51 protein-coding genes and 3 tRNA genes (2 of these 54 only partly in view) are annotated in these 57,671 nt (G+C 72.0%); 28 read left to right on the top strand and 26 right to left on the bottom strand.

The window, feature by feature from the left end; genetic code table 11:
- On the bottom strand, positions 1-53 hold the start of the coding sequence (locus O3438_RS16095; RefSeq protein WP_269680721.1) for a PH domain-containing protein. 340 nt of this gene lie to the left of the window's left edge; only the first 53 of its 393 coding nucleotides appear in the window; it begins with the start codon at positions 51-53; its stop codon lies beyond the left edge, outside the window.
- A 218-nt stretch (positions 54-271) separates the two neighbouring features.
- On the opposite strand from O3438_RS16095, the gene O3438_RS16090 reads away from it, so the two are divergent.
- A complete protein-coding gene (locus O3438_RS16090; RefSeq protein WP_269680720.1) occupies positions 272-2,641 on the top strand; it encodes a GGDEF domain-containing phosphodiesterase in 2,370 nt (789 codons plus the stop codon).
- A gap of 6 nt (positions 2,642-2,647) precedes the next feature.
- On the opposite strand, the gene O3438_RS16085 is transcribed toward O3438_RS16090, so the two are convergent.
- A complete protein-coding gene (locus O3438_RS16085; protein WP_269680719.1) occupies positions 2,648-3,667 on the bottom strand; it encodes a LacI family DNA-binding transcriptional regulator in 1,020 nt (339 codons plus the stop codon).
- A gap of 111 nt (positions 3,668-3,778) precedes the next feature.
- On the opposite strand from O3438_RS16085, the gene O3438_RS16080 reads away from it, so the two are divergent.
- A complete protein-coding gene (locus tag O3438_RS16080; RefSeq protein WP_269680718.1) occupies positions 3,779-6,229 on the top strand; it encodes a glycoside hydrolase family 2 protein in 2,451 nt (816 codons plus the stop codon).
- Between the two features lie 205 nt (positions 6,230-6,434).
- Here O3438_RS16080 and O3438_RS16075 read toward each other — a convergent pair whose 3' ends face one another.
- The 6 genes from O3438_RS16075 to O3438_RS16050 are packed head-to-tail and all read right to left on the bottom strand — an operon-like array spanning position 6,435 to position 11,455.
- Positions 6,435-7,178, bottom strand: a complete 744-nt coding sequence (locus tag O3438_RS16075; protein WP_145785155.1) for a copper homeostasis protein CutC — start codon at positions 7,176-7,178, stop codon at positions 6,435-6,437.
- On the bottom strand, positions 7,175-8,215 hold the full coding sequence (locus O3438_RS16070) for an asparaginase (RefSeq protein ID WP_269680717.1): 1,041 nt from the start codon (positions 8,213-8,215) through the stop codon (positions 7,175-7,177). The genes O3438_RS16075 and O3438_RS16070 overlap by 4 nt, the downstream gene beginning before the upstream one ends.
- Positions 8,212-9,081, bottom strand: a complete 870-nt coding sequence (locus tag O3438_RS16065; protein ID WP_269680716.1) for an amino acid ABC transporter permease — start codon at positions 9,079-9,081, stop codon at positions 8,212-8,214. Before O3438_RS16065 ends, O3438_RS16070 begins: the two co-directional genes overlap by 4 nt.
- A complete protein-coding gene (locus O3438_RS16060; RefSeq protein ID WP_110565377.1) occupies positions 9,078-9,722 on the bottom strand; it encodes an amino acid ABC transporter permease in 645 nt (214 codons plus the stop codon). Before O3438_RS16060 ends, O3438_RS16065 begins: the two co-directional genes overlap by 4 nt.
- Positions 9,723-9,738: 16 nt before the next feature.
- Positions 9,739-10,707: a glutamate ABC transporter substrate-binding protein gene (locus tag O3438_RS16055; RefSeq protein WP_269680715.1), complete on the bottom strand. Its 969-nt coding sequence runs from the start codon at positions 10,705-10,707 to the stop codon at positions 9,739-9,741.
- Between the two features lie 19 nt (positions 10,708-10,726).
- Positions 10,727-11,455 carry an amino acid ABC transporter ATP-binding protein gene (locus O3438_RS16050; protein WP_269683660.1) on the bottom strand — a complete coding sequence of 243 codons (729 nt, stop codon included), beginning with the start codon at positions 11,453-11,455 and terminating at the stop codon, positions 10,727-10,729.
- A gap of 163 nt (positions 11,456-11,618) precedes the next feature.
- On the opposite strand from O3438_RS16050, the gene O3438_RS16045 reads away from it, so the two are divergent.
- Positions 11,619-12,899, top strand: coding sequence for an ROK family transcriptional regulator (locus tag O3438_RS16045; protein ID WP_269680714.1), 1,281 nt, complete (start codon positions 11,619-11,621; stop codon positions 12,897-12,899).
- A 179-nt stretch (positions 12,900-13,078) separates the two neighbouring features.
- Here the strand turns inward: O3438_RS16045 and O3438_RS16040 are convergent, their stop codons facing one another.
- A complete protein-coding gene (locus tag O3438_RS16040) occupies positions 13,079-13,930 on the bottom strand; it encodes a hypothetical protein (protein ID WP_269680713.1) in 852 nt (283 codons plus the stop codon).
- A 138-nt stretch (positions 13,931-14,068) separates the two neighbouring features.
- Complete coding sequence (gene ilvD / locus O3438_RS16035) at positions 14,069-15,916, bottom strand: dihydroxy-acid dehydratase (protein ID WP_269680712.1); 1,848 nt, start codon at positions 15,914-15,916, stop codon at positions 14,069-14,071.
- 129 nt (positions 15,917-16,045) lie between these two features.
- Between ilvD and O3438_RS16030 the strand changes: the two genes are divergently transcribed.
- The 4 genes from O3438_RS16030 to ilvC all read left to right on the top strand — a co-directional run bounded on the left by O3438_RS16030 (position 16,046) and on the right by ilvC (position 22,089).
- A complete protein-coding gene (locus O3438_RS16030) occupies positions 16,046-18,400 on the top strand; it encodes a putative bifunctional diguanylate cyclase/phosphodiesterase (protein WP_442929726.1) in 2,355 nt (784 codons plus the stop codon).
- A gap of 186 nt (positions 18,401-18,586) precedes the next feature.
- Positions 18,587-20,470, top strand: coding sequence for an acetolactate synthase large subunit (locus tag O3438_RS16025; RefSeq protein ID WP_269680710.1), 1,884 nt, complete (start codon positions 18,587-18,589; stop codon positions 20,468-20,470).
- Entirely contained in the window at positions 20,470-20,985 is a 516-nt protein-coding gene (gene ilvN / locus O3438_RS16020; protein ID WP_088991111.1) for an acetolactate synthase small subunit, read from the top strand. Before O3438_RS16025 ends, ilvN begins: the two co-directional genes overlap by 1 nt.
- Before the next feature lie 90 nt (positions 20,986-21,075).
- Complete coding sequence (gene ilvC, locus O3438_RS16015; RefSeq protein ID WP_269680709.1) at positions 21,076-22,089, top strand: ketol-acid reductoisomerase; 1,014 nt, start codon at positions 21,076-21,078, stop codon at positions 22,087-22,089.
- 82 nt (positions 22,090-22,171) lie between these two features.
- Here ilvC and O3438_RS16010 read toward each other — a convergent pair whose 3' ends face one another.
- Complete coding sequence (locus O3438_RS16010) at positions 22,172-23,161, bottom strand: hypothetical protein (protein WP_269680708.1); 990 nt, start codon at positions 23,159-23,161, stop codon at positions 22,172-22,174.
- Between the two features lie 266 nt (positions 23,162-23,427).
- On the opposite strand from O3438_RS16010, the gene serA reads away from it, so the two are divergent.
- A complete protein-coding gene (gene serA / locus O3438_RS16005; RefSeq protein WP_269680707.1) occupies positions 23,428-25,026 on the top strand; it encodes a phosphoglycerate dehydrogenase in 1,599 nt (532 codons plus the stop codon).
- 73 nt (positions 25,027-25,099) lie between these two features.
- Here serA and O3438_RS16000 read toward each other — a convergent pair whose 3' ends face one another.
- Positions 25,100-25,456: a hypothetical protein gene (locus O3438_RS16000; protein WP_088991107.1), complete on the bottom strand. Its 357-nt coding sequence runs from the start codon at positions 25,454-25,456 to the stop codon at positions 25,100-25,102.
- Positions 25,457-25,885: 429 nt separating this feature from the next.
- Positions 25,886-26,728, bottom strand: a complete 843-nt coding sequence (locus O3438_RS15995) for an FAD:protein FMN transferase (protein WP_269680706.1) — start codon at positions 26,726-26,728, stop codon at positions 25,886-25,888.
- A gap of 229 nt (positions 26,729-26,957) precedes the next feature.
- On the opposite strand from O3438_RS15995, the gene O3438_RS15990 reads away from it, so the two are divergent.
- Entirely contained in the window at positions 26,958-27,989 is a 1,032-nt protein-coding gene (locus O3438_RS15990) for a 3-isopropylmalate dehydrogenase (protein ID WP_269680705.1), read from the top strand.
- Positions 27,990-28,130: 141 nt separating this feature from the next.
- Positions 28,131-29,228, top strand: a complete 1,098-nt coding sequence (locus O3438_RS15985) for a branched-chain amino acid aminotransferase (RefSeq protein ID WP_269680704.1) — start codon at positions 28,131-28,133, stop codon at positions 29,226-29,228.
- Between the two features lie 52 nt (positions 29,229-29,280).
- On the opposite strand, the gene O3438_RS15980 is transcribed toward O3438_RS15985, so the two are convergent.
- From O3438_RS15980 to O3438_RS15965, 4 genes are all read right to left on the bottom strand, one after another.
- Positions 29,281-30,027 (bottom strand): tyrosine-protein phosphatase, encoded by a 747-nt coding sequence (locus tag O3438_RS15980; RefSeq protein ID WP_269680703.1) that lies wholly within the window; start codon positions 30,025-30,027, stop codon positions 29,281-29,283.
- Between the two features lie 55 nt (positions 30,028-30,082).
- A complete protein-coding gene (locus O3438_RS15975) occupies positions 30,083-30,541 on the bottom strand; it encodes a PRC-barrel domain containing protein (RefSeq protein ID WP_145785144.1) in 459 nt (152 codons plus the stop codon).
- A 127-nt stretch (positions 30,542-30,668) separates the two neighbouring features.
- Positions 30,669-31,199 (bottom strand): carboxymuconolactone decarboxylase family protein, encoded by a 531-nt coding sequence (locus O3438_RS15970; protein ID WP_269680702.1) that lies wholly within the window; start codon positions 31,197-31,199, stop codon positions 30,669-30,671.
- Positions 31,200-31,201: 2 nt separating this feature from the next.
- Positions 31,202-31,378, bottom strand: a complete 177-nt coding sequence (locus tag O3438_RS15965; RefSeq protein ID WP_269680701.1) for a hypothetical protein — start codon at positions 31,376-31,378, stop codon at positions 31,202-31,204.
- Positions 31,379-31,691: 313 nt separating this feature from the next.
- Between O3438_RS15965 and cimA the strand changes: the two genes are divergently transcribed.
- Positions 31,692-33,275, top strand: coding sequence for a citramalate synthase (cimA, locus tag O3438_RS15960; RefSeq protein WP_269680700.1), 1,584 nt, complete (start codon positions 31,692-31,694; stop codon positions 33,273-33,275).
- 143 nt (positions 33,276-33,418) lie between these two features.
- Here the strand turns inward: cimA and O3438_RS15955 are convergent, their stop codons facing one another.
- Positions 33,419-34,393: an endonuclease/exonuclease/phosphatase family protein gene (locus O3438_RS15955; RefSeq protein WP_269683659.1), complete on the bottom strand. Its 975-nt coding sequence runs from the start codon at positions 34,391-34,393 to the stop codon at positions 33,419-33,421.
- Positions 34,394-34,766: 373 nt separating this feature from the next.
- Between O3438_RS15955 and O3438_RS15950 the strand changes: the two genes are divergently transcribed.
- From O3438_RS15950 to arfB, 7 genes are all read left to right on the top strand, one after another.
- Positions 34,767-35,276: a hypothetical protein gene (locus O3438_RS15950; RefSeq protein ID WP_269680699.1), complete on the top strand. Its 510-nt coding sequence runs from the start codon at positions 34,767-34,769 to the stop codon at positions 35,274-35,276.
- A 256-nt stretch (positions 35,277-35,532) separates the two neighbouring features.
- Positions 35,533-36,582 (top strand): AAA family ATPase, encoded by a 1,050-nt coding sequence (locus O3438_RS15945; RefSeq protein WP_269680698.1) that lies wholly within the window; start codon positions 35,533-35,535, stop codon positions 36,580-36,582.
- Positions 36,579-37,604, top strand: coding sequence for a DUF58 domain-containing protein (locus O3438_RS15940; RefSeq protein ID WP_269680697.1), 1,026 nt, complete (start codon positions 36,579-36,581; stop codon positions 37,602-37,604). Before O3438_RS15945 ends, O3438_RS15940 begins: the two co-directional genes overlap by 4 nt.
- Complete coding sequence (locus tag O3438_RS15935) at positions 37,601-38,560, top strand: VWA domain-containing protein (protein WP_088991097.1); 960 nt, start codon at positions 37,601-37,603, stop codon at positions 38,558-38,560. The genes O3438_RS15940 and O3438_RS15935 overlap by 4 nt, the downstream gene beginning before the upstream one ends.
- Before the next feature lie 36 nt (positions 38,561-38,596).
- Positions 38,597-39,481 (top strand): S1C family serine protease, encoded by an 885-nt coding sequence (locus tag O3438_RS15930; protein WP_269680696.1) that lies wholly within the window; start codon positions 38,597-38,599, stop codon positions 39,479-39,481.
- Between the two features lie 87 nt (positions 39,482-39,568).
- The gene (locus O3438_RS15925) at positions 39,569-39,865 is read left to right on the top strand and encodes a hypothetical protein (protein WP_269680695.1); all 297 of its coding nucleotides are present in this window, start codon (positions 39,569-39,571) and stop codon (positions 39,863-39,865) included.
- Between the two features lie 72 nt (positions 39,866-39,937).
- The gene (gene arfB / locus O3438_RS15920) at positions 39,938-40,363 is read left to right on the top strand and encodes an alternative ribosome rescue aminoacyl-tRNA hydrolase ArfB (protein WP_145785134.1); all 426 of its coding nucleotides are present in this window, start codon (positions 39,938-39,940) and stop codon (positions 40,361-40,363) included.
- A 96-nt stretch (positions 40,364-40,459) separates the two neighbouring features.
- Here the strand turns inward: arfB and O3438_RS15915 are convergent, their stop codons facing one another.
- Together O3438_RS15915 and O3438_RS15910 are read right to left on the bottom strand one after the other, a co-directional pair.
- A complete protein-coding gene (locus O3438_RS15915; RefSeq protein ID WP_269680694.1) occupies positions 40,460-41,329 on the bottom strand; it encodes a 3-methyladenine DNA glycosylase in 870 nt (289 codons plus the stop codon).
- 35 nt (positions 41,330-41,364) lie between these two features.
- Positions 41,365-42,852 (bottom strand): hypothetical protein, encoded by a 1,488-nt coding sequence (locus O3438_RS15910; protein ID WP_269680693.1) that lies wholly within the window; start codon positions 42,850-42,852, stop codon positions 41,365-41,367.
- Positions 42,853-43,026: 174 nt separating this feature from the next.
- Here O3438_RS15910 and O3438_RS15905 point away from each other — a divergent pair, with 174 nt between their 5' ends.
- From O3438_RS15905 to O3438_RS15890, 4 genes are all read left to right on the top strand, one after another.
- A complete protein-coding gene (locus O3438_RS15905) occupies positions 43,027-43,830 on the top strand; it encodes a fumarylacetoacetate hydrolase family protein (RefSeq protein WP_269680692.1) in 804 nt (267 codons plus the stop codon).
- A 108-nt stretch (positions 43,831-43,938) separates the two neighbouring features.
- Positions 43,939-44,010 (top strand) — tRNA-Gln (locus tag O3438_RS15900).
- Positions 44,011-44,145: 135 nt separating this feature from the next.
- Positions 44,146-44,218, top strand: a tRNA-Glu gene (locus O3438_RS15895).
- A 163-nt stretch (positions 44,219-44,381) separates the two neighbouring features.
- Positions 44,382-44,454, top strand: a tRNA-Glu gene (locus O3438_RS15890).
- Between the two features lie 203 nt (positions 44,455-44,657).
- Here O3438_RS15890 and O3438_RS15885 read toward each other — a convergent pair.
- Positions 44,658-45,344 (bottom strand): IclR family transcriptional regulator, encoded by a 687-nt coding sequence (locus O3438_RS15885; RefSeq protein WP_007456408.1) that lies wholly within the window; start codon positions 45,342-45,344, stop codon positions 44,658-44,660.
- A gap of 49 nt (positions 45,345-45,393) precedes the next feature.
- Here O3438_RS15885 and leuC point away from each other — a divergent pair, with 49 nt between their 5' ends.
- From leuC to O3438_RS15865, 4 genes are all read left to right on the top strand, one after another.
- Entirely contained in the window at positions 45,394-46,839 is a 1,446-nt protein-coding gene (gene leuC / locus O3438_RS15880) for a 3-isopropylmalate dehydratase large subunit (protein ID WP_269680691.1), read from the top strand.
- Positions 46,840-46,854: 15 nt separating this feature from the next.
- On the top strand, positions 46,855-47,442 hold the full coding sequence (gene leuD / locus O3438_RS15875; RefSeq protein WP_269680690.1) for a 3-isopropylmalate dehydratase small subunit: 588 nt from the start codon (positions 46,855-46,857) through the stop codon (positions 47,440-47,442).
- Positions 47,443-47,614: 172 nt separating this feature from the next.
- Entirely contained in the window at positions 47,615-48,301 is a 687-nt protein-coding gene (locus tag O3438_RS15870; RefSeq protein WP_332367460.1) for an HU family DNA-binding protein, read from the top strand.
- 140 nt (positions 48,302-48,441) lie between these two features.
- The gene (locus tag O3438_RS15865; RefSeq protein ID WP_269680688.1) at positions 48,442-50,397 is read left to right on the top strand and encodes an endonuclease/exonuclease/phosphatase family protein; all 1,956 of its coding nucleotides are present in this window, start codon (positions 48,442-48,444) and stop codon (positions 50,395-50,397) included.
- Between the two features lie 6 nt (positions 50,398-50,403).
- Here O3438_RS15865 and O3438_RS15860 read toward each other — a convergent pair whose 3' ends face one another.
- From O3438_RS15860 to cofC, 5 genes are all read right to left on the bottom strand, one after another.
- The gene (locus O3438_RS15860; RefSeq protein WP_269680687.1) at positions 50,404-51,282 is read right to left on the bottom strand and encodes an NUDIX hydrolase; all 879 of its coding nucleotides are present in this window, start codon (positions 51,280-51,282) and stop codon (positions 50,404-50,406) included.
- Complete coding sequence (locus O3438_RS15855) at positions 51,270-52,790, bottom strand: CYTH and CHAD domain-containing protein (protein WP_269680686.1); 1,521 nt, start codon at positions 52,788-52,790, stop codon at positions 51,270-51,272. The genes O3438_RS15860 and O3438_RS15855 overlap by 13 nt, the downstream gene beginning before the upstream one ends.
- A gap of 24 nt (positions 52,791-52,814) precedes the next feature.
- On the bottom strand, positions 52,815-55,172 hold the full coding sequence (locus O3438_RS15850; protein WP_269680685.1) for an RNA degradosome polyphosphate kinase: 2,358 nt from the start codon (positions 55,170-55,172) through the stop codon (positions 52,815-52,817).
- A 54-nt stretch (positions 55,173-55,226) separates the two neighbouring features.
- Entirely contained in the window at positions 55,227-55,424 is a 198-nt protein-coding gene (locus O3438_RS15845; protein WP_269680684.1) for a cold-shock protein, read from the bottom strand.
- A gap of 103 nt (positions 55,425-55,527) precedes the next feature.
- Positions 55,528-56,175, bottom strand: a complete 648-nt coding sequence (gene cofC / locus O3438_RS15840) for a 2-phospho-L-lactate guanylyltransferase (RefSeq protein ID WP_269680683.1) — start codon at positions 56,173-56,175, stop codon at positions 55,528-55,530.
- 128 nt (positions 56,176-56,303) lie between these two features.
- Between cofC and O3438_RS15835 the strand changes: the two genes are divergently transcribed.
- The gene (locus O3438_RS15835) at positions 56,304-57,041 is read left to right on the top strand and encodes a lysophospholipid acyltransferase family protein (RefSeq protein ID WP_269680682.1); all 738 of its coding nucleotides are present in this window, start codon (positions 56,304-56,306) and stop codon (positions 57,039-57,041) included.
- Positions 57,038-57,671 carry the 5' portion of an NAD(P)H-dependent glycerol-3-phosphate dehydrogenase gene (locus tag O3438_RS15830; RefSeq protein ID WP_269680681.1) on the top strand. Its footprint extends 386 nt past the window's final position, so 634 of the gene's 1,020 nt are visible here — the first part of the coding sequence; its start codon is at positions 57,038-57,040; its stop codon lies off the right edge, out of view. The genes O3438_RS15835 and O3438_RS15830 overlap by 4 nt, the downstream gene beginning before the upstream one ends.

Genomic DNA, 57,671 nt, shown 5'->3' with positions numbered 1-57,671 from the left:
GCGACCAGGATGGCTTGGTTGTGCCGGAAGCGGACCGTGTCGGGCTTACTCACCCTCCGATGATCCCACCCCCGGCCGGTCCGGCTCGCGCCGGGCGGTGCCAGCAGGGTGCGGTACGCCGTACAGTGACACAGGTCATTGTCTCGTCCAGGTGACCGGCACGTAACCGATCTGGCCGCCGATCGTTGCCACTTGTTGAGCAGCGGACCCGCACCGTCCGATGCCCCGCACCGTCGTACCGCCCCCGTGCCCCCTCACGAAGGCGACCGCTGTGCTCCTCGCGTACCCGTTCCGCGTTCTCGTCCCCCGTCGGGCGGCGCCGGAAGCCGCCACGTCCACGGCGGTGACGCTGCTCCTCCTCGTCGGTGCCTTCGGCCTGGTTCCGGGCCCGGTGGTGATCGCGCTGGCCGTCGGTGCCGGCGCCACGGTCGCCGGCGTACGACTCTCCCGGCTGGCCGGCCGGCACTCCGCCGGACCATCGCCGCGTGCGGCGAGCGTGCTGCTCGACGTGGCGGTGGTGACCGCCGGTCTCACCGCCGTCGTGCTGCCCCTGGCCGCCCTCGGGCTGAGCTTCGCCGTGCTGGTCGGGTCGCTGGTCGTGGCGGCCCTCTCGGTGTGCGGTCTCCGTCGCCTGCCCGGCCGGACGTGTCCGTCGCCCGGGGTCCGGCTGCGCCGGCTGGTCGAGTCGGGCGCCCCGGCAGTCGCCCTGGCCCTCACCGGATGGCTGCTGCTGCCGCGCGACGGCCTGTCCGATCCGGCTCGGCTGGTCACCGCGTTGGCGGTCGGCGGGCTGGGCATGGCCGCGCTGGACGCGTTCTCGGGGCCACGGCGACACTCGGGCGCGGCGGTCTGTCGGGGCGGTGTCCTGCTCACCCTGGGCGGGTTGGTGCTGCTGGCCGCGCTGCCGTCCGCGTCGGCGGGCCGGGCGGCCCTGCTGGCCGTACCCCCGTTGGTGTTCGGGATGCTGCTCGTCGCTGTCGGTGCGGAGGTCGCTGTGGACGCCGGTGCGGGGGAGCCGGCGCGGCCAGTCGCCGCGGCCTGGCCGCGGGCGGTCCTCCCGGCGGCGATGCTGCTGCTGGCGGCCGGCCTGCACCTGGCGGCCGGCCGCGCTCTGGACCGGACGAGCGTGGTGCTGGCCCTGGCGGCGGTGCCGCCCCTGATGGTGCGCGAGTTGCTGCGGGCGGGCGAGGCGGCCACCACCGAACGGCGGGCCGCACACCGTCGCCGTGCGGGTCGTGGGGTCCGGCACCGCGCGGAGCAACCGCGCTGGCTGGGCAGGTCGGAGCTGCCAACCGCTCCGCCCGCGCGGGTCGACGACCCGTCCACCGCGAGCGGTGTCGGCGCGGCCTGGCAGCCCGGTGGGCCCTGGTCGACGCTCGATCGGCGGCCCGCCCCGGCCGGAGGCGGTGGTCCGGGTGACCGGGCGGCCCTGCTGGACGCTCTGGCCGCGATCGGCGACGTCCCGGCGCCGAGCGGGGCGCTGCTGCTGGTGGACCTGCACGGCACCGACTCGGTCGGCCCGACGGCCCGGGAGGACGTGCTGGCCGAGGCGGTGCACCGCGCCCGCGCGGTCATCGCCCCGGAGGACCTGGTCACCGGGTGTACGGGCACCGGTTTCGCGGTGGTCACGGCCGCCGGTCCGGTGTTGGCGTACGCGCTGGGCACCCGCCTGCTGAGCGCGCTCAGCCCTCCCTATCCGCTGCCCGCCGGCATGCTGCGCGTGCAGACGAGCATCGGGCTCGCCGAGGTGAGCGGGGCCGGGCCGGCGGACGTGCTCCGTCAGGCCGAGCTGGCCCGCCGCCGGGCGGTGCAGTTGGGCCGGGACCGGGTCGAGTGGTACGACGCGTTCCTGGAGGAGCAGCTGGTCCGCCGGCTCGACCTGGAACGCGAGCTTCCCGGTGCGGTGGCGCGCGGCGAGTTGGACCTCGTCTACCAGCCGGTGCTCGACCTGGCCGACGGGCAGCCGGTGGGGGCGGAGGCTCTGCTGCGGTGGCGGAGCCCGGTGCTCGGCACGGTGCTCCCGGCCGAGCTGCTGCCGGTCGCGGAGGACCTGGACCTGGTCGGCGAGCTGGAATGGTGGGTTCTGGACCGGGCCTGCCGGCAGTTGTCCAACTGGTCGGTGGGCGTCCGGGAGCTGTGGATGGCGGTGAACGTGACGACCCGGGAGCTGACCACCCCCGACTTCGTGCAGCGGGCGGCGGCCGTGCTGGCCGCGTACGGGGTGCCGCCGGAGCGGCTCGTGGTGGAGGTGAGCGAGCCACGGGTCGCCGCCGACCTGTCGACAGTGGTGGCCCGGCTGGCCGGGCTGCGGTCCCTGGGCGTACGCACCGCGTTGGACGACTTCCGGGCCGAACACGCCTCGTTGGCGCAGCTTCGCCGGCTGCCGATCGACCTGTTGAAGGTGGGCCCGGAGTTGGTGGGCGCGCGGTCGGACGGGCAGCCGCCGTTGATCGACGTGGTGGTCAACGTCGGCGAGCGGCTGGGCGTGGAGATCGTCGCGGAGGAGTTGGAGTCGCCGACCCAGGTGGAGGGGGCCCGCCGGGGTGGCTGCCGGTTCGGGCAGGGGTTCGCGCTGGCCCGACCGGCGACGGCCGAGCGGGTCGAGGCGTACTTCGAGGAGTTCCCCTCAGCGTCTCGCTGAACCGGTTCATCTCTCCCGGGGTGGTGCGGTGCTGCCGCGCGGTGTGAGGTGGGGCGTCTCGTCCTCCACCCGGCCGGCCGGCTCTCCGCCGACGACGGCGAGAAGGTGGCGCGCGGCGTGCGCCCCGTACGCGGCGATGTCCCGGCCCAGCGCGGTCAGCGGTGGGTGCACCAGGCGGCACAGCGGCGAGTCGTCCCAGGCCACGATGGACAGATCGGTGGGCACGGTGAGCCCCATCTCCTGGGCCACGGAGAGCCCGGCGACGGCCATCACGTCGTTGTCGTAGATGACCGCCGTCGGCCGCTGGGCGGAGCTGAGCAACCGACGGGTGGCCCGGCCGCCCTCCTCGCCGGTGTAGTCGGACGAGACGGTGACGGCGTCGGCCAGGCCGAGCCGCCGGCAGACCGCCGTGAAGGCCTCGGTGCGGATCTCGGTGTGCCGCAGGTCGGGCAGGCCGCCGACCCGGGCGATCCGCCGGTGTCCGAGCGCGACGAGGTACTCCACCGCCTCGGTCAGCGCGGCGGCGTCGTCGGACCAGATGCTGGCCAGCGCACCCGTGCCGCCGGGCCCGCCGATCACCACCGCCGGCAGTTGCAGGTGCTCCAGCGCGGGGATGCGGCGGTCCTGGCTCCGCAGGTCGCAGACGAGCACCCCGTCCACCCGACGTTCGCCCCACCAGCGTCGGTAGACAGCGATCTCGGCGTCGTGGTCGGTGACCACCTGGAGGGTCAGCGCGTACGAGCGGGCGGAGAGTTCGGCCTCGACACCGCTGATCAGCGCCATGAAGAAGGGCTCGACCCCGAGTGTCCGCGCCGGTCGGCACAGGGCCAGACCGACCGCCCCGGCGGTGGCGGCGGAGAGGGCGCGGGCGGCGCTGCTGGGGCTGAACCCGATCTCCGTGGCGATGGTCAGGATCCGCTGCCGGGTGGCTTCGGAGACGCCGGGCTGGCCGTTGAGCGCGTACGACACTGCCCCCTTGGACACCCCGGCGCGTCGGGCGACGTCGGCGATTGTCGGCCGCTTCACCGGTGTGCTCCTTCGCTTTCCGGCCGTTGACAGCCCCAATTCCGGACCGTACGGTGGCTCAGCTTATCCGGTTCAGTCAACGTCTTTCGATGCAGAAGGTGCGGTGAAGTCGTGAGCCGAGAGGCACTCTACGGCGGTTGGACGCTGCGCGCGGCCCACGGAGCGGAGGTGCCGGCCGAGATCGCCGGACGGGCCGTGCCGGCGACAGTGCCCGGCTGCGTGCACACCGACCTGCTCGACGCCGGGCTGATCCCCGACCCCTACCTCGACGACAACGAGCTGGCGCTGGCCTGGATCGGGCGCACCGACTGGACGTACCAGACGACCTTCCGGCCGCCACCCGGCGACCACGACCGGGTCGACCTGGTCTGCGCCGGCCTGGACACCGTCGCCACCATCACCGTCAACGGGGCCGAGGTGGGCCGCACCGCGAACATGCACCGGGGCTACCGGTTCGACGTACGGTCGCTGCTCCGCGACGGCGACAACGACCTGGTCGTCGCGTTCGACTCCGCGTACCGCTACGCCGAGGCGCAGCAGCAGCGACTCGGCGACCGGCCGAACGCCTACCCCGAACCGTTCCACTTCATCCGCAAGATGGCCTGCAACTTCGGCTGGGACTGGGGCCCGACCCTGGTGACCGCCGGCATCTGGCAGGAGATCGGCCTGCACGCCTGGTCCACCGCCCGGCTGGCCAGTGTCCGCCCACTGGTCACCATGGCCGGTGGCGACGGCCGGGTGGAGGTGCACGTCGCTGTCGAACGGGCCGCGGACGTCCCACTGACCGTCCGGGCCGCCGTCGCCGGCGTCAGCGCCGACGTGGTCGTCCCCGCCGGCCACCACACGGCCGTGCTGACCCTCACCGTCCGCGAACCCGCGCTCTGGTGGCCCCGGGGGTACGGTGACCAGGCGCGCCATCCGATCGATGTGACACTGCACGGGCCGGACGGCGACACGGTGGACAGCTGGTCGCACCGGATCGGGTTCCGTTCGGTGCGGCTGGACACCATGCCCGACGAGCACGGCACCCCGTTCGCCCTGTCGGTCAACGACGTCCCGGTCTTCGTCCGAGGGGTCAACTGGATCCCCGACGACACGTTCCCCAACCGGGTCACCCGCGACCGGTTGGCCGAACGGTTCGACCAGGCGGTCGGGGCCAACGTCAACCTGCTGCGGGTCTGGGGCGGTGGCCGGTACGAGTCGGCGGACTTCTACGACCTCGCCGACGAGCGCGGACTGCTCGTCCAGCAGGACTTCCTCTTCGCCTGCGCCGCGTACCCGGAGGAGGAACCCTTCGGCACCGAGGTCGCCGCCGAAGCAGCCGAGCAGGTGACCCGGCTGACGCCGTACCCGTCGCTGGTGCTCTGGACCGGCAACAACGAGAACATCTGGGGCTGGCACGACTGGGACTGGCAACAGCCCCTCGACGGACGTACCTGGGGGCGCGGCTACTACCTCGACGTGCTTCCCCGGATCGTCGGCGACCTGGACCCGACCCGGCCGTACTGGCCGGGCAGCCCCTGGTCGGGCACCGAGACCATCCATCCCAACGACCCGGCGCACGGCACCACCCACATCTGGGACGTGTGGAACACCGACGACTACACGAAGTACCGGGAGTACGTGCCGCGCTTCGTCGCCGAGTTCGGCTACCAGGCCCCACCGGCGTACGCCACGCTGCGCCGGGCGCTGAGCGACGAACCCCTCGCCCACGACTCGCCGGGCATGGCACACCACCAGAAGGCGGCCGACGGTGACGCCAAGCTCCGACGCGGCCTGGACGCGCACCTGCCCGCCCCGGCGGACTTCGACGACTGGCACTACCTGACGCAGCTCAACCAGGCCCGCGCGATCCAGCTCGGGGTGGAGCACTTCCGCTCCCACCGGGACGTCTGCGCCGGCACCATCGTGTGGCAGCTCAACGACTGCTGGCCGGTGACCTCCTGGTCGGCCGTCGACGGCGACGGCCGACGCAAACCCCTGTGGTACGCGCTGCGTCACGCGTACGCCGACCGGCTGCTCACCGTGCAACCGCGCGACGGTGGTCTCGCCCTGGTGGCGGTCAACGACGGTGGCACGCCCTGGCGGGCGTCGTCGTCGGTGACCCGGGTGACAGTCAGCGGTGAGCCCCGGGCGAAGACCTCGTTCGATCTCGATGTCCCGGCGTACTCCGCAGTGGTGCTGGAGCTGCCGGCGGACCTGGTCCGGCCGGACGACGACCGCCGTGAGTTGCTGGTCGCGGAGGCCGGCGACACTGCCGAACGCGCCCTGTGGTTCTTCGCCGAGGACCGGGACGTGGACTGGCCTGCGGCGACGTGGGACGCGACCGTCGAGCCGGTCGACGGCGGGCAGCGGGTCCGGGTCACGGCCCGCACGGTGCTGCGCGACCTGACCCTCTTCCCGGACCGGCTGGACCCGTCGGCGTCCGTCGACAAAGCCCTGGTCACGCTGCTGCCGGGAGAGTCGGTGCTGTTCGCCGTGCGTGGCAGGGCGTCGCTGGACCCGGCGGCCCTCGTCACCCGCCCGGTACTGCGCTGCGTCAACGACATCCGTAACGGCTGAGCCGTCCGCGCGGCACGGCGACCGCGCTGGCAGTCTTGATCATCACCATTGCGCCGAAGTCGCGGTATCCACGCGTGCGGGATACCGCGACATCGGCGACCTCGTGTTGATCTAGCGGGCGGGCGTTAGGGCTGATCGAGCGGCGGGCGCGACGGAGGACGAGGACCTCCGGCACGCCCACCGCTCGGCGACGCTCAGGGCGGGATCAGGCGCGGGCGGCGGCGAGAACCTGGCCGACCAGGGCACCGGACGTGCCAGAGCGCTCGTACTCGGGTCGGTTGAGGCTGCCGCCCATCAGCGGCGCCGGGTTGCGGTGCACGGCCGGGCTGTCCGAGCTGACCAGGGCCGCGAAGTGGTACTCGTCGGCGCCCGTCGCCTCGACGATCCGGGTGATGTTGCGCGGGGTGATGCCACCACCGGGCATGACGATGATCCGTCCGGCGGCACGGCGTACCAGCTCGGCGATGAGTGGGGCACCTTCCAGCACGCTGACTTCCTGGCCCGAGGTGAGCACCCGGTGCACGCCCAGCTCGATCAGCTGCTCCAGCGCCGCGTGCGGGTCGCGGGTCATGTCGAACGCGCGGTGGAAGGTGATGCTGGCGTCGCCGGCGGCGGCAATCAACCGGCGGGTGGTCGGCACGTCGACGTCGCCCTCGGCGGTCAGCGCGCCGATCACGATGCCATGCGCACCGGCTGCGACAGCCGCCCGTACGTCCCGCTCCATGGCCTCGATCTCGAACGGCGAGTAGATGAAGTCACCGGCGCGGGGCCGGACGATCACGTGCACCCGGATCCGGGTGACGGCGCGCAGTGTCGTCTCGATGGTGCCCAGGCTGGGGGTCAGTCCACCGTCGAAGAGCGCGGAGCACAGCTCCACCCGGTCGGCGCCGGCCTCCTCGGCGGCGACCGCCCCCTCGACGCTGTCGATGCAGATCTCGAATGTGCTCATGACTCTTCCTTTTCGGTGCGAGACGACGCCGCTTGAGTGCGAGACGACGCCGCTTCGGTGCGAGACGATGCCGCAGTCCAATCGATGACGGCCGTGACGGCGCCGACCGGTTCGCCGCCGCCGAGCACCGGCACCTGGCGCAGCGCGTCGGCTCCGCCCACCGGTACGCCGACGGCGTCGAGGGCGGCGAGCGCGATGGCGGTGGTGGCTCGGGGTGAACCGTCGACCACCTTCACCGCGACGGCGTGACCGTCCGGGGCGGCCACCCCGAGCACGCCCTCGGCCCCACCCTTGGCCAGGACGCCGGGCAGCGCCCGCATCAGGTCGGTGTTGGGGTGCCCGTGCCAGCCGCCCACGTACTCCGGGTACTGGCGCATGGCCTGCGCAACCAGCGCCTCGTCGCTGCCGTCGGTTGCGGTGACCAACGCCTGGAACGTGCGGGCCAGGCCGGTCAGCGGCAGGCCGAACAGGGGTGCGCCGCAACCGTCGACGGCGTGGTGCGCGATCGGCGTTCCGGCCAACCGGGCGACGGCGGCGGCGGTCTCCCGCTGCACCGGGTGCTCCGGGTCGAGGTAGTCGTGCGTGCTCCAAGACCGGGCGACGCTGGCGACGAGCATCGCCGCGTGCTTGCCGGAGCAGTTCATCCGGATCCGGTCGCGCTGCCCGCCGGCGCGGATCAGCCGCTCCCGGGTCGGCTCGTCCTCCGGCCAGTCCACCGGGCAGCCGAGGGCGTCCTCGGTCAGCCCTGCGCCGGCCAGCATCGCCCGGACCACCTCGACGTGCCGGTCGTCGCCGGTGTGGCTGCCGGCCGCGAGCGCCAGTGCCCTGCCGGTCAGCTCGTCACCCGCCGCGACCCGGCAGGCCAGGGCCTGCACCGGCTTCAGTGTGGACCGGGGGAGCACCGGCTCGTCGGGTACGCCGGCGGCGAGGACGACCTCGCCGTCCGGTGCGAGCACCACGACGCTGCCGTAGTGCCGGCTCTCGACGAAGCCGTTGCGGACGACCCGAGCCAGTTCGGCGTAACGGAAGATGGTCACCGGGGGGTGGTCCCTTCGATGAGCGGCGGGGGCAGGTCGGCGTTGCGTCCTCCACGTCGGCCGCCGAAGCGGCCGTTGCGCGCCTGGAGTACGCGGGCGAACTTCGACAGCGAGGCGTTGACCACGAGGTAGATCAGCGCCACCACCAGGAACGTCTGGATCAGCAGATGGGTGTACGACGAGAGCACCTGCCCGCTGTAGAGCAGCTCGGTGTAGCTGACCACGAAACCGAGCGAGGTGTCCTTGAGCAGCCCGACCAGTTGGCTGACCAGGGACGGGGTGAGTTGGAGCAGCGCCTGGGGCAGGACCACCAGCGCCATCACCTGTCCGCGACGCAGCCCGACGGCCAGGCCGGCCTCGGTCTGCCCCCGGTCCAGGGCCAGGATGCCGGACCGGAAGATCTCCGCGAACGCCGCCGAGTTGGACACCACCAGCGGCACCACGAGTTTCCAGAAGAGCGGGAAGTTCATCCCGTACTGCGGCAGGGCGAACAGCGTCACGTAGATGAGCAGGAGGGTGGGAACGGTCCGGAAGATCTCCACGTACGCGCCGGCCAGCCAGCGCAGCGGTCGGTGTACGGAGAGGCGTCCGAGCGCCAGCAGCAGTCCGAGTACGGCGCTGAGCACGGCGGTAGCGGCGGCGGCCCGGACGGTGGCCCAGAGGCCGTTGAGCAGGTACCGCCAGATCGGCCAGGTGGTGAAGGGTTCCCACCGGGCGGCGGCCAACTCGCCGTGGCTGGCGAACTGGTGGACCGCTGCCACGGCGGCGCCGACCAGCAGGACAGCGCCCACCACCGTGGCGATCCGGATCCGCCGCTGGGCGCGCGGCCCGGGTTCGTCGAAGAGGATCTGTTGCGTCTTGTTCATCGGACGATCGCCAGCCTTCTTTCGAGCAGGCCGGTGACCTGACCGATGATCAGCGCAAGCAGCATGTACGCGAGGCCCGCGCCGGTGAAGACGGCGATCGGTTGGGCCTCGACCAGGTTCACGTTGTTGGCGGCCTGGGTCAGCTCGACCACGCCGACGGCGGCGGCCAGCGAGGTGTTCATCAGCAGCGCGATACAGATGTTGCCGATCGGCTGGATGACCGCCCGCAGTCCCTGCGGCAGGATCACGTGCCGCAGGGACTGCCCGAAGGTCAACCCGATGGCGCGGGCCGCCTCGGCCTGGCCGACGCCGACAGTGTTGATCCCGGCGCGGATCGCCTCGGCCAGGTACGCCCCCTCGTACACGGCGATGACGATCGCGGCGGACGTGAACAGTGGGAACGTGATGCCGATGGTCGGCAGGGCGAAGACGAAGAGCACCAGCAGGGCCAGCAGCGGCAGGTTCTGGAACACCTCGACGTACGCCGTGCCGATGGCGCGCAACAGCGGGACGGGTGCGATCCGCAGGGTGGCGACGACGATGCCCAGCAGCATCGCGCCGACGGTGGTCACGACTGTCAGCTCGACAGTCGTGACCAGGCCGTGGCCGAACTCGCTCAGGTGGGCGGTGAGGGCGTCCATCGGTACGGGAGGATTCTCAGGATCCGTCGGCGGAGCCGAGGGCGGGCGGGGTGGGCGCGCCGCCCTCCACCACCGAGCCGAGGGTGCCTTCCCAGACCTTCGCCCAGGTGCCGTCGGCCTGGATCTTCTTCAGCCAGTTGTTGACGAACTCCTTGAACTGCGCGTCCTCCCGGTTGAGGCCGATGCCGTACGCCTCGGTGGTGAACGGCTCGCCGACCACCTTCATCCCCGGGTTGGCCTTGGCCCCCGAGGCGAGCAGCGTGAAGTCCTGCACGTACGCGTCGCCGCGCTTCTGCAGCAGCGCCTGCAACGCCTGCGGGTCGGTGCCGAAGGCGATCTGCTTCGAGCCGGGAGCGGCCGACGGCAGCGCGGTGACCGCGGGGGTGTTCGCCCCGACGATGACGGTCTTGCCGGCGAGGTCCTTGACGCTCTTGATCGAGGTGTCGTCCTTGCGGACCCCGACGGCGAGGCCGGAGGTGAGGTACGGCCCGGCGAACGCGACCTGGGTGGCCCGCTGCGGGGTGATCGTGTAGGTCTGGAAGACCGCGTCGACCGACTTGGCCTGGAGCATGGCCTCCCGGGTCTGGGTGCCGATGGTCGTGGTCTTCACCTCGGGCTTGCCGATGATGTACTTCGCCAGCAGCTTCGCCATGTCGGCGTCGAAGCCCTCGATGGTGCCGCTGACCGGGTTCTGCTGGGCGAGCAGCGGCGCGTCCAGAGATCCGCCGATGTTCAGGTAGCCGCGCTTGCGGATCGCGTCCATGGTCGAGCCGGCCGGGATGTCCGCGTCGGTGGCGACCGGTGCGGCGTCGTAGACCGACTGGGCGACCACGCCGTCGCCACCGACGCCGGGGTTGCCCGGCAGCTTCGGGGCGCTGCTGTCGCCGTCACCGCCGCAGCCGGTGGCGGCCAGGGCCACGGCCACGGCGGTGGCGGTGAGGGCGAGCGATCGCCGCCCGATGAAGCTCTTCTTGAGGATTGACATGACACCCTCCCGTTGGGGGCTAGTGCTGGAGGATCTTGGATAGGAAGTCGCGGGCCCGCTCGGTGCGCGGGGCTGCGAAGAATTCGTCGGGGGCGCCGGATTCGACGATGCGGCCGTCGTCCATGAAGACGACCCGGTCGGCGGCGCGGCGGGCGAAGCCCATCTCGTGGGTGACCACGATCATGGTCATCCCCTCGCTGGCGAGGGAGACCATCACGTCGAGCACCTCTTTGACCATCTCCGGGTCGAGTGCCGAGGTCGGCTCGTCGAAGAGCAGCACCTTCGGTTGCATGGCCAGTGCCCGGGCGATTGCCGCCCGTTGCTGCTGCCCACCGGAGAGTTGGGCCGGGTGGTGGTTCGCCTTGTCGGCGATTCCGACGCGTTCCAGCAGGGCCATCGCCTGCTGACGCGCCTCGGGTCGGGCGATCCTGCGGACCCGGGTGGGGCCGAGGGTGACGTTGTCCAGCACTGTCTTGTGCCCGAAGAGGTTGAAGGACTGGAAGACCATGCCGACGTCGGCGCGTAGCCGGGCCAGCGCCCGCCCTTCGGCCGGCAGCGGCTCACCGTCGATCTCGATGCTGCCCTGCCCGGCCGTCTCCAACCGGTTGAGGCAGCGGCACAGTGTCGACTTGCCGGAGCCGGACGGCCCCACCACGACGACCACCTCGCCGGCGGCCACCGTGAGGTCGATGTCCTTGAGCACGTGCAGCGGGCCGAACCATTTGTTGAGGCCGCGTACCGACACCATGGGTCGGTCCGCGCCCGTCGTCTCCGCTGCCACCAGACCGCCCTACTTTCTTCGACATTCGAACTAAGTAAGCTTCATATCGAACCAACAGCGCCATCTAAAGGTAGCCAACAAACTAAGTCAACCGGTTGCTTGAACAAACTGCGGATGCTAAGAACCTGACGTGACGATTGACGACGCGCCGCGCGAAGCCCTCCGGGGTGGTCCTCGGGAGCTGCTGCGGTGGGTGGCCACCGGAGCCGCCGTCAGTCGCGCCGACCTGTCCCGGCTCTCCGGGCTCTCGCCCTCGACGGTCTCCCAGCGGGTCGAGGCGTTGATCAACCAGGGGTTGTTGGAGGAGACCGGCGCCGGGCAGTCCCGGGGCGGACGGCGACCGCGCCAACTCGCCGTACCCACCGGTGGTGCCGTGGTCGGTGCCATCGACCTCGGCGCCCACCACGCGCGCATCGGCACACTGGACCTGTCCGGGCGGGTGGTTCAGGGCCGCACCCTGCCGGTCCGCATCGAGGACGGTCCGGAAACCGTGCTCGGCACGCTGCTGGCCGAGGTCACCGCGCTGGCCGGCGGGGCCGCACCGGTGGCCTCCGGCGGCCAGGCGCCCTCCGGCGGCGGAGCGGCGGCGTCCGGCGGGTCACTGGTCTCTGACGGCGGAACGACGGCGACCGGTGGCGGATCGGCGGCCTCCGGCGGCGCGGCGGCGGGCGCGCTGCGGGGCATCGGCATCGGCATACCCGGCCCAGTGCAGCATTCCACCGGACGGATCGTCAGCCCGTCGCGGATGCCCGGCTGGAACGGCTTCGACGTCGCGGCCTTCTGCGCCGAGCGCGTCGACGTGCCGGTCATCGTGGACAACGACGCCAACCTGATGGCGCTCGGCGCGCACCGCACGGCACACGCCGAGATGGACCACGCCGTTTACATCAAGGCCGGCACCGGAATCGGCTCCGGGGTGATCTCCAGTGGACAGTTGCACCGGGGCGCCCAGGGATCCGCCGGGGACATCAGCCACTGCCGGGTGGTGGCTGATCCCGCGCCGCTGTGCAGCTGCGGCAACGCCGGCTGCCTGGAGGCGGTGGCCAGTGGCGCGGCCCTGGTCACCGCGCTACGCGAGCAGGGCGTACCGGTCGACGACCTGACCGGCGTGCTCCGCCTGATCGACGACGGCGACCGGCACGCCACGGCGCTCGCCCGGCAGGCCGGACGGGCCATCGGCGAGATCCTGGCCGTCGTGGTCAACTTCTTCAACCCGCAGGTGGTCGCCATCGGCGGTCGACTCGCCGACTGCGAACCACTGCTGGCCAGCATGCGGGCCACCCTCTACGAGCGGTGCCTACCGCTGGCCACGCAGACCCTGCTCATCGAGCGCGTCGCCACCAGTCAGGACATCGGCATCACGGGCGCCGCCCACCTGGTCATCGACCACGTCGTAGCGGCGCAGCCATGATCGACACCATTCCGGCGACGTGGCGGTATGCGCACCGCCCGGACACCGCCACATCGGCGAACCCGTGTCGATCTGAACGAGTGGGTCCTGAGTGGGGAGCGTGGCGCGACGAGGGTCCGGAAACGGCACTGCCCGGCCGGGCGCGTCTCCGCGCCGGCCGGGCAGCAATCCGGTCCTGATCAGTTGCTGGCGGTCAGGCCCTTCAGACTCTTGAGCATCTCGGCGAAGTCGAGGGTCTCCGCCGTCGGCGGCGTCTCAACCGTCACCGCCTTGCCGTAGTCGGTGTAGTCCATCAGCAGATCGCCCAGCGGGCCCATCTTCATGGCCGCCCGGCGGGGCCGGTACTGCTCGTCGACCCACAGGTCGGTGGTGATCTCCTTGACGCCCATCTTGGTCATCTGCTGCTCGACGCCCGCCCGCAGCTTCGCGTCCATCTGCTGGAGGTGGGTCGCCACCGGGACGGTGACGGTGTAGTGGACGGTGGCCGCCCCGTTCACCGTCTCCTGCCCGACCACCTTGGTGCCCTCGGTGGCGAGCAGCGTCTTGACCTGCTTGGTCGGGTCGATGTCCTCGAACTGCTTGCCGAAGTTCATCCCGGCCTGCTCGCCGGCGGCGCTCAGGTCCATCTTCATCCAGCGCTTGCCGTCCATCTCCGCGCGGTCCGCCGCGGGGATCTCGACGTAGACGACCCCACCGACCATCCGGACGATGGTCGGGTCGCCCTTCGGGTCCTGCACCGTCATCTCGGCCTTGACCGGGTCGCCGAGGTCGATGACGCCGCGCATCTCGACCTTCTCGCCGCCCGCCGTGCCCGTCATGCTCACGGTCACCGAGTCGCTCTTGGTGGTGGCCTCGGCGGTCTTCTGCAGCGACCCCTTCAGGTCGCTGGCCATCAGCTCCAGAACGCTGGGCTGCTTGGCGGCGTCGGACCCGTCGGACTTGCCGGACGTCGTGCCGCACGCGGAGACAGCGAGCGCGGTGAGCGCCGAGACCGCCACCGCCACGGACTTCTTGCCAAATGCCACGTACACGCCTCTTCCCCGCAGGAATCCGGGCTTCCCCCGAATTGATCGACGACACGCTAGCCCACACCACCGACATCCGGGGACCGCGTCGTCGATATCGGGGTGTCCGAGCCAGTGGGACACCCCGATATCAGCGGGCGACTGTCACTCCGGGACGCGGCGGTAGGCGCCGTCGCTGGCCGACGTGGCCATCGAGGCGTACGCGCGCAGCGCCGCCGACACCGGGCGCTGCCGGTCGGTCGGGGTGTACGGCTTGTCGCGCTTCTCCTCCGCCACCCGTCGGGCCTCCAGCTCGTCCTCCGGCACGTTGAGGGAGATCGACCGGCTCGGGATGTCGATGACGATCTCGTCGCCGTCGTGGACCAGGGCGATCAGCCCTCCCGAGGCGGCCTCGGGCGAGACGTGCCCGATGGACAGGCCAGAGGTGCCACCGGAGAAACGGCCGTCGGTGAGCAGCGCACAGGAGCGGCCCAGCCCGCGTCCCTTGAGGAACGAGGTGGGGTAGAGCATCTCCTGCATACCGGGACCGCCCTTGGGGCCCTCGTACCGGATCACCACGACGTCCCCGGCGACGACCTGCTTGGCGAGGATCGCGGTCACCGCGTCGTCCTGCGACTCGTACACCTTCGCCGGGCCGCGGAAGGTCAGGCAGTCGTCCGGCACGCCGGCGGTCTTCACCACGCTGCCGGCCGGCGCCAGGTTGCCGTGCAGGATGGCCAGCCCGCCGTCGGCCGAGTAGGCGTGTTCGCGGTCCCGGATGCAGCCACCGGCCGCGTCGGTGTCCAGCGACGACCACCGGTTGGTGGTGGAGAACGGCTCGACGGTACGCACGCCGCCCGGGGCGGCGTGGAACAGCTCGACCGCCTCCGGCTTCGGGGAGCCGCCGCGGACGTCCCAGTCGGTCAGCCACTGCGCCAGCGAGGGGGAGTGCACGGCGTGGACGTCCCGGTTGAGCTGCCCGGCCCGGTCCAGTTCGCCGAGGATCGCGGGGATGCCGCCGGCCCGGTGCACGTCCTCCATGTGGTAGTTCGGGGAGTTGGGCGCGACCTTGGCCAGGCACGGCACCCGCCGGGAGATCGCGTCGATGTCGGCGACGCCGAAGTCCATCTCCGCCTCCCGGGCGGCGGCGAGCAGGTGCAGCACGGTGTTGGTGGAGCCGCCCATCGCCACGTCCAGGGCGACCGCGTTCTCGAAGGCGGCCTTGGAGGCGACCACGCGCGGCAGCACCGAGTCGTCGTCGCCGTCGTACCACCGCTTGGCGATGTCCACGACGGTGCGGCCGGCCTCGACGAACAGCGACTTTCGCGCGGCGTGGGTGGCCAGCGTCGAGCCGTTGCCGGGCAGCGCGAGCCCGATCGCCTCAGTGAGGCAGTTCATCGAGTTGGCGGTGAACATGCCGGAGCACGAGCCGCAGGTCGGGCAGGCGGAGCGTTCGATCTCGCCGAGCTGCTCGTCGGTGACCGTCTCGTTCGACGAGGCGATCATCGCGTCGATCAGGTCGATCTTGCTGTGCACCACGCCCTCGATCGCCATCGTCTTGCCGGCCTCCATCGGGCCGCCGGAGACGAAGACGGTCGGGATGTTGAGCCGCAGCGCGGCCAGCAGCATCCCCGGAGTGATCTTGTCGCAGTTGGAGATGCAGACCAGGGCGTCCGCGCAGTGCGCGTTGACCATGTACTCCACCGCGTCGGCGATCAACTCACGGCTGGGCAGCGAGTAGAGCATGCCGCCGTGCCCCATCGCGATGCCGTCGTCGACAGCGATGGTGTTGAACTCCCGGCCCACCCCGCCGGCCTCGGCGACCGCGTCGGCGACCAGGCCACCCATGTCCTTGAGGTGTACGTGACCAGGCACGAACTGGGTGAAACTGTTGGCGATGGCGACGATCGGCTTGCCGAAATCGTCGTCGGTCATCCCGGTGGCCCGCCAGAGGGCCCGGGCGCCGGCCATCGTCCGACCGTGTGTGGAAGTCCTCGATCGCAGCTCAGGCATGCATACCAGCATGACACCGCCGCCGCGCCGAACCTCCCCGGTAGGCCCTGTGTCCCAACAGATGCACACCCAGCCCCCCACGGCGTGCGCGCATCCGGCACTCTTGGGGGCGTGCATTTCCCCCCGGGCATGGTCGCTGTCGCGGTGCTCAGCGGGCTCGTCGCCGCTGCGGCCGCCGGGCTGCTGACAGTGGTCGCCCGGCGGCGCACCGGGTCGCGCCGGCCGGCACACGTGCTGCTCGCCGCCGCTGCCGGGGGAGCGCTGATCAGCCTGCTGGTCGGGGTCCTCGCCGCGCTCACCGCGAACGAGCACTGGGCCCACGAGCAGGGGCAGCGCACGGGCTGGGCGACGGTGGTGGCGATCGGCACGGCGGTGAGCGGCCTGCTCTTCGCCGCCGGTCTGCTGCGGCTGCCGGGGGTGGCCGCGACCGCGACGGGAACGGCCAGGCTCGCCCTGGACGGGTTGGTCATGGCCGCCGCGCTGTGGTTCGTCGGCTGGGTGCTCTTCTCCGAGCCCACCCGGCTGCTCGGCGCCGCCACCCCGATGGCCTGCCCGGCGATACTCGTCACCACGGTGAGCGCGGCGCTCGCCGCCGGTCTCGCCGTGATCGTGGTCTTCCGCGCCGCGAGCCCGCGTCTGCGACTCGCCGCGCTCAGTGCCGGCATCGCCGCGGTGACCTGCGGCGGGCTGGGCCTCAGTGCCGGGCTCTGCCAGGCCGGGCCGACGATGGCGCTGGCCGGCGCGGCGGTGCTCGCCGCCGGTCTGGCGACCGTCGCCTTCGCGGTGTACCGGGCCGACCGGCCGGGGCAGGTCGAATTGGACCTGATCGGCCGCGACGGCGAGTACGCCGTCGCCCCGATGCTGGCGATGGCCGGCTCGGCGATGTACCACCTCGCCCAGGACGGCCGGTTCACCGCGGCGGGCATCGTGGCCGGCAGCGTGGAGGGCTTCGCCCTGGTGGCACGCCAGTACCTCACCCTCCGCGACGTCCGGGGGTACGCGGACCGCCTGGCCGAGCGGGAGGCGCACTTCCGTGAGCTGGCGCACACCGACCCGTTGACGTCGTTGGCCAACCGGCGTGGCCTGCTCCGCGCACTGCACGACAGTGCCGCGACGGGCACTCCCCGCGTCCTGCTCGGTCTCGACCTGGACGGCTTCAAGAACGTCAACGACATGCGTGGCCACGACGTGGGCGACGCGGTGCTGGCCGAGGTGGGCCGGCGGCTGCGTGGCAACCTGCGCCCCGGCGACGTGGCGGCCCGGCTGGGCGGCGACGAGTTCGCCGTACTCATGCAGGGCCGGCCGGCCGAGGCGGACCGGGTCGCCGAGCGGTTGCTCGGGGTGCTCAACCGGCCGTACGACGAGCCGGAGGGGCCGGTCTTCCTGTCGGTCAGCATCGGGGTGGCCGGTTGGGCCGGCGAACCGGACGTGGAGTTGCTGCTGCGCCACGCCGACCTGGCCCTGCGCTACGCCAAGCAGCGTGGCAAGAACCGCATCGAGCGCTACGACGCCGCGTACGACCAGCTGCTGCGCCGACGTACGACGGTGGAGCACGAGCTACGCGGTGCCGTCGACCGCGACGAGCTGAGTCTGGTCTTCCAGCCGGTGGCGTCACTGCCGTCGGTGCGTCCGGTCGGCGCGGAGGCGCTCCTCCGCTGGCACCACCCCGAGCTGGGCAACGTCCGTCCGGACGAGTTCATCCCGCTCGCCGAGGAGTGCGGGATGATCGCCCCGCTGGGTGCCTGGGTGCTGCACCAGGCCTGCTACCAGCTCTCCCGTTGGCTGGCGGACGGGCACGACGTCTGGGTGTCGGTCAACGTGTCCCCGCGTGAGTTGCACGCCCCGGAGTACGTGGTCCAGGTCGCCGAGGCGCTGCGCGCCCACCACGTGCCGCCGCAGCGGCTGGTGCTGGAGGTCACCGAGCACGCGGTCGCCACCGACCTGGACGAGCTGATCCGGCGGCTGACCGCGCTGCGGTTGACGGGTGTCCGGATCGCGCTGGACGACTTCGGGGCCGGCTACTCGTCGCTGGGGCAGTTGCGTCGCCTCCCGATCGACATCCTGAAGATCGACCACAGTCTGGTCGCCGAGCACGAGCCGGTCCGCCCGGTCGACCAGGACGGTCCGGCGTTCGCGCCGATGGTCGACATCGTCATGCGGCTGGGCCACCAGTTGGGGCTGGAGGTGATCGCGGAGGGGGTCACCACGCCGACGGAGTTGGCCGCAGTGGTGGCCGCCGGCTGCCGCTTCGGCCAGGGCGCGCTGTTCGGCTGGGGGGTGCCGGCCGAGCACCTGGAGGCGATGCTGGAGGCGGCGACCTCACCGGGTGCGCGGCCTGCCCAGGTGCCCGCGCCGCGTCGGAATCCGGGCGGGTCGGCGCAGCTCAGCCCGGCTGCCGATGGCGCGTCGCCGGCCGACGCGCCGACGTCCGTTAACCAACATGTGGGATCAGTTGACTCATCGCGTGAGATGCGTCAGGCTTAGCCCCATGTCGTCGTACCGGTCGCTGCGAGTACTTACCTGAGCGCACTCTCCCTGATGAGAGTGCGCTGGCCCCGTGCATCTGCACGAGGGCCGTTTTTATTGCCATCGGAACCTGGCGAGGCGGGCCCCGCCCGTGTCGCAACGCTTGACTAGCCACCAGCCACTCCAGCCGAAGGCCAGAACGTCATGACGAGACCCACGCCCGAGACCCTCGCCCACACCGCCCGCCGGGCCCGCGCGGCCGCCGACCCGACCGTCGACGTCGACTCGGCCGCCGCTCGCAGCGCGGCGACCCCGGCCGTTCCGGCGGTACGGCCCTCCGCCCCCGCCCAGGTCTCCGGGGCCGGCTCGCTCGTGCGGTCCCTCGAGGCGCTCGGCGTCGACGTCGTCTTCGGCATCCCGGGCGGCGCGATCCTGCCGGCGTACGACCCGCTCTACGACTCCACGGTCCGGCACATCCTGGTGCGCCACGAGCAGGGCGCCGGGCACGCGGCGACGGGGTACGCGCAGGCCACCGGCAAGGTCGGCGTCTGCATCGCCACCTCCGGCCCGGGCGCGACGAACCTGGTCACCCCGATCGCCGACGCGTACATGGACTCGGTGGCGATGGTCGCGATCACCGGGCAGGTGGCCCGCCCGTCGATCGGCACCGACGCCTTCCAGGAGGCGGACATCCAGGGCATCACCCTGCCGATCACGAAGCACAACTTCCTCGTCCAGACCGCCGAGGAGATCCCGCGGGTGCTGGCCGAGGCGTTCCACCTGGCCAGCAGCGGGCGCCCCGGCCCGGTGCTGGTGGACATCCCCAAGGACGTGCTCCAGGCGCCGACCACCTTCGCCTGGCCGCCCACCCTGGACCTCCCCGGCTACCGGCCCACCCTGCACCCGCACGGCAAGCAGATCCGGGAGGCGGCGCGGCTGATGGCCGGTGCGCGTCGGCCGGTGCTCTACGTCGGCGGCGGGGTGCTCAAGGCCGGCGCCACCGACGGGCTGCGCCGGCTGGCCGAGTTGACCGGCATCCCGGTGGTCACCACGCTGATGGCGCTGGGCGCGTTCCCCGACTCGCACCGGCAGCACCTGGGGATGCCCGGCATGCACGGCACTGTCGCCGCTGTCTACGGCCTGCAGAAGTCGGACCTGATCGTGGCGCTGGGCGCGCGGTTCGACGACCGGGTCACCGGCAAGCTGGACTCGTTCGCCCCGGACGCGACTGTGGTGCACGCGGACATCGACCCGGCGGAGATCGGCAAGAACCGGCACGTGGACGTGCCGATCGTCGGTGATGCCAAGCACGTCATCGACGAGCTGATCGCCGCGGTGACGGTCGAGCGGTCGGCGGGGCGCACCACCGATCTGGGCGACTGGTGGACGCAACTGGACGACCTGCGCGACCGCTACCCGCTGGGCTACGACGAGCCGTCCGACGGCACGCTCTCCCCGCAGTACGTGATCGAGCGCCTGGGTGAGATCGCCGGCCCTGACACGATCTTCGTGGCCGGGGTGGGGCAGCACCAGATGTGGGCCTCCCAGTTCATCTCCTACGAGAAGCCGCACACCTGGTTGAACTCCGGCGGTCTCGGCACGATGGGCTACGCGGTGCCGGCGGCTATGGGCGCGAAGGTCGGCAAGCCGGACACCGTGGTCTGGGCGGTGGACGGTGACGGCTGCTTCCAGATGACCAACCAGGAGTTGGCCACCTGCGCGTTGGAGGGCATCCCGGTCAAGATCGCGGTGATCAACAACGGCAACCTCGGCATGGTCCGGCAGTGGCAGACGCTCTTCTACAACGAGCGCTACTCCAACACCGAGCTGGGCACGCACAAGCACCGCATTCCCGACTTCGTGAAACTCGCCGAGGCGTTGGGCTGCGTCGGCCTGCGGTGCGAGAACGCGGCCGACGTCGACAAGACCATCGCCGCCGCCATGGAGATCAACGACGCCCCGGTGGTGATCGACTTCGTGGTCGGCAAGGACGCGATGGTCTGGCCGATGGTCGCCGCCGGAACCAGCAATGACGAGATCATGTTCGCCCGCGGCGTCCGCCCGGTCTTCGACGAGGATGACATTTAATGACGATGCATACTTTGTCCGTGCTCGTGGAGAACAAGCCCGGCGTGCTCGCCCGCGTCTCCGGCCTGTTCTCCCGCCGTGGGTTCAACATCGACAGCCTCGCCGTCGGCGAGACCGAGAACCCGGACGTCTCCCGGATCACCATCGTGGTCAACGCCGAGTCGTCCCCGTTGGAGCAGGTCACCAAGCAGCTGAACAAGCTGGTCAACGTGCTGAAGATCGTCGAGTTGGATCCTCAGGTGTCGGTTGCCCGGGAGCTGCTGCTGGTGAAGGTCCGCGCCGACCGCGCCGCGAGATCCCAGGTGCTGGAGACCGTCAACCTGTTCCGCGCCCGGGTGGTCGACGTCGCGCCGGACACGCTCACCATCGAGGCCACCGGCACCCCCGACAAACTCGATGCGCTGCTCCGCGACCTCGAGGCCTTCGGCATCAAGGAGATGGTCCAGTCCGGGCTGGTGGCGATCGGACGCGGCTCGCGCTCGATCACCGCGGGTCCCGCGCTCCGGGCCGCCTGACCGCCACCGGTCGGCCCCGGCGGGCCTCCCGGACCCAACCACAGAAACCACGACGGGCCGCCCCGGCCGTCGTACGAAAGGGAAGTTCTCATGAGCGTTGAGGTGTACTACGACGACAACGCCGACCTCGGCCTGATCCAGGCCCGGAAGGTCGCGGTGATCGGCTACGGCAGCCAGGGTCACGCCCACGCGCTGTCGCTGCGCGACTCGGGCGTCGACGTGGTGATCGGTCTGCCGGAGGGCTCGAAGAGCCGTCCCAAGGCCGAGGAGCAGGGCCTGCGGGTGCTCACGCCGGCGCAGGCCGCCGCCGAGGCCGACGTGATCATGGTGCTCGCGCCGGACACCGCCCAGCGCAAGCTCTACACCGAGTCGATCGAGCCGAACCTCACTGCGGGCAAGGCGCTGTTCTTCGGCCACGGCTTCAACATCCGGTACGGCCTGATCAAGCCACCGGCCGAGGTGGACGTGGCGATGGTCGCGCCGAAGGGCCCGGGTCACCTGGTCCGCCGCCAGTACGCCGACGGCAAGGGCGTGCCCTGCCTCGTCGCCGTCGAGCAGGACGCCAGCGGCAACGCGTTCGCGCTCGCCCTCGCGTACGCCAAGGGGATCGGCGGCACCCGTGCCGGCGCGATCAAGACCACCTTCACCGAGGAGACCGAGACCGACCTCTTCGGCGAGCAGGCGGTGCTCTGCGGCGGTGCCTCGGCACTGGTGCAGACCGGTTTCGAGGTTCTCACCGAGGCGGGCTACGCCCCGGAGGTCGCGTACTTCGAGTGCCTGCACGAGCTGAAGTTGATCGTCGACCTCATGTACGAGGGCGGCATCGCGAAGATGCGTTACAGCATCTCCGACACCGCCGAGTACGGCGACCTGTCCCGTGGCTCGCGCATCATCGACTCGCGGGTCAAGGACGAGATGCGCAAGATCCTCGGCGAGATCCAGTCCGGCGAGTTCGCCCGCGAGTGGGTCGCCGAGGACGAGGCCGGCCGGCCCAACTTCAAGAAGTGGCAGGCCGAGGGTGCGGCGCACCCGATCGAGGAGACCGGCAAGAAGCTGCGCGGCATGATGAGCTGGGTCGACCGCCCGATCACCGAGACCGCCTGACGGGTTCGATACGCAACTGTCCACCGGCGGCCGACGATCGTGCGCTCTCCCCAGCGCGGGTCGCCGGCCGCCGGCCCCTGTTTCAGCGGCTTTCGATCGTCTCGGCCTCACCGGTTGCCCGGGCGGCCTCCTCGTGCCGACCGACGGCCCGGAGAATCACGGCCTGCGCGCGTAGCGCGACGACCAACCGACCGCGGTTTCGAGCGGGGTCGCGCTCGGCCAGCCAGCGGTAGTGCTCGATCGCCTTCGCGGCGGTCGTCACTGCCGCCTCCGGCTCGTCGAGCCCGGCGTGGCACCTGGCGACCACCAACAACAGGGTGCCGAGCGTGGGAAGGGCCCGTATCGGTTCCCACCGGGACCAGAAGACGAGCTCCTCGCGAGGGTCCGCGGCCAGCGTCAGCGCCTCGGTCCACCGGCCGTACGTGGCGACGGAGTGGGCCAGCCCGGTCACCGCTTCGAGTCGGGCGGGCATGTACCGCATCCGCGTCCAGAATGGCAGCCCCTGAATCAGTTCGACCGCCTCCTCCCGGGCGGCGAGGGCCTCGGCCGGTTCGCCCAGCGTTGCCCGGCAGTAGCCGACCACGGTGCGGGACCGGGCCAGGTCTACCCGCTCCCGGGTGGTCAGCGGCGTGCACCGTGAGAGCGTCCGGTGAGCCTGCTCGGCGAGCGGCAGCGCGTCGTCGGGAGCCTCGGCCTGGAGGTGGAGCGCCATCATCAGCTGCGCGGCGGCCAGGACGGCCAGGCCGTCCCGCTCGGTAGCGTCGTCGACGTACCCGATCGCCTCCCGGCCCTGCTCCAGCGCGGAGCGAACGGTGTGCTCGTCGGGAACCGAACCCTGCGCCACCAGCGCCCGCGCGAGCCCGACCTCGTGCCGACCCGGCCGGTCGAGGACCAGCCGCCGGTAGAGCGCGACCGCCTCGTCGGCGGCGGCGGTCCGCCGGCGGATGAAGCTGCGTCGGATCCTCACCTGCTGGGACCGGGTGACCAACGCCTCAGCCAGCTTCGGCCCGAACCGTGCGAGATCGACGCGGCTGAGCTGCCGCAGCAGCACAACGCGTACAGCGATCGGCACGGCGGCCTCCTTCAGCGGGGTTCCTGGATCCGTTTGTAGTGGGCCGGCGCAACCGTTTCGGTCAGGTGAACTGCCGATGTCCGTCGCTCGACCGGGCGTGTGAGGGCCCTCACCCCGCAGACCGGAACATGCCGGGCAGCGCGGCCCCTACGATCGCCTGTAGGTGCAGCAGCCGGCACCTGACGGCCACGGCACGGATCAGCGCAGGGCGCAGTGCGGCGCCCCGCCGCCCGGGCCGATCGCAAACACGACCTCTACGAGGACCGATGAATCCTGTCGTACTGATCGCCGAAGAACTCGCCCCCGCCGCCATCGAGGTGCTCGCCCACGACTTCGACGTCCGTCACGTCGACGGCACCGACCGACCGGCCCTGCTCTCGGCGCTCTCCGAGGCCGACGCCGTCATCGTGCGCAGCGCGACCCAGATCGACGCCGAGGCGGTCGCCGCCGCGCCGCGACTCAAGGTGGTCGCCCGGGCCGGCGTCGGACTGGACAACGTCGAGGTGCCGGCAGCCACCGCCCGGGGCGTCATGGTCGTCAACGCGCCCACCTCCAACATCGTCTCCGCCGCCGAGCAGGCCGTCGCACTGCTGCTCGCCGTCGCCCGCAACACCGCGAGCGCCAGCTCCGCCCTGAAGGCGGGAGAGTGGAAGCGGTCGAAGTACACGGGCGTCGAGGTGCAGGGCAAGACCGTCGGCGTGGTCGGGCTCGGTCGGATCGGGGTGCTCTTCGCGCAGCGCATCGCCGCCTTCGGCACCCGGCTGATCGCGTACGACCCGTACATCCAGCCGGCCCGTGCGGCGCAGCTCGGCGTACGCCTGGTCGGGTTGGAGGAGCTGCTGCGGGAGAGCGACTTCATCTCCATCCACCTGCCGAAGACGCCGGAGACGGTGGGCCTGATCGGTGAGAAGGAGCTGGCGATCGTCAAGCCCGGCGTCCGCATCGTCAACGCCGCCCGTGGGGGGCTCGTCGACGAGCAGGCGCTCGCCGACGCGATCGCCGAGGGGCGGGTCGCCGGCGCCGGCGTCGACGTGTACAGCAAGGAGCCGTGCACCTCCTCGCCGCTGTTCGCCTTCGACAACGTGGTGGCCACCCCGCACCTGGGCGCCTCCACCCACGAGGCGCAGGACAAGGCCGGTCTCGCCGTGGCCAGGAGCGTCAAGCTGGCGTTGCAGGGCGAGTTCGTCCCGGACGCGGTGAACGTGCAGGCCGGTGGCGTGGTCGCCGAGGACGTCCGGCCGCTGCTGCCGCTGGCCGAGAAGCTGGGTCGGGCGTTCACCGCCGTCGCCGGTGGGATCGCCGCCAGCGTCACGGTCGAGGTGCGCGGCGAGATCGTCAGCCACGACGTGTCGGTGCTCAAGCTCGCCGCCACCAAGGGTCTGTTCAGCTCGGTCGTCGAGGAGCAGGTCACCTACGTCAACGCCCCGCACCTGGCGGCGGAGCGCGGCGTCGAGGTCACCCTGGCGACCCTGGCCGAGACGGCCGAGCAGTCCACCCTGGTCACGGTGCGTGGCGCGCTGCCCGACGGTCGTACGGTCAGCGTCTCCGGCACTGTCACCCACTCCGGCGCTCGGGACGTCCTCAAGCTGACCGAGGTGGACGGCTTCGACGTGGAGATCGGCGCGGAGGGCATCCTGCTCTTCCTGCGCTACGCGGACCGCCCCGGCGTCGTCGGCACCGTCGGCACGCTGCTCGGCGAGTCGGGCATCAACATCGCGGCCATGCAGGTGGCGCGGCGCGAGGCGGGTGGCGAGACACTGATGACGCTCACCGTCGACCAGGCGCTCGGCGCGGAGCTGCTCACCTCGGCCGCCGACTCGATCGGTGCCACGGCGGCCAGCGCGGCCGACCTGCGCGACGAGTAGTCGACGACACAGCACCATGGGGGCCCGGCGATCCGCTGGGCCCCTTGTCGTGTCCGGGGTTTGGTGACCCGGGTCAGCCGGGCATCCGGGCCGGGGGCGGGTAGACCGAGCCGTCCTGCGGGTCGAACAGCATGAGCCCGTGCTCGCCGGCCAGCCGCTCGATGTCCAGCAGCACCTGGTCCGCGCAGGTCGGGTGCAGGTTCAGCTCGACGTGGTCGTGCGCGGCGTGCAGTGGCGCCACCGCCCACGGGCTGTTCGGGCCGGGATGGCGGTCTGGATAGGAGGCGGTGATGGCCCGGTAGAAGCTGACCACCCTCGGGTCCGGGTAACGGTCCACGTGTCGCCCCTGACGGCAACCGTCGACCGCTGTCCGTACGTCCTCGGGCGTCGCCCCGTCCTCCAGGGCCCACACACTCAGATCGAAACTCACGGCGGACAGCGTGCCATCCGGCGTTCACCATGTCGAAACTGCCTCGCCGCCAGCCCAACGGCGGAATTCCGCAGGCTCCGGTCCCGACGGTCCGGTGTGGAGACTCTTGCGTCGAGTTGCGTCGATTCGCTAGCGTACGTGCTGCGGTCACTGGCCGAGTCGAGGCGCCGGCCCGTCTTCGGGTGGCGCGGTCGACGTCCGGCCCGACCGGTCCGCACCCCTCGATTGTGCGAGCCACGCGCACTCGTCGCTGACCGGCCCCCACGGTCGTTGCCGAGATCGTGGGGGCCGATCGCAAGGCCCGACCGGCCGACCAGCACCGGCGACGGGGTTCACCGGTTGTGGGCGGCCGAGGTGCGAATCGGGCCGGAGCACCGCGGGGAGACGGGCTCGCTGCAACGACCTGTTGTTGCGCGGTGGTGTGCCTCTTCAGCGTCGGTGTGCGAAGAGCGCGCGATAGTCGGAGTCGCCACGGAACCAGGCCAGGCCGGTGGGCCCGGCCGCGTACAGCGCTGTGGCGTAGGCGTCGGCGATCGTCAGGTCGGGGCCCACGACGGTGGCGGCGACGAGGTGGTCGGCGGGCTCGCCGGTGTGCGGATCCACCACATGTCCCTGCCGCCCCGTCACCCCGGAGGTGCCGACCGCGCCGGCGGTCATCTCCAGCACCAGCGGCGCGCGCTCGGGGGCGGTCGGGTGGTGCACGGCGACCCGCCAGGGCCCACCGTGCGGCGCGTGCCCCCGGACGACGAGGTCCGCGCCGGCGAGTACGGCGTAGTCGTGGACGCCCGCGGCGCGCAGCCTCTCGGCGGCGCGCTCGACAGCCCAGCCGCCGAGCAGGCCGCCCGGGTCGAAGCCGCCGGGCACCGCCCAGGCGTCGAACCACCCGTCGGTGGCGGCGCGCATGGCCGTGCAGCGGTCCACCAGGTCGGCGAGGGGTGGGTACGAGTCGGGGCTGATCTCGCCTCGACGCAGGCGGGAGACCAGGCTCTCCGGACGGTTGGGGCCGTAGGTGAGGTCGATGGCGCGAAGCTCCGCCACGCTGTCCCGTAGTGCCTCGCCGACGCCCTGGCGGCCGAGCCAGGCGGGGGCGTTGAGGATGAGGGTGTACTCGGCGGTCGCGGTGCGGACGGTGTGCTGCACGGCGATCCGGCCGTCGGTGGCGGCGGCCGGGTCGATCCGCTGCCGGCGGCTGCCGAGTCGAAGGTCGGGCCGGCGGCTGCGGAACGCGGACGGGTCCGGCCAGCGGGTCCGTGGCTGCTCGTCGACGCGCATCGCATTCGTCCCCTCGCGCTTGGTGTCGCGTCGCCGCGACCCCGGTGGTCAGCAGGCCCCCGTGACCCACTGACCACCACGGTAGGCAGCGGAGATGATCGCCTCATGAATCTCAGCTGAGAGGGTGCTGTGCATCGCGGTATCCCGAATGCTGGAAGCCGCGTACCGGGAGGCGGGACGGCGACGTACCGTTGCCCCGTACGGAACCGTTGAGCAGAGGAGTGCGGTCGTGGCGCGGATCGCTGTGGTGGCCGGGGATGGCATCGGGCCCGAGGTGGTCGCGCAGGCCCGTAAGGTCCTCGACGCGGTATTGCCCGGCGTTCAGGCCACCGAGTACGACCTCGGCGCGGCCCGCTGGCACCGTACCGGAGAGGTGTTGCCCGACTCCGTGCTGACCGAGTTGGCCGGGCACGACGCGATCCTGCTCGGCGCGGTCGGTGACCCCACGGTTCCGCCGGGTGTGCTGGAGCGAGGTCTGCTGCTCAAGCTCCGCTTCGCCTTCGACCAGTACGTCAACCTGCGCCCGTCCCGGCTGTGGCCCGGGGTCGCCGGCCCGCTGGGCAGCGTGAAGCCGGGCGAGGTCGACCTGGTGGTGGTGCGTGAGGGCACCGAGGGTCTCTACGCCGGGGCCGGTGGTTCGCTGCACCGGGACACCCCCGCCGAGGTCGCCACCGAGGAGAGCCTGAACACCCGGCACGGCGTGGAGCGGGTGATCCGCGACGCGTTCGCCCGCGCCGGCCGCCGGGAGCGGCGCAAGGTCACCCTGGTGCACAAGACCAACGTGCTCACCCACGCCGGGTCGCTCTGGGCGCGTGCCTTCGACGCGGTCGCCGCCGAGCACCCGGACGTCGCCACCGAATACCAGCACGTCGACGCCGCCGCGATGTTCCTGGTCACCCAGCCGCAGCGCTACGACGTGGTGGTCACCGACAACCTCTTCGGCGACATCCTCACCGACATCGCCGCCGCCGTCACCGGCGGGATCGGGCTGGCCGCCAGCGGCTGCATCAACCCCGAGGGGGCGTACCCCTCGATGTTCGAGCCGGTACACGGCTCGGCGCCGGACATCGCCGGTCAGGGCGTCGCCGACCCGGTCGCGGCGGTGCTCTCCGCCGCCCTGCTTCTGGAGCAGCTCGGGCACGCCGAGGCCGCCGCCCGCGTCAACGCGGCGGTCGCCACCGAACTGGCCACCCGCACCCCGGGCGTGACGCTGCGGACCGAAGAGGTCGGCGACCGGCTCGCCGCCCACGCCGTAGCCTGATCCCCCCGGCGTCGCCCTGCCCGGGCGCGCCGTCCCGGCCGGACGGCGCTACCCGCTGAACGACCGTTCGGGGTAAGTTTCTGGCACAGCCAACTCGGTGTGCGGTCCCGCATGCCGTTGTCCCGCAGGGAGGTCAGCGCGATGAGCGGTGGTGACAAGCTCGACTTCGAGATCCGTCCGAATCCCGCGCCGGTATCCGTCGCCGACCGGGCCGCCCTGCTGGCCAACCCCGGATTCGGCCGCGTCCACACCGATCACATGGTCACCATCCGCTACGCCGAGGGCAAGGGTTGGTACGACGCACGGGTCGAGGCGCGGGGGCCGATCCCGATGGACCCGGCGAGCGCCGTGCTGCACTACGCGCAGGAGATCTTCGAAGGCCTGAAGGCGTACCGGACGGCCGACGGCGGCGTGACGATGTTCCGGCCGGACGCCAACGCCTCCCGGTTCGTCGCGTCGGCGCAGCGGATGGCGATGCCGGTGCTGCCGCCCGAGGTGTTCGTCGACTCGCTGCACAAGCTGATCGAGATCGACCAGGACTGGATCCCCACCGACGAGGACGGCAGCCTCTACCTGCGGCCGTTCATGTTCGCCAGCGAGGTGTTCCTCGGCGTCCGCCCGGCCAACGAATACCTCTACCTGGTGATCGCCTCCCCGGCCGGGTCGTACTTCAGCGGTGGGGTCAAGCCGGTCACCGTCTGGGTCTCCCCGGACTACACGCGGGCCGCGCCCGGGGGCACCGGCGCGGCCAAGTGCGGTGGCAACTACGCCGCGTCGCTGGCAGCTCAGGCGGAGGCCATCGAGGCCGGCTGCGACCAGGTCGTCTTCCTGGACGCCGTGGAGCGCCGGTTCGTCGACGAGTTGGGCGGCATGAACGTCTTCTTCGTCTACGACGACAACACGGTGGTCACCCCGCCGCTGACCGGCACGATCCTGCCCGGCATCACCCGGGACGCGATCATGACGCTGGCGGCGACGGCCGGGCACCAGGTCGAGGAGCGGCCGGTCAGCTTCGCCGACTGGCAGGCCGACGCGGCCAGCGGGCACCTGCGGGAGGTGTTCGCCTGCGGCACCGCCGCGGTGGTCACCCCGATCGGTGGGGTCCGCTTCCCGGACGGCGAGTTCCTGATCGGTGGCGGCGAGCCCGGCCGGGTCACGATGTCGCTGCGTCAGCAGTTGGTCGACATCCAGCGCGGCAAGACCGCCGACGCGCACGGTTGGGTGCGGCGGGTCCTCTGACGCCCGTTGCGAGGTTGGCCCGTCCGAGCGGGACAGGCCAACCTCGCTGGGTCTACGCCTCGTCGAGCAGGTGGTCGCGGAGCGCGGCGAGCTGCTCGTCGGTCACCCCGGCGTGCCGGAGGTACGCCTCGATCGACCCGTGCCCGGCCCGCAGCTCGTCGAGGAAGATCTGCATCGCCTCGGCGGGGGAGGCCAGGAACGGTGCCGGTACGTCCACCCCGCCCGGGGTGACGGTGGCCAGCCAAGCGCTGTACCGGGCGGAGGCCTCGCTGCTGAGCGCGTAGTCCGCGGTGATGTCCGCGTCGTCGACGCCGAGCACGGCGAGGGTCAACGCGCAGACGATGCCGGTGCGGTCCTTGCCCGCGACGCAGTGCACCACCACCGGGGCGTTGGCGGAGTCGGCGATCAGCCCGACCGCCTCGGCCAGCCCGGCGGTGCCGGTCTGGGCCAGGTCGGCGTAACGGTCGGCGAGGTACCGGGCGAGGCTGGCGCCCTCCTCGTGCGGCGTACCCGACCAGTCGTCGTGCTCCGGGTGGATGTGCCGGTAGGTCAGCCCTTGGTAGGCCGGCACCCGGCCGTCGCGCTCCACCTCGCTGGGACGGCGCAGGTCGATCACGGTGCGGACGCCGATCGCGGCGAACGCGTCCCGGTCCTGCTCCGTGAGGCGGTGCAGCGAGTCGGAGCGGTAGAGGCGGCCCCGGCGTACGGACCGGTCGCCGTGGCCGAGGTAGCCACCGACGTCGCGGAAGTTGAAGGTGGCCGGGAGGGAGATCTGGCGGCTGTCGTCGATGGCGTCCACGCTCACACGGTAACGGCCGGTGGGTCAGTGCCCCACCGGCCGTCGAGCCGAACCGTCAACGTGCCGTGCCAGGCGGAAGGGCGCCGTACGTCTCGTCGTAGTAGCCACCCAGCCGATCCCGGTAGCTCGGGTCGCTGTGGCTGGTCTCGTCGTACTCCGGGGCGGCCTTGATCTGGTCCCGGGTGCGGTCGACGGAGACGGTGCGCTGGTCGTGGTCGACCTGGTTGACGGTGCCGGCCGGCAGCATCACCTTCTTGCCGAAGATCCACGGGCCGGTGTCCACGACCAGGTAGCTGCCGTCCACCTCGTGGCTGGCGCTGTCGATCTTGCCGACTCCGCCGTCGGTGGCCTCGACCTTGTAGCCGACCAGGTCGGCGTCGGCCACCCCGGCGTGATCCCGGTAGCGCCAGGGGTCGAAGGTGCCGGCGGGCGCACCGCCGGGCACCGCGCCCTGGTCGCCGCCGTGCAGCGGGTCCGGCCCGGCGTGGGTGGCGTGCGGATCGATCCTGTCCATGCCGTTCACTCCTGACTGTCGCCGATCGTCGCGGCGTCGGTGGGTGCGTTCCCCCACGGGAGCTACCCGGCTGTCGGGGGATGGAAACGGCGGGAGCACTGCGGTGCTCAGGCGGAGGGTGCGGCTTTCAGGCCAGGGCCGCCTCGGCGTCCAGGGTGACCGCTGCGGCGTGCACCACGGCGGAGATCCGCAGTGCCTCGTGCACCTGCACTCCGGTGAAGCCGCGGTCGCGCAGCGACTTCTCGTGCAACTCCAGGCACACCCCGCAGCCGGCGATGGCCGACACGGCGAGGCACCACAACGTGAAGTCGCCCTTGTCCACGCCGGGTCGGGCGACGACCCGCATTCGCAGCCGGGCCGGCATCGAGGCGTACCCCTCGTCAGCAATGAGGTGCTTGGCCCGGTAGTAGACGTTGGTCATCGCCATGATCGCGGCGGCGGCCTTGGCTGCCTCGACACCCTCCGGCCCGAGGTGCCCGAGCGCCTCGGCGGCGACCTCCCGCAGCACCACCGGGTTCCGGGCCGTCACCGCGCACGCCAGCGCGGCACCCCAGGCCTGCGCCGGGGTCAACAGCGAGGTGCCGATGGTGGTGTCCAGGTTGAGCGCGATGTCCCGGGCGTACTCGGGGAGGGCCGCCCTGATCGCGTCCAGGCCCACGGTCAGACCCCGGTGATCTCCGCCGGGCCGACGACTGTGACGTCGATCGACCCGACGAAGACCCCACGCCACTTGCCCTCGTGGGACGCGTGGTTGATCGTCGTGGACGCGTTGGTGACGTCCAGCGATACCCAGGCGGTGAGGCTGTGCTCAGGTAAGCGGTTACTGACGGTGAGCACAGGTCCTCCTTGCCGATGGCGCGGTGGCCATCATCGGATCCGTTGACGATGCTTCCCCACCGCTGTTCACGCCGGTGAGCGGCCTGGTGGCTTGTGAAGCCGATCACGAGCGGCCGTTCGCACTGAACGAACCCTCAGTAATCATCCCGCCATGTGGATTGTTCCTCCCAAATCCGGGACGGGGTGGCAGAGTTGCGGTCGTGACCAGCACCCACCTGATTATTGCGACCTAGCGCGCCGGCCCCCCTCCGCCGAGCGCGCAGACCTCCCGCATCCGCGGGGGGTCTTTTTGTTGCTCCGAGAAAGGATCCTGATGACGTTCCAGGTCTACGACACGACGTTGCGCGACGGCGCCCAGCGCGAGGGACTCACCTACTCGGTGGTCGACAAGCTGGCGGTGGCCCGGCTGCTCGACGAGTTCGGTGTCGGCTTCATCGAGGGCGGCTGGCCGGGCGCGGTGCCGAAGGACACCGAGTTCTTCCGCCGGGCGCGTACCGAGCTGGACCTGCGGCACGCCGTGCTCGTCGCGTTCGGCGCCACCCGTAAGGCAGGCGTCGCCGTCGCCGACGATCCCCAGGTGCAGGCCCTGCTCGACGCGCAGACCCCGGCGGTGGCGCTGGTCGCCAAGGCCGACACCCGGCACGTCGAGCGCGCACTGCGCACCACCGGCGCGGAGAACCTCGCGATGATCCACGACACCGTCAGCCACCTGGTCCGCGAGGGTCGGCGGGTCTTCGTCGACGGCGAACACTTCTTCGACGGTTACCGGCACGACCCCGCGTACGGGGCGGCGGTGGTGCAGACCGCGCTCGCCGCCGGCGCCGAGCGGATGGTGCTCTGCGACACCAACGGCGGCATGCTGCCGTCCCAGGTGACCGCCGTGATCGCCGACCTGACCGACAGGCTGGGCATCGACGCCGGGCTGCTCGGCATGCACGCCCAGAACGACACCTCCTGCGCGGTGGCCAACACGATCGCCGCCGTGGAGGCGGGCGTCCGCCACGTACAGGGCACCGCCAACGGGTACGGCGAACGCCCCGGCAACGCCGACATCTTCGCGGTCGTCGCCAACCTCCAACTCAAGCTGGGTCTGACCGTCCTACCGGACGGCTGCCTGGCGCAGATGGTGCGGGTCTCGCACGCCATCGCCGAGATCGCCAACATCGCCCCCGACACCCACCAGGCATACGTCGGGGCTGCCGCCTTCGCCCACAAGGCGGGGCTGCACGCGAGCGCGATCAAGGTCGACCCGTTGCTCTACAACCACGTCGACCCGTCGGTGGTGGGCAACGACATGCGGATCCTGATCACCGAGATGGCCGGTCGGGCCAGCGTCGAGCTGAAGAGCCGTGAGCTCGGCCTGGACCTGGCCGGCAGTCCCGAGGCGCTGACCCGGGTCACCAAGCGGGTCAAGGAACTGGAGGCGGGTGGTTGGTCGTTCGAGGCCGCGGACGCCTCCTTCGAGCTGCTGGTCCGCTCCGAGCTGCCGGAGGGCGGCCCGGCCCGACCGTTCACACTGGAGTCGTACCGGGTGCTGGTCGAGCACCGCGAGGACGGCGCGGTGGTCTCCGAGGCGACCGTCAAGATCCGGGTACGCGGTGAGCGGGTGATCGCCACCGCCGAGGGCAACGGCCCGGTCAACGCCCTCGACGAGGCGCTGCGGGTGGGCTTGGCCCGGCACTACCCCCAGCTGCGCGACTTCGAGCTGGCCGACTACAAGGTGCGCATCCTGGAGGGCAGCCACGGCACCGGCGCGGTGACCCGGGTGCTGCTGGAGACCGCGAACGGCGGCGGCCGGGACTGGACCACGGTGGGTGTGCATCCGAACGTGGTCGAGGCCAGCTGGCACGCCCTGGTGGACGCCCTCACCTACGGCCTAGCCCCCACTTCCGTCTAACCGTCCACCCCACCCCCGCCCCTCGCCCGCAACCGCCCTCGTTCAGTCGATCGTGGAGTTGTGGTGGGTACAAAAGGGCCTTCTATTCGCAAAGCACCCGCCACAACTCCATGGTCGACGAGAGCAAGGGGGCGGGTCGGGGGTTAGGGGTGGGGGAGGGTGAGGGTCGTCAGGACGGGACGGTGGTCGCTGCCGGGCAGGGTGAGCACCTTCATCGCGCGGACCGCTATGCGCCTGTCGACGAGCACGTGGTCGATGACGACCGGTGGGATGAGGTCGCCGTCGTACGGGCCCCACGTGCCGGTCAGGCCCTCCCCGGTGGCGTCGGCGGCGTCGACGTAGCCGGTGCTCAGTAGGGCCCGCAGCGGGCCGTGGTCGAGGGTGGCGTTGAAGTCGCCGGCGAGAATTTGCAGGCCACCGTCCGGGGTGGCCGGTGGTTGCGCCTTCAGGTCGGCACGCCACGCGCCGACCTGGTCCACCGCGTACGGCGCCGACGGGTGGGCCGACTCGACACGTACCGGGGGTGCGCCGGGGACGGCAACCGTGCCGTACGCCTGGGTGAAGCCCCAGCCGTTGCGGTTGTGCCGGAGTCCGACGTCGGTCAGCGGCCACCGCGAGTAGAGCCCCGAGCCGGGTGTGCCGATCTCCGCGTTGAGCTGCCGGTGCGGTAGCAGCCGGTCGAGGCCGAGCTGATCCAGAGACGCCTGCGCCTGCGGTGTGAACTCCTGCACGGTGAGCACGTCCACCTCGTACCGCCGGACCAGCTCGACGAGTGTCCGCGCGTCACCGGCGCCGGCGAGCAGGTTCGCGGTGAGCAGCCGCACTGTCGGCCCGCCCGCCTCCGGCTGCGGCGAGGCCAGCGCCCGTGGCGTGACGACGCCGAGCAGTGCCACCGCCGCCAGGGCCGCGAGAGCCGCCGGCCACCAGCGCCGCATGGCGAGCGCGAGGCCCAGGGCGAGCACGCTGAAGCCGGTGACGTACGGCGTGAAGGCGAGCGCCTGCACCAGCGGTCCGCGGTCCAGGCCGATCAGCCGGAGGGCGGCCCAGAGGGCGGGCGGGACGGCCACCAGCCAGCAGAGCACCGTGCCGAGCCGAGCGCCGCGGTGCCGCCTCGACATCGGTGCGGGTGTGGGCGCAGCGTCCACGATCATGGCGGTGATCATAGCGGTGGTACGCCCGGGGCTATTTCGTGAATGGCGCAGCGCTCACTTTTCACAATTTCCTGACGGCTGATTGACAGCTCGGCAAAGTGAGATCAACTATTGACTCCCGGCTTTTTTCGGTGCTACGTTCCATCTGGCTCAAACGACGCAACTCTGAGTAGTAATACCAGCTCAGAGGGGGTGTGAATTGTTGAGGATTCGACCTCATCGAGGGTAGGTGAAAAGCTTTCCTTCGCCCTGCCGCCGTCGCCTCGCCTATTAGTGGGCAGTCATCCGTCCCGCCCCGCGGGTCGGCCGAATTCACCCGGTCACACAAGGGGGACCTGTCATGAGCTCATTCTTCCGACGTAAGGCGGCAGCGGTCACATTCGCTGTCCTGGCGCTCAGCCTGGCTGGTGGGGGCATCGCTGTCGCCCAACCGTCGGCTAAGGCGCCGCAGGGGGCCGTCCAGCCAGCGGCGCGCGGCACCAACGCCCAGCCGCCGGTGACCGCCGAGTCGGCCCGGACGGCGAAGGCCGCCCTGAAGGCGGGCGCTGCCACCACCCTGGTGGCCACCAACGTCTTCACCGTCGTCAACGCCAACGGCACCAAGGCGCGCGGCACCGGCACCGTGATCAAGTACGGCACCGGCCAGTACGAGGTGGTGTTCGGCTACACCGTCTCGGCGGGTGCCTTCCTGGCCACCATCTCGCGGTCCGACGCCTGCTGCATCCCGCCGGGTGGCGAGGTGTCGGTCGCTCCGCGGCTGAGCACGCCCAACGCGGTCTTCGTGCAGACCCGCAACTCGGCCGGCACCCCGGCTGACCTGGGCTTCACTCTCCTCACCCACACTCCCTGACGGAACCGAACCGGCATCCGGCCCCCACGCCTCGTGCGTGGGGGCCGGACCGTTTCGATCGACTCGGCTTCCCGGACTCCGGGTGTTCCCCTCACGGGCGTCCCCGTCGTCGTGAAGCCGAGTCGATCGGGCGTTCTCGCCCGGCTCGCGCCGGTCGTCACCCTTCCGCGCAGTTCATCCCCGTTCGGGCCACCCAGGGTCCTCCCGGGCCGCACAATCCGACGTTTGCCGGGCACCTGCCCGGGAAGCAAGCACCGTGACGGACATCTCGGACACCCTGGCCAGCATGCCCAGCGCGGTCGAACCCGAGCCGACCGGCGTCGAGCTGGAACAGACCCTCTTCGAGGTCAAACGCGTGATCGTCGGGCAGGATCGCCTCGTCGAACGCCTGCTCACCGCACTGGTCGCCAACGGGCACTGCCTCCTGGAGGGGGTCCCCGGCGTGGCCAAGACACTGGCCGCGCAGACCCTCGCCACAGTGGTCGGTGGCACCTTCTCGCGGATCCAGTTCACCCCGGACCTGGTCCCCTCCGACATCGTCGGCACCCGGATCTACCGGGCCTCGAAGGAGACCTTCGACATCGAACTGGGCCCGATCATGGCCAACCTGGTACTGGCCGACGAGATCAACCGCGCCCCGGCGAAGGTCCAGTCGGCGCTGCTGGAGGCGATGGCCGAACGGCAGGTGTCGATCGGTGGACGAAGTTGGCCCGTCCCGGCGCCGTTCCTGGTCCTGGCCACCCAGAACCCGATCGAGTCCGAGGGGGTGTACCAGCTCCCGGAGGCACAGCGCGACCGGTTCCTGATGAAGGTGGTGGTCGACTACCCGAGCGACGCCGACGAACTCGCCATCCTCTACCGGATGAGCACCGACCGGCCGACCCCGCGCCAGGTGCTCGACGCCGAACGACTGCGGGACCTCCAGGCCCACGCGGAGAGGGTCTTCGTCCACCACGCCCTGGCCGAGTACGTGGTGCGGCTGATCCTCGCCACCCGTGACCCGGGCCGGTTCGGGCTACCGGAGATCGCCCCGCTGCTGGCGTACGGGGCCAGCCCTCGGGCCACCCTGGGCCTGGTCGCGGCCGCCCGAGCACAGGCCCTGCTGCGTGGACGGGAGTACGTGCTGCCCGAGGACATCCGGGAACTCGCCGTCGACGTCCTCGCCCACCGACTGGTGCTCTCCTTCGACGCGGTCGCCGACGGGGTGTCGGCCGAGAGCGTGGTGCGCCGGCTGGTCGAGGCGGTGCCACCACCTCGGCTGGGCCACGGGCAGCAACAGCAGGCACCGGACCTGGCGGCGGCATGAGACGAGCGCACGTCGCGCCGGCCGTCGCGCCGGCCGACCCCGGCCTGGCCGAGCTGGCCCCCGACCAGCGGTTGCGTCGCCTGGAACTGACCGTCACGCGCCGACTGAACGGTCTGCTGCACGGCCAGTACCGGGGCCTCCTGCCCGGCCCCGGCAGCGAACCCGCCGGCAGCCGCGAATACCGGCCGGGCGAGGACGAGGTACGCCGGATGGACTGGGCGGTGACCGCACGTACGACAGTGCCACACGTCCGGCAGGTCGACGCCGACCGTGAACTCACCACCTGGCTGCTCGTCGACGGCAGCGCCAGCATGGAGTTCGGCACCGCCGAACTGGACAAGCGGGAGCTCGCGGTGGCCGCCGTCGCGGCGGTCGGCTTCCTGACCGCGGGCGTCGGCAACCGCCTCGGAGCCCAGGTGCTGCGTGCCGACGGGGTACGGCGCTTCCCGGCCCGCAGCGGACGTACCCATCTGCTTGCTCTGCTCCGCACGCTGCTCGCCGCCCCGCGTGCCACCGCACCCGCCGACCGGGCGGGGCGCGGGCCCGCGGTGGGCCTGCCGGACCTGGCCGACGGACTCGACGCCGTCCACCGGATCGCCAACCGGCGCGGCCTGGTCGTGGTCGTCTCCGACTTCCTCGACGGGCTGCCCGACGACCCCGACCAGCAGGCGCCCTGGGAGCGGACGCTGCGCCGGTTGGCCGCCCGGCACCAGGTGCTGGCTATCGAGGTGACCGACCCGCGTGAGCTGGAGTTACCGGACGTCGGCCTGATCACGCTCATCGACCCGGAGACCGGCCGCTGCCGGGAGGTGTCCACATCAGATCGTCGGCTGCGCGAGCGGTACGCCCAGGCCGCCGCCGCGCAACGCGAGCAGGTCCAGAGGGCGTTGCGCCGCAGTGGGGCGACGCACCTGCCGCTGCGCACCGACGGTGACTGGAGCGCGGACATCGTCCGGCACGTGCACGCCCAGCGTCGGCTCGCCGCCGCGCCGGCCGGTCAACGACGGGGAGGTGCCGCGTGATCTGGGAGTCACCGCTGCGGCTCTGGCTGCTGCTCGGTGTGCTCGCCCTGGTCGTCGCGTACCTGGTGGTGCAGCGGCGGCGGAGCCGGTACGCCGTCCGATTCACCAACCTGCGGTTGCTGGACCGGGTTGCGCCGGAGCGACCCGCCTGGCGTCGACACGTACCGGCCGGGCTGTTCCTGGCCATGCTGGCGCTGCTCGTGGTCGGGTTCGCCCGACCCAGCGCCGAGGTCCGGGTGCCGCGGGAACGCGCCACGGTGATGGTGGCGGTGGACGTCTCCACCTCGATGCTCGCCACCGACGTGGACCCGGACCGGTTGGCCGCCGCCAAACAGGCGGCCCGGCGCTTCGTGGAGGGCCTGCCCGACGAGTTCAACGTGGGACTTGTCGCGTTCGCGGGCAGCGCGGCGGTGCTGGTGCCACCGAGCACCGACCGGGATGCCCTCGACGAAGGGATCGGGCGGCTCGCCGAGGGCATCACAGGTGTGCAGGGCACCGCGATCGGCGAGGCGATCAACACGTCCCTCGGTGCGGTCAAGAGCCTGGACAGCGAAGCCGCGAAAGAGCCGCCACCGGCCCGGATCATCCTGCTCTCCGACGGCGCGAACACCTCCGGAATGGATCCGATGGAGGCGGCGGCGGAGGCGGTGACGGCGGAGGTGCCGGTGCACGCCATCTCGTTCGGCACACCGTCGGGGTTCGTGGACCGCGGCGGACGCCCCATCCAGGTGCCGGTCGACGGGCAGACCCTCAAGGCGGTCGCCGAGGAGACCGGCGGCATGTTCCACGAGGCCAGCACCTCCGACGAGCTGCGCGCCGTCTACGACGACATCGGCAGCTCGGTCGGCTACCGCACCGAACGGCAGGACGTCTCGGCCCGGTTCATCGGCCTCGGACTGGTGTTCGCCATGGGTGCCGCCGCCGGCTCGATGCGCTGGTTCTCCCGACTGCCCTGATCGCCGCACCACCGACGTCGACCGTGAGGAGTACGCATGGCAGTGCAGACCGGACTGGGCGAACCGCGCGGCCCCTGGTTCATCTCGCCGGAACTCGGACCCGAGGGGCGCGGCTGGTGGGAGCCGCCCGAGCGGGAACCGGGCGGGCGGCGGGCCCGACGGCTGCTCGCCGCGCTGGCCGTGGTGGCGATCTCCACGGTGTCGGGTGCCGTCGCCGGTGGCGTGGTCGCCGGCCAGTACGGGGATCCCGGCGCGTCCGCCGCGTCCGCCGCCCCGGTGCCGGCCGAACTGGTCACGGCGGCCGAACGGACCGTACCCGGGGTGGTGTCGGTGCTGGCCGGCGGTACGACGGCCGGTTCCGCGAGCGCTGGATCCGTCAACGGCGGTTCCGCCACCGGCTCCGGATTCGCCGTCGACGACCAGCAGCATCTAATCACCAACGACCACATCCTGGCCAAGGGCGGTGGCGGGCCGGTGACGGTGGAGCTGCCCGACGGCCGCCGCTTCGCCGCCGAGGTGGTCGGACGGGAGCCCCGCAGCGACCTGGCGGTGTTGAAGGTTCCGGCATCGGCCGGTCTGACCCCGTTGCCCCTGGCCAAACCGGGTGCGACCCGCGTCGGCGAGCCGGTCCTCGCGGTGGGTTCGCCGCTCGGTCTCGCCGGGACGGTCACCGCGGGCATCGTCAGCGCTCTGGACCGTGAGGTGCGACTGGGCAACAACCGGCACACCGCCGTGCAGACCGACGCGTCCATCAACCCCGGAAACTCCGGTGGGCCCCTCGTCAACGCCCGCGGTGAGGTCGTCGGGGTGAACACCGCCATCGCCACCATCGACGGCAACGGGTCGATCGGCATCGGGTTCGCCATCCCGATCGACCAGGTGCAGCAGACCGCCGACACGATCATCGGCAAGGGTGGCTGAGCTGCCCGGACGGCCTCCAGTGTCAGATATCCGGCCGCACAGCATCGGGCCATGGAAATATTACGGTCGGTATGGATACTGGCGGAGGTGGAGCGTCCTCTTCTCGCGGTCCTCCTGCTGGTGGGCCTGTTCATCGGATGTGCAGTGGGGTCGGCGTACGCCCGGGCACGACGCGGGTGGAACGATTACCAGACCGTCAAGAAATCGGTGCCGGGCGCCCGTCGAGGCGCCTGGTTGCTGATCCGTGGTGTCGCCGTCAAGGCCGGGGTGATCGCCCTGCTCCTCTTCGGCGCGGTGGCGTATGCGGCCGTCGGCTCGGACGAGGAAACCGCCGGGCCCGCACCCGGCCATTCCCCGACACAGAGTGAGCCTCCGCGCCGCTAGGCCTGACCACCATCCCCGATGTTGTGCCGATCTTGGGGACGGGTGGCCGGCTTCGCCGTATAGCCTCAGGGCGTGGACGACGGACTGCGGGTGACCGACCGGTGGGTCGTCCCCGCCGGGGAGCTGCGGGAGCGCTTCTCCCGTTCCTCGGGGCCGGGAGGGCAGGGGGTCAACACCGCGGACTCCCGGGTCGAGCTGAGCTACGACCTGGCCAACTCGCCGGCCGTGCCCGAGTCGCTGCGGTCGCGGGCGTTGGCGCGCCTGGCCAACCGCCTGGTCGACGGGGTGTTGACGATCGCCGCCAGCGAGCACCGGGCCCAACTGGCCAACCGGGAGGCGGCCCGGGAACGGATGACCGCCCTGCTGCGGGAGGCCGCCGCGCCCCCACCGCCGGCCCGTCGGGCGACCCGCCCGTCCCGTGGGGCCAAGGAACGCCGGCTGGCCGAGAAGAAGCGCCAGTCCCAGCGCAAGCGCGACCGCCGCGCCGACAGCGACTGACCCCTGCCCCGCTCATGGAGCGGACGTTCCAGGCCAGGGTCGACGCGATCGAGGGCGGCAGTCGCGCTGGTCGACGGGCAACCGACAATTGGCGCGCTAGTCGGCCGGGACGGCGGCGAGCAGCCGGGCGCGCAGAACAGCGCCCCGGTCCGCGAAGGCGCGTTGTGCCGCCGCGTACTCCGCCCGACCCTCCGGGGTCTCCACCCGCACCGGCGGGTAGCCGAGTGCCGCCAGGTCGTACGGGCTTGCCCGCATGTCCAGTGTGCGGATCTCCGTGGCCAGCTCGAACGCGTCGGCCACCAGCTCCGAGCCGACCAGCGGGGACAGCTTGTACGCCCACTTGTACAGGTCCATGTTGGCGTGCAGGCACCCCGGCTGTTCGAGGGCGTGCTGCGTCTCCCGCGTCGGGGTGAGCAGGTTCAACGGTCGGGCCGGCGCCGTGAAGAACCGGAAGGCGTCGAAGTGGCTGCACCGCACGCCCCGCTCCTCGACGACAGCGGCGGTCCGCTCCGCGCTCAGTCGCAGTGGCCAGGCGTTGTGCCGTAGCTCCGCCTGGGTCTGCCGGTAGACCATCGCCCACTCGTGCATCCCGAAGCAGCCGAGGTGTGGCGCCCGCCCGCTGGTGGCCGCCAGCAGGGAACGGATCCAGACGATCGACTCGCCGCGCCGTGCGCGTACCGCATCGGTGTCGAGGGTGACCCCGGCGGCGGTGGCGCGGTAGTCCCGGCCGAACTCGGCCGGATCGGCGCCGTGCAGCTCGACCCCGGCCCCCGGATGCCAGCGACGGAGCTGGGCCGGGCGGTGCGAGTAGTAGGTGAACAGGAAGTCGGCCACCGGATGCCGCTCGCCGCGCCGGCGGCGGGCCAGGTGCGGCGTCAGCCAGACGTCCATCCGCTCCTCGTGAGCCCGCCGGCGGGCCTGCCACTCCGCCGCGTCGAGCACGGCGGGAGCGAGGGCGGCGGTCACGCATCCCAGGGTACGACCGCCGCCCGCGCGCCCGGTCAGGGCATCTGCACCCGAACCCCGGCGGAGAACACTCCGCTGCGCAACTCCAACTGCTGGGGCGGATCCCGGCCGTCGACGGTGAAGACCAGCGGGAGCACCATCCGGGTACCCGCCGCCATCGGGTCCGCGAAGACGTCCCGACCCAGGTTGGCCGCCCTGGTTGCCGGCTCGTCGGTGCTCACCCAACGCCCACCGGGCAGGTACGCCCGTTGCAGCTGACCGTGCCAGGGCTGGTGGTCGCCGGTGACGTTGCGCACGCCCACGGTGGCCTGGCAGCGTCGGCCGTTGGCCGGTGCCGCACCGCCGTCGGTCCCCCCGGCGGAGCCGGGCGCGCCACACGCCATCCGGTACACGGTGAACTCGAACGCCGACTCCCGCAGCGGCACGCCCACCGGTCCGGCGACCCCGGTGCCCATCCACGCGCCGCTGGTCGGCTGCTTCTGCGTGTCGATCTGCGAGACCTGCCGGGTCGCCGTCCACCCGGCGGTGCCGACGACGCCCGCCAGCACCGCGACGGCGGCGCCCACCAACAACCAGACCGGTGGAGTACGCCGGCGCCGCGTCGGCTTCGGAGTCGCCGGCCGCGGGTAGATCGTCCCCCGTCCACCGCCCGGCCCATCGCTGTCGGCCAGCGCGGCGGCCGTCACCCGACGCCCACGCCGACGTCGCCACACCCACACCAGGGCCGCGCTGATCAGCAGCAGGACCGCCAACCCGGCGAGCAGCACCGGGTACCGCCGCCAGGGCGGCGCCTCGGTGACCTCGGCCGGTGGTGCCGCAGCCGCCTTCCAGGTGGCCGTGGCGCAGTCGTACGGCCGGGTGCCGTCGCTGGTGAACGCACACGCCGGGGCGGTCAGTGGTTGGCCGGGCGCGGTCGCGGCGAGTGCCGTGCCCAGCGTGGTGGAGCTGTGCGCCGGCAGCCTCAACCGCCAGGTCACCTCGGTGGCGGAACCGCCGGCCCGGGTGGACCGGCCGCCGCCGCTGATCGCGGTCGGCGACGAGCCGGGCGGCAGTTCCTGGCGCACAGTGGTCTCCACCGGCGCGTTGCCCACGTTGCGGACCTGGATCCGGTACCTCGGTGCCGGGCTGTTCTCCGGCGCGACCGCGACGGTGACCTGCTGCGGCGGCGCCGACGCCGGTGCCCGCGACGGTGGTGCCATCGCCGGCGGCGCCGACGGCGGGGTGGGCTCGGTCACCCGCGCGACCATCGCCACCGGCGGTCGGGTGGCGGCCGGCCCGGGTGGCCCGGTCGTGGACGCCTCCGCCGACGGCCCAGCCGCGCTCGGTCGCGGCGTCGCGGCGCCGGCCGGTGGCGCGGCCGTCGAACGCGGCGCCGCAGCCGTCGGTTGTGGCGTGGCGGCCGGTGGTCGTGGCGTGGCCGCCGCCTCCGGTGCCGCCGCCGGCAGGGCCGGCACGGCGGCGAGGATGCCGAGGCAGTGTACGAACACTGCGAGGGCTCTGTGGTGTCGTGTCGATGCAGGCATACGAACGAACCTCCGGAGCCGACGGTAGGGGCGCGCCGCCTCCGTGCGGGTACGAAGTCCGGAAGACCGCCCCGCTCACCTCCTGCTCCGATAGGGTGCCGCGCGGTGACGGGTTGAGCACACCCGGCGGCCGGTCCTGGTCGGTCGGGGTGCGGGCGGGGCTAGATTGGCTGGGTGCGTATCGCTCGTTTCGCCCATGCCAAGGGAATGTCGTTCGGTGCCGTCGAAGGCGAACCGGAGGCCGGGCCGCAGGGCCTGACCATCGCCGAGATCGAGGGCCACCCGTTCGGCAATCTCTCCTTCAGTGGGGCCCGTTGGGCCCTTTCCGACGTTCGGCTGCTCTCGCCGATCCTGCCCAGCAAGGTCGTCTGCGTCGGCCGCAACTACGCCGACCACGCCGCCGAGCTCGGCAACGAGGTGCCCAAGGAGCCGCTGCTCTTTCTCAAGCCGTCCACCTCGGTGATCGGCCCCCGGGACGCCATCCGACTGCCGATCTTCTCCAAGCAGGTCGAGCACGAGGCGGAACTCGCCGTCGTGATCGGGGCGCCGGGCGCGCGCCGCGCCGACCGGGCCGCCGCCGAACGCGCGATCTTCGGCTACACCTGCGCCAACGACGTCACCGCGCGGGACCTCCAGCGTTCGGACGGGCAGTGGACCCGGGCCAAGGGCTTCGACTCGTTCTGCCCGATCGGTCCGTGGATCACCACCGGTTTGGACGTCTCCGACCTGGAGATCCGCTGTGAGGTGGGTCGCAACCCGGAGGAGATGGAGGTACGCCAGCTCGGCCGGACGAAGGACATGGTCTTCGACGTACCTGGCCTGGTGTCGTACATCTCGCACGTGATGACCCTGCTGCCCGGCGATGTCGTTCTCACCGGCACTCCGGCCGGGGTTAGCCCGCTCGTCGAGGGGGATACGGTCAGCGTGCGGATCGAGGGCATCGGCGAGCTCACCAACCCGGTGGTTCCCGTCGCCTGATTCGTCTGATGCCCCTGTTTCCGCAGCTCACGGGTGGTTCGGGGGGATCGGATTTGGCCTGCCGGCACCGGGAGGGTAAAGTTCACTCCCGGCGCCGCAAGGGGCCAATGGGGTATGGGGTAATTGGCAGCCCGACTGATTCTGGTTCAGTTAGTCTAGGTTCGAGTCCTGGTACCCCAGCGCTGCTGGAATTCGTAAGAATTTCAGACGCTGGATTCTGACGGAGTTCGACTCCGCCCCTGCGGGGGCGGAGAGTGGCCTCCGGTGGAGTGCAGCTCCTCCGCCCGCGTAGGGTGGGGGAGCGAAAGTTGTTCTGGCCCCGTCGTCTAGCGGCCCAGGACGCCGCCCTCTCAAGGCGGTAGCGCCGGTTCGAATCCGGTCGGGGCTACATCGTGCACAGCCCGTCTCACCTGGTGAGGCGGGCTGTTTCGTGTCTGCTGAGGGCGTGCCGGGGCGGCGCCCGGGTGGACCCACCCCGTGCTCGCCCTCGCGGGCGGTGCCGCTAGACTACTGCCGCACCGCCCGCGAGGGTGGTGAACGGAAGAAGTTCTGGCCCCGTCGTCTAGCGGCCCAGGACGCCGCCCTCTCAAGGCGGTAGCGCCGGTTCGAATCCGGTCGGGGCTACAACCAAAAGGCTCGTCTCGCTGTAGCGAGACGAGCCTTTCCCGTTCCCCCCGCCCCTGGCCCCCGCCCCTGGCCCTCCGCCCCTGGCCCCCGGTGATCAAGAGGTTTGCGTCACGACACGCCGCAAGCGGTGACGCAAACCTCTTGATCACCGGAGGCGGCGGAGGTGCCACCGTCGGGGTGCGGGGTGCGCGGGTGCGGGACTAGAGGCCGGACAGGCGTTGGCCTGCTCTGACGACGGCCATGGCGTGGCGTTCGCCGGGGCGGCGGCCCAGGCGCTCGATCGGGCCGGAGATGCTGACCGAGGCGATCACCCGGCCGGTGCGGTCACGGATCGGGGCGGAGACGCTCGCCACACCGGCCTCCCGTTCGGCGACGCTCTGCGCCCAGCCGCGACGGCGTACCTCGGCGAGGGTCCGGCCGGTGAACTTGCTGCGCGGCAGCAACGGCATCACCGCTTCCGGCGGCTCCCAGGCGAGCAGGATCTGGGCGGCGGAGCCGGCCGTCATCGGTAGCACCGAGCCCACCGGAACCGTGTCCCGCAGGCCGCTGGCCCGCTCTGCCGCCGCCACGCAGATCCGCTCGTCCGCGCGGCGCAAATAGAGCTGGGCGCTCTCGCCGGTGGCGTCGCGCAGCGCGGCGAGCAGCGGCTCGGCGGCGGTCAGCAGGACGTCCGGCGCCGCGTTGGCCAGCTCGCCCAGCCGGGGGCCCGGTCGCCATCGGCCCTGGGTGTCCCGGACCAGCATCCGGTGGATCTCCAGGGCCTGCGCCAGCCGGTGTGCGGTGGCTCGGGGCAGCTTGGTGCGTTCAACGAGTTCGGCCAGGCTGGCGCCGTCGACACAGGCGGCCAGGATGACCACCGCCTTGTCGAGAACGCCGACACCGCTCATACTGTGTCCCACAAGCCGAAACTTACCTCCCAGAATTTAGGATGTCCAGATGGTGGGAGTCACTCCTGAGCCGAGGACCCTGGCCGAGAAGGTCTGGGACGCGCACGTCGTACGGTCCGCCGCTGGTGAGCCGGACCTGCTCTTCATCGACCTGCACCTGCTGCACGAGGTGACCAGCCCGCAGGCGTTCGACGGGCTGCGGCTCGCCGGGCGCCGGGTGCGTCGTACCGACCTGACCCTCGCGACCGAGGACCACAACACCCCGACCGGGTACGCCGACCCGGCGTTCCGCCTCCGCCGTGGTGACCTGCTCACCATCGCGGACCCCACGTCGCGTACGCAGATCGAGACGCTGCGCCGTAACTGCGCCGAGTTCGGGGTGCGGCTGCACCCGCTCGGTGACGACAACCAGGGCATCGTGCACGTGATCGGCCCGCAGCTCGGTGTCACCCAGCCGGGCATGACGATCGTGTGCGGCGACTCGCACACCGCCACCCACGGCGCGTTCGGCGCGCTCGCCTTCGGCATCGGCACCAGCGAGGTGGAGCACGTGCTGGCCACCCAGACGCTGCCGCAGAGCCGGCCGAAGACGATGGCCGTGAACGTCACCGGCCGCCTCGCCCCCGGCGTCACCGCCAAGGACCTGGTGCTCGCGCTGATCACCCAGGTCGGCACCGGTGGGGGGCGCGGGCACATCGTCGAGTACCGCGGCGAGGCGATCCGGGCCCTCTCCATGGAGGGGCGGATGACCATCGCCAACATGTCCATCGAGTGGGGCGCCAAGGCCGGCATGATCGCGCCGGACGAGACGACCTTCGCGTACCTCAAGGGTCGCCCGAACGCGCCCCAGGGCGCGGACTGGGACGCGGCGCTGGCGTGGTGGCGGACGCTGCCCACCGACGAGGGCGCGCGCTTCGACGCCGAGGTGACCCTGGACGCCAGCCGGGTCACCCCGTTCGTCACCTGGGGCACCAACCCGGGGCAGGGTGCGCCGCTGAGCGCGCCGGTGCCGGACCCGGAGGAGTTCGTCACCGACTCGGAGCGTGCCGCCGCGCGCCGCGCCCTGGAGTACATGGACCTGCGTCCCGGCACCCCGCTGCGGGAGCTGCCGATCGACGTGGTGTTCGTCGGCTCCTGCACCAACGGGCGTCTGGAGGACCTGCGGGCCGCCGCCGACGTGCTCCGTGGTCACCGGGTCGCCGACGGCGTGCGGATGCTCGTGGTGCCCGGTTCCGCCGCCGTGCGGGAGGCCGCCGAGGCCGAGGGGCTGGACAAGGTCTTCGCCGACGCCGGGGCGGAGTGGCGGTTCGCCGGCTGCTCCATGTGCCTGGGGATGAACCCGGACACGCTGAAGCCGGGCGAGCGTTCCGCCTCCACCTCGAACCGCAACTTCGAGGGCCGTCAGGGCCGGGGTGGGCGTACCCACCTGGTTTCCCCGCCGGTCGCCGCCGCCACCGCCGTGGCCGGCCGGCTGGCCGCCCCCGCCGACCTGTAGAAGGGACTCCAGGAGATGGACAAGTTCACCACGCACACCGGCACCGCCGTGCCGCTGCGCCGGTCCAACGTGGATACCGACCAGATCATCCCCGCGGTGTACCTCAAGCGGGTGACCCGGACGGGCTTCGCCGACGGGCTGTTCAGCGCCTGGCGGGAAGACCCGGCATTCGTGCTCAACGATCAACGCTATTCCGGGGCGTCGATCCTCATCACCGGCCCGGAGTTCGGCACCGGCTCCTCCCGGGAACACGCCGTGTGGGCACTGCGGGACTGGGGCTTCCGCGCGGTGGTGGCGCCCCGCTTCGGCGACATCTTCCGGGGCAACGCCCTCAAGGAGGGCCTGTTGCCGGTCGAGTTGGAATTGAAAGCCGTCGAAGAGTTGTGGGATCTGGTCGAGTCGGATCCGACCACTCCGGTGACCGTCGACCTGACCGCCCGGCAGCTCCGGGCGGGGGAGGCCAGCTGGTCGTTCCCGCTGGACGACTTCAGCCGGTGGCGTTTGCTGGAGGGTCTGGATGACATTGGACTAACCCTCCGGCACGCCGCTGACATCGACTCGTACGAGGCGCGCCGACTGCCGTTCCTGCCCTCCGTGGCATAGCCGTACGGCCGCTCACACAGCGAATTTCACCCCCATCGGTCCAACCGGTGGGGGTGAATCCGTTGCGACACAAGGGCTTTTTTCTACCGAATGTTTGTGTCTAGGCAGCACAGGGCATAACGTGCGCGCAGAATGGCTCGCGTCGAGTCAGTTGCACAATCGGGAGGAAGTCGTGAACAAGGCCGAGCTCATCGAGGCGCTCGCCGTTCGCCTGGGGGACCGGAAGATGGCGACGGCCGCGCTCGACGCGGTCCTCACCGAGGTCCAGGCGGCGGTCACCAAGGGCGAGAAGGTGGCGATCACCGGATTCGGAGCATTCGAAAAGCGTGTGCGTGGCGCGCGAACAGCGCGCAACCCGCGTACCGGCGAGGCGGTGAAGGTCAAGAAGACGTCAGTCCCGACCTTCCGCCCCGGCGCCGGGTTCAAGGAGATGGTGGCCAGCGGCAAGGTGCCGAAGGCCACGGTGGCGACGAAGAAGGCCACCACGAGCACCGCCACGGCCAAGACGGCCGGCACCAAGGCGGCGGGAGCCAAGGCGACCGGCACGAAGGCGGCGGGCACCAAGGCGACCGCGGCCAAGACGGCTGCCAGCAAGAAGACCGCCCCGGCCAAGGCGAGCAAGACCGCCACGGCGACCAAGACGGCCGCCAGCAAGAAGACCGCCCCGGCCAAGGCGAGCAAGAGCACCACGGCGACCAAGACGGCCGCCAGCAAGAAGACGACCGCGGCGAAGAAGACCACCGCGGCGACCAAGTCGACCGCGGCGAAGAAGACCACGGCGGCGGCGAGCAAGAGCACGGCGGCAAAGAAGGCGCCGGCGAAGAAGGCTCCGGCCAAGAAGGCGGCCAGCAAGCGCTGACCGACCCACTGCGAAAGGGCGTCCACCCGTTGGTGGGCGCCCTTTCGGCGTACGCGGACCGTTGACCCGCCTGGTCCCCTCGCGCAGAATCGCCGTGCCGGCCCCCCTCCGCCGGCCCGTCGACGGGAAATGGGGCGCCGGTGCGCTATCGCCAGCTCACCACCGGGACGCTCGCGCTGGGCGTCGTCCTCCTCATCGACGTGCTGCGGGTCTGGTTGCCCGGCATCATCACCATCTTCGGTCAGGCGGCGTCCACCCCGGCCGAGTTGATGGGCGCGTTCGCCCTCGGCTGGTTCGTGCTCGCGCTGGGCGCGCCCGCTGTGGTCCGCCGGGTCGGTGCCCGTCCGGTCGTGGTGGTCGCCGCCGTCGCCCTCGCCCTCGCCCGGCTCGCACTCACCGCCGCGCCGGGCGGGCGTACGCAGCTCTGGCTGGCCACCGCCGGGTTGCTCGCCGGGCTGGTCTGGCTGGTCGGCGTCGCCGCCGACACCGACCGTCCGGTTCCGGGGCTGGCGTTGGGTTTCGCGGTCAACGCGGCCCTGCACGCGGTGTGGGACACCGTCGACGTGGTCTGGTGGGGCACCTGGGTGGCGTGGTTGTTCAGCTCCGTCGCGGTGCTGCTGTTCCTGCTCGGCACGGCGCAGCCGGTAGCGCGGGCCGGTGCCGGTGCTGATGACGGTGGCGGGCGGGCCGGTGCCGGTGGCGCGCGGGCCTGGCTGTTGGCCGGTCCGGCGCTGCTGCTGGCCGGAATGGTGGCACTCTCCCCGGCGCTGGCCCGGACCGGGATGTCGTATCTGTTCGCCGGGGACGGTGTGGCGGGCTCGCCGTTGTTCGGCCTGGCGCCGGTGCCGGTGGCGGTCGCCGCGTTCCTGGTCAGCGCGTCGACCAGGCCGCGCCGGGGGTGGGGCCGCGCGTACGGGCCGGTGGCGTTGCTGGTGGGCGCGCTGCTGTTCGCCGGTGACCGGGGCGACCTGCTCGTCCCGGCCGTCCTGCTGGCCGCCGTCGGTCTCGGTGCTTGCCTCGCGCTGACCGACGACGCCGACCGCCCGGACGAGACGGCGCAGACCGGGCCGACGGGCAGGGAGACCGCGAGGGACGCCACCGACGCGACGGCGGCCCGCCGGGGGTACGCGGTGGCCGTCGGCATGCTGGTCTTCGCGCTGGGGGCGGTCGGGTACTACTCGGCCTACGACCTCGGGTACCCCAACGCGGCGGTGCCCGTGGTGGTGGCCGGTCTGGTCGCGGTCGTGGCGTTCACCGCCCAACCCGTCGTCCAGTGGCTCCCCGGGCCGTTTCCGCCGCTACGGGCTGCCGCTGCGGTCACCGCGTTGGCGCTGCTGGCACCCGTGGTCGCCGACGAGGTTCCGGTGGCCGGCAACCGGGACGGCCCACCGGAGCGGCTCACCGTGGTGGCGTACAACGTCCGGATGGGCTTCGGGTTGGACGGTCGGTTCGACCTGACCGGGCTCACCGAGGTGGTCGAGCGGCAACGCCCCGACGTGGTGCTGCTCAGCGAGGTGGACCGCGCCTGGCTGCTCAACGGTGGGCACGACACCCTCGACGTGGTGGCCGACCGGCTCGGCATGCCGTACGTCTTCGGGCCGGCCGCCGACTCCGTGTGGGGTGACGCCGTGCTCAGCCGTTGGCCGATGGACGACGCGCGGAGCATCCCGCTGCCCGCCGTCGGTGCGCCCACCGGGGCGCAGGCCCTCGGCGTGACGCTGGACCTGAGCGACGGGGTCCGTGTCGCGGTGGTCAGCACCCACCTGCAACCGCCGCCCGGGCAGGGCCCGGTGGTCCAGGCCCGCGCGGTCGCCGACTTCGCCATCCGGTACGCCGCCGGTCGACCGCTGGTGGTGGCGGGCGACATGAACACCGAGCCGGGGGACGAGGCGTTCGGGCAGTTCACGGCCGCCGGTCTGGTCGACGCGTTGGCTGCCGCCCGACCGTTGGCGACCAGCCCCGCCGACGACCCCCGCGAACAGATCGACCACATCTTCGTCTCGCCCGGTCTGACCCCCGGCGACCCGGTCGCGCCCCGCAGCACTGCCAGCGACCACCTGCCGGTCGCTGTGACAGTGGCCCTCCCGCCCCGCTGAGGGGCTCTACAAGCGGTCGGCGGCCAACAGACGGTCGGCGGTGAAGGCGAGCAGCCATCCGCCGCCCTTGGGCGTGCTGAAATCCTCGTCGGTGCGGCCGGTCAGCTGCTCCAGGGCACCCGGCAGCACCTTGCCCTGGCTGCACACCGCGGCCTGGCCGCCGGCGCTGGCCAACTCCAGCAGCCGGGCGGCGGTGGCCAGGATCTGCTCGTCGCTCTGCTGGCCGGGCTGTGGCTCGTCGAGGTCGCCGCAGACCTCGATCGGCAGATCGAGCAGCGCGGCGGCCGGGTCCAGGGTCTGCACACACCGTCGCGGTGACGCCGACACCAACCGGGACGGCCGGATCAGGGCCACCAGCCCGCCCAGCGCGGTCGCCTGGGCCCATCCCTGCGCGTCCAGGGGTCGCCCGACGTCCGGGCCGGACCAGGTGGCCCGCTTGCCGGCGTGCGCGTGCCGGACCAGCGCGACGGTGGCGGTCACCGACGGCAGCGCGGCGAACGCCGCCAGCACCTCGGCGTCGTGGGGGTAGCTGACCAAGCGGATCGCGTCGTCCACAGCGAGCCAGCGGATGTCGTCCACCTCGGTGTCCGGTTGGAAACCCCCGCTCGCGACCGCGAGCATCGACCAGTAGTCGACCAGCTTGGGCTGCCCCTCACTGCGGTACCGCACCGACGGCAGCCGGACCTGCGGCACACCCCGCACGTCGGCCTCCTCGGCCACCTCACGGACGGCCGCCGCCAGGGCGTGCTCGCCCGGCTCCAGCTTGCCCTTCGGCAGCGTCCAGTCGCCGTAGCGGGGGCGGTGCACCACGCAGACGCGGACACCGTCGGCGGTCGGCCGCCAGGCCACCCCACCCGCCGCGCGGATGCCGGTCACGGAAGCCAACTCGTCCGCCGCCGTCGGGTGGCCCGGTGCCAGGCCGCCGGGAAGGACGACCGCATCCGGTGTACGGAGGCGCGTTCCCGCTCGGCGAGCCGACCGGCGGTGACCGCCAGCTCGTGGTCGTCCGGCAGCTCGGCGGCGATCTCCAGCCAGGTGTCCGCCGCGACCGCCGCGTCCTGGTGCTCGCCGAGCACGTCCTGCACGCCGGCCAGGGCACGGGCCAGCCGGCGCGCGCCCTTGCCGACCGTCGGTGCCACCGCGTTGACCGCGTACCGGGCCTGCTTGGCCTCCTTGCGAACGGCGTGCCACCTGTCGTCCGGCGATCGGGCGTCGAGCCCGTCGACACCGTCCGGCCCGGTCAGCCGAGCCCAGGGGCGGGCAACCAACGCGGGTAGCGCCTCCGCCGCCGGCGCGCTCGCCCGGCGGGTGAGCCGGGGCGAGGCGGAGGCCAGCACCAGGGAGTCCACCAGAGCCAGGTAGCGGGGGGTACGCAACGCCTCGTCGATGGCGGCCAGCGCCGATCGCTGCCGTGCGGCGAGCACCTCGTCCAGCCGGTTAACCGCGTCCCCGTCGAGCGGGCTGAGCGGATCCGCCTCGGCGGTGGTGCGCAGCCGGGCGCGCAACACCTCGGCGTCGCGGGCCGCGCCGAGGACACCAGCCAGCCACCGCAACTCGGTGCGCAACGGACGGGACCAGGTCTTGCGGACCAGGGCCTTGAAGGTGCGCAGGTCACTGCGGAGGCGTCGGCAGGCCACCCGCATCTGGTGCACACCGGTGTCGCCGCCGGCTCCCGGAGCGCGTAGTCGGACCAGCGGGTCGTGCGCCAGCAGCCGGCGGATCTCCTTACGGAGCGCCTCGGTCACCACGTCACCCGCTGTCGGCTCGGCGGGCAGCCCGTCCGGCGCGACCAGGTCCGGATCGGCCTGTGCCGCCTCGCCCAGCGCCCGTACGTGCTTCGGGGTGAACGACCCACCCTGGGCGCCGGCCTCGCGCAGCACGGAGCCGATCCGGTCGAGCAGCGCCCGGTCGCCGTCCTTGCGCTCGACCTCCAGCTCCCGGAACGTGTCGGTGGTGGCGCCGGAGTCGTCCAGCACCGTCACCCGGTCGTCCACCACCTCGGCGAGCACCGTGCCCGCCTTGTCGCACACCTCGTACGCGTGCCGGACCGTCCGGACCACAGTCACCGGGGCCAGCGGCGACCCCCGGTGCAGGACGGTGACCAGCTCCACCAGCTCCGGTGGCGGCTGCCCCTTCGGCCCCGGGCGGGAGACCTCGTGCCGGACGCCTGGTGTGCCGGTCGGCAGTTTCACCGTCCAGGGCAGCTCGTCGCCCCGGCGGTGGCGCAGCGAGGCACCGGCTCGGGCCAGCCTGAGGTCGACAGTGTCGAGGTAGCGGGCGACGAGCGTCACCGGTGGCAGCGCCCGGACCCGGCCTCCGGACGGTGCCGTGGCGGCCAGGTCCGGCAGCACGTAGGCATCGTCCACCTCGTACTTCTGCTCCTCCTCGACCATCAACCCAGCCTATGCGGTGATCGGTCAGCCGGCCGTGCCACCGACGCGGCGCAACAACACTTCCTGTAGATGCGCCCGGGTGTTGTCGTCGGCGCTGGTGTGCCGGGTCCAGCTACCGTCGCTGGACAGCTCGAACGCGTCCACGTCAGGGCTCATGGCGGCGGTCAGCACCTGGTCCAGTTCGGCGCGGGCGATCGGATCGCTGACCTGCACCAGTGCCTCCACCCGACGGTCGAGGTTGCGGTGCATGAGGTCCGCCGACCCCATCCAGAACTCGGCCTCGCCGTTGTTGCCGAACCGGAAGACCCGGGAGTGCTCCAGGAATCGGCCGAGGATCGAGCGCACGCGGATGTTCTCCGACAGCCCGGGCACCCCGGGTCGTAGCGTGCACATTCCCCGGATGAGCAGGTCGACGTGGACGCCGGCCTGGGAGGCCCGGTACAGCGCGTCGGTCACCCCCTCGTCGACCAGCGAATTCACCTTGAACTGGACCAGACCGGGCATGCCCAGGCGGACATGCGAGATCTCCCGCTCGATGCGCTCGATGAGGCCGGTACGGATGCCCTGCGGGGCGACCAGCAACCGTCGGTACGCGGTCTGCCGGCTGTAGCCGGTGAGCACGTTGAACAGGTCGGTGAGGTCCGCGCCGATCTCCGGGTCGGCGGTGAGCATCCCGAAGTCCTCGTACAGGCGGGCGGTCTTCGGGTGGTAGTTGCCCGTACCGATGTGGCAGTAGCGGCGGATCTGGTTGCCCTCCTGGCGGACCACCAGCGCGGTCTTGCAGTGCGTCTTCAGGCCGACCAGGCCGTACACCACGTGACAGCCGGCCCGTTCCAACGTGCGCGCCCAGCCGATGTTGGCCACCTCGTCGAAGCGGGCCTTCACCTCCACCAGCACCACCACCTGCTTGCCGGCGGCGGCCGCGTCGACGAGCGCGTCGACGATCGGGGAGTCGCCGCTGGTGCGGTAGAGGGTCTGCTTGATGGCCAGCACGTTCGGGTCGGCGGCGGCCTGCTCGATGAAGCGCTGCACGCTCGTCGCGAACGAGTGGTACGGGTGGTGCACCAGGATGTCCCCGTCGCGCAGGGTGGCGAAGACGCTGCGCGGCACCTCGCCCTCGGCGAGACGGGGATGGGTCGCCGGCACGAACGGCGGGTCCTTGAGGTCCGGCCGGTCGGCCTCGCCGTACACCTGCCACAGCGCGGACAGGTCCAGCAGCCCGGGCACCCGCAGCACGTCCTGGTCGTCCATGTCCAGCTCGCGGACGAGCGTCTCCAGCACGTGGTCGGAGATGGAGGCGGCCACCTCCAGCCGGACCGGCGGGCCGAACCGCCGCCGGGCCAGTTCCCGTTCCAGGGCCTGCAACAGGTCCTCGTCGCGGTCCTCGTCGACCTCCACCTCGGCGTTACGGGTGACCCGGAACAGGTGGCACTCGACCACCTGCATGCCACTGAACAACTGCCCCAGGTGCACCGAGATCAGGTCCTCCACCGGCAACATCCGTACGCCCGGCTGGTCCCGGTCCACCCGGACGAAGCGGGGGACGTTGTTGGGCACCTTCACCCGGGCGAACAGCTCGGAGCCGCCGTCGGGGTCACGAACCGCCACCGCCAGGTTCAGCGACCGCCCCGAGATGTACGGGAACGGGTGCGCGGGGTCCACCGCGAGCGGGGTCAGCACCGGGAAGATGTGCTCCCGGAAGTAGGTCCGTAGCCGCTCCCGCTCCGGGTCGCCCAGCTCGCCCCAGCGCAGGATGCGGATGTCCTCGGCCGCCAGCTTCGGCAGCACGTCGTCCACGAAGCAGGCGGCGTGCCGGGCGACCAGCGCGGCAGTGCGCTCCGCGATCAGCTCCAACTGGGTACGCAGGGGCAGCCGGTCCCCGCCGCGCACCGGCAGGCCGGCGGAGAGCCGCCGCTTCAGCCCGGCGATCCGCACCATGAAGAACTCGTCCAGGTTGCTGGCGAAGATCGCCAGGAACTTGGCCCTTTCCAGCAGTGGGGTGCGCTGGTCCTCGGCCAGGGTGAGCACCCGGGCGTTGAAGTCGAGCCAGGAGAGTTCCCGGTTGAGGAACCGGTCCTCGGGCAGCGGCGCGGGCGGTTCGTCGTCCTGCGCCGCGGCGGCGGTCGGGAGGTCGTCCGGCAGGACCTGGTGAACGCCGGCGACGGCGGGGGAGTCCACCTCGTCGCTGGTCGGCACGGGGTCGAGGACCTCGTCCAGCCCGGAGGAGGCGGCCCCCGGGTCGTCGGCGAGGGTGTCGGCGCGGGCGGCGCCGGCCCGTTCGGCGCGGGACGGGCGGAAGCGGCCGTCGGTGCCGCGCGCGCGGGAACCGTTGCGAAGATCGGAGGAGGGCTGGCGGGCCGGGTTCTCGCGAGGGGTGCTCACCCGCTCATAATCACCCGATTACGGTGAACGCAAAATGAACTTGGGCTCGACGGTTCAGATCATCGTCGGCAATGTCACCCGGACGACCGTGCCGTCGGTATCCGTGTCGATGTGCACCCGCTGGCCGAGCCGGAGAAGCCGCAGCCCGGAGGCGTCGAAGGCCGGCGCGGGGAAGCGCATCTCGGTGCCGTCGTCGAGCAGCAGGACACCGCTGCGCGTCGCCGCGTCGTAGCTGGCCACCGTGCCCTGCATGCTGGCACCGTACACCCGCCGGGTCACCCCGCGGTGCGGGCGGGGCGGGTCAGCCCGCGGTGCGGGCGGGGGCGGGTCAGCCCGCGGTGCGGGCGGGGGCGGGTCAGCCCGCGGTGCGGGCGGGATGACCGGCGGCGACGAGTGCCGCGGTGTGCGGCCCCAGCCCGAGCCGGGTGGCGGTGGTCAGGTCCGCGGGAGTGTCCACGTCCCGGCGCAGGCTGGGCCAGTCCCCGGTCAGGGGCAGCGCCCCGCTCGCCGCGTGCGCGACCGCCGAACCCACCCCGAAACGGGGGTCCAGCGAAACTCCGGGCGGGGCGGTGAGCAGGACCGTGCCGCTGCCGGGCGCGTCCGGCACGAAACGGCGTACCCCCGGTCGGCCGTTCTGCGCCGCGAGCAGCGCGCCGGCCAGCTCGGCCGGGCGCAGCGCCGGCAGGTCCGCGGTGAGCCCGGCCACCCATCCGGCGGTGGCCCCGGCGGCGCCGTGCCGGAACGCCGCGTTCAGGCCGGCGTCCGGCCCGTCGGGCAGCACCCGTGCGCCCGCCGCCCGCGCCGCCGCCGTCACCCGGGCGTCGTCGGTGACCACCAGGGCCTCGGCGACCGCCGGGCAGGCCAGCACCGCCCGGAGGGTGTCGGCCGCCAGGGCCAGCGCCAGATCCTCGTGGGGTACGCCGGACAGCGCCCCCCGCAGCCGGCTCTTGGCCGCGCCCAGATGCTTCACCGGCACCACCACGGCCCACCTCGGCTGACTCACGTCCGCAATCCTGCCAGCCGGACGACGGGACCCTCGCTGGCCGTACCGGGGGCGAGCAGGCATGATTTCCGCTGCGGGTGTCGCGGGCGGGGTTTCGCGGCGGGGTTGGGGCGCGACGAGGAGGCACAGTGGCACGGCGAAGGCTGGGATTCTGGCAACGGTTCGCCGTGGGGCTGGTCAAGCCCGTGATGACCGTCTGGACCCGCCGGACCTGGAGTGGCCAGGAACACCTCAGCGGCGACGGCGGCGTGATCATCGTGGCGAACCACCTCTCGCACGCCGATCCGCTGGTCTCCGCGCACTTCATCTACGACTCCGGGCGCTGGCCGCAGTACCTGGGCAAGGCCAGCGTGTTCCGGGTGCCGGTGGTCGGCTGGATCCTGCACCGGTGCCGGCAGATCCCGGTCGAGCGGGGCAGCGTCGACGCGGTCCGGTCGCTGGACGCGTTGGTCGACGCGCTCGACAGGGGCGGTGCCGTGGTGATCTACCCGGAGGGCACCACCACCCGGCAGCCGGAGCTGTGGCCGATGAAGGCCAAGACCGGCGCGGCCCGGCTCGCCCTGGCCACCGGCGCGCCCGTCGTACCGGTGGTGATGTGGGGGCCGGAGCAGATCTTCGACCCACGGACCAGCCGGGTGAGCCTGCGCCCCCGGATCCCGGTGACCGTCGTCGCCGGGGAACCGATCGACCTGAGCCGGTGGGCGGACTCCCCACCGACCCGGGCCACCCTCGAAGAGATGACGGACACCATCATGTTGCGGCTGCGGGACATGCTCGCCGAGATCCGTGGTGGCACACCGCCGCCGCTGTGGGAGCGACCGGCCCGGTCCTCCGCCGGCCGTGAGCAGCAGGGCGAAGCGGCATGAGCGAGCGGAGCGGCGGGCACGTCGCGGTGCTCGGCGCCGGTTCCTGGGGCACCGCCTTCGCCAAGATCCTGGCCGACGCGGGCCGGGACGTGACCGTGTGGGCCCGTCGTGCGCCGGTCGCCGAGAGCATCCGCGCCGAGCGCCGCAACCCGGAGTACCTGCCGGACCTGCTGCTGCCGGCCCGGGTCACCGCCACCGCCGACGCCGCCGAGGCGATCACCGGCGCCGAGGTGGTGGTCCTCGCGGTGCCGTCGCAGACCCTGCGGGGCAACCTCGCCGAGTGGGCCGGGCACCTGCACCCGGACTCCACCCTGGTGTCGCTGATGAAGGGCATCGAGCTGGGCACCACCAAGCGGATGAGCGAGGTCATCGTGGAGACCGCCGGCGTCGCCGCCGACCGGGTCGTCGTGGTGTCCGGTCCGAACCTGGCCCCGGAGATCGCCGCCGAGCAGCCCGCCGCGACAGTGGTCGCCGGAACGAACGGTCACCGTACGGCGCTCGTGCAGGCGTCGATCCGGACGCCGTACCTGCGGCCGTACACCAACGACGACGTGATCGGCTGTGAGCTGGGCGGGGCGGTCAAGAACGTGATCGCCCTGTCGTACGGCATCGCCACGGCGATGGGTTTCG

The sequence above is a fragment of the Micromonospora sp. WMMC250 genome, assembly GCF_027460215.1.
Taxonomy (GTDB): Bacteria; Actinomycetota; Actinomycetes; order Mycobacteriales; family Micromonosporaceae; genus Micromonospora; species Micromonospora taraxaci.
This window is presented reverse-complemented; position numbering and strand designations above follow the sequence as displayed.

What these genes read in the sequence shown, in the direction of transcription:
- O3438_RS16075 (WP_145785155.1), bottom strand. Translation starts at nt 7,178, where the DNA reads ATGAGCACATTCGAGATCTGCATCGACAGCGTCGAGGGGGCGGTCGCC.
- O3438_RS16065 (WP_269680716.1), bottom strand. Translation starts at nt 9,081, where the DNA reads ATGAACAAGACGCAACAGATCCTCTTCGACGAACCCGGGCCGCGCGCC.
- O3438_RS16060 (WP_110565377.1), bottom strand. Translation starts at nt 9,722, where the DNA reads ATGGACGCCCTCACCGCCCACCTGAGCGAGTTCGGCCACGGCCTGGTC.
- O3438_RS16055 (WP_269680715.1), bottom strand. Translation starts at nt 10,707, where the DNA reads ATGTCAATCCTCAAGAAGAGCTTCATCGGGCGGCGATCGCTCGCCCTC.
- O3438_RS16050 (WP_269683660.1), bottom strand. Translation starts at nt 11,455, where the DNA reads ATGGTGTCGGTACGCGGCCTCAACAAATGGTTCGGCCCGCTGCACGTG.
- ilvD (WP_269680712.1), bottom strand. Translation starts at nt 15,916, where the DNA reads ATGCCTGAGCTGCGATCGAGGACTTCCACACACGGTCGGACGATGGCC.
- O3438_RS16030 (WP_442929726.1), top strand. Translation starts at nt 16,046, where the DNA reads ATGGTCGCTGTCGCGGTGCTCAGCGGGCTCGTCGCCGCTGCGGCCGCC.
- O3438_RS16025 (WP_269680710.1), top strand. Translation starts at nt 18,587, where the DNA reads ATGACGAGACCCACGCCCGAGACCCTCGCCCACACCGCCCGCCGGGCC.
- ilvN (WP_088991111.1), top strand. Translation starts at nt 20,470, where the DNA reads ATGACGATGCATACTTTGTCCGTGCTCGTGGAGAACAAGCCCGGCGTG.
- ilvC (WP_269680709.1), top strand. Translation starts at nt 21,076, where the DNA reads ATGAGCGTTGAGGTGTACTACGACGACAACGCCGACCTCGGCCTGATC.
- serA (WP_269680707.1), top strand. Translation starts at nt 23,428, where the DNA reads ATGAATCCTGTCGTACTGATCGCCGAAGAACTCGCCCCCGCCGCCATC.
- O3438_RS15995 (WP_269680706.1), bottom strand. Translation starts at nt 26,728, where the DNA reads ATGCGCGTCGACGAGCAGCCACGGACCCGCTGGCCGGACCCGTCCGCG.
- O3438_RS15985 (WP_269680704.1), top strand. Translation starts at nt 28,131, where the DNA reads ATGAGCGGTGGTGACAAGCTCGACTTCGAGATCCGTCCGAATCCCGCG.
- O3438_RS15975 (WP_145785144.1), bottom strand. Translation starts at nt 30,541, where the DNA reads ATGGACAGGATCGATCCGCACGCCACCCACGCCGGGCCGGACCCGCTG.
- cimA (WP_269680700.1), top strand. Translation starts at nt 31,692, where the DNA reads ATGACGTTCCAGGTCTACGACACGACGTTGCGCGACGGCGCCCAGCGC.
- O3438_RS15955 (WP_269683659.1), bottom strand. Translation starts at nt 34,393, where the DNA reads ATGTCGAGGCGGCACCGCGGCGCTCGGCTCGGCACGGTGCTCTGCTGG.
- O3438_RS15950 (WP_269680699.1), top strand. Translation starts at nt 34,767, where the DNA reads ATGAGCTCATTCTTCCGACGTAAGGCGGCAGCGGTCACATTCGCTGTC.
- O3438_RS15940 (WP_269680697.1), top strand. Translation starts at nt 36,579, where the DNA reads ATGAGACGAGCGCACGTCGCGCCGGCCGTCGCGCCGGCCGACCCCGGC.
- O3438_RS15930 (WP_269680696.1), top strand. Translation starts at nt 38,597, where the DNA reads ATGGCAGTGCAGACCGGACTGGGCGAACCGCGCGGCCCCTGGTTCATC.
- O3438_RS15910 (WP_269680693.1), bottom strand. Translation starts at nt 42,852, where the DNA reads ATGCCTGCATCGACACGACACCACAGAGCCCTCGCAGTGTTCGTACAC.
- O3438_RS15885 (WP_007456408.1), bottom strand. Translation starts at nt 45,344, where the DNA reads ATGAGCGGTGTCGGCGTTCTCGACAAGGCGGTGGTCATCCTGGCCGCC.
- leuC (WP_269680691.1), top strand. Translation starts at nt 45,394, where the DNA reads ATGGTGGGAGTCACTCCTGAGCCGAGGACCCTGGCCGAGAAGGTCTGG.
- leuD (WP_269680690.1), top strand. Translation starts at nt 46,855, where the DNA reads ATGGACAAGTTCACCACGCACACCGGCACCGCCGTGCCGCTGCGCCGG.
- O3438_RS15855 (WP_269680686.1), bottom strand. Translation starts at nt 52,790, where the DNA reads ATGGTCGAGGAGGAGCAGAAGTACGAGGTGGACGATGCCTACGTGCTG.
- O3438_RS15845 (WP_269680684.1), bottom strand. Translation starts at nt 55,424, where the DNA reads ATGCAGGGCACGGTGGCCAGCTACGACGCGGCGACGCGCAGCGGTGTC.